Genomic DNA, 57671 nt, shown 5'->3' on the forward strand with positions numbered 1-57671 from the left:
TACCATCTTTTTTGAGACTTATCCTGGACTTTCCCTGTACCACATCCGGCTACAAGAACCATTAAAAGTATAACTGTCAATTGTTTCATAGGGGCTAAAAAGTTATATTCTTAATATTCAGATTTTTCAAAAAACTCAGGATGGAATCGTTTTCCATTAGATTTCCATCTCGTATAATGCCCCATATTTAAACGACCTGTGAACTCTTCAAAATTTTTGTCCTTGTTTTTGCTCCAAACAGCTTCACTAAAAGCAGCCATTCTTGGTAGTAACATGTATTCCAGATGTTCTACCGAAGATATAAACTCGGTCCAAATTGCAAATTGAGAGCCTAATACATATTTTGCTTCATTGGCTGTAAGTGCTTCGGGTACCGGTTGGTAATTATAAACGCGTTCTAAGGTATTAATCGAGTAGGGGCCGGCTTGTGGCTCTCCTTCAGGGTCTGCCTGGTAGCGATTAAAATAGAGCGGGTCACTGGGGCTCATCACTACATCGTGCCCAGATTTTGCTGCCGCAATTCCGCCTTTTTCACCCTGCCAACTCATAACTGTGGCATTTGGGGCCAGGCCACCTTCCAGGATTTCATCCCAACCAAGGAGTTTTCGGTTATTGGCTTGTAGAAACTTCTCCATACGTTTTATAAAATAGCTTTGAAGTTCTTTTTCATCTTTTAGGTTTTCCTCTTTAATTCTTTTTTGACAGGCTGCACATCTTTCCCAATAAGACTTATCTACTTCATCTCCACCCACGTGAATATATTCTGAAGGAAAAATATCCATAACTTCTACTAAAACATCCTGTAAAAACATAAATGGAGCCTCTTTCCCGGCACAATAATTAAAGGCCATCTTATCTGTATCTATTACCTTGTTCCACAAATTAGATCCGGGAGGATCCTGTTGGGGCTGTGCACATGAAAATTCGGGATAAGCAGCAAGCGCTGCTGCCGAATGCCCGGGCATTTCTATTTCAGGAATTACCTTTATGTTTCTTTTAGCAGCATAAGCAACTACTTCCCTGGCTTGTTCCTGGGTATAGAATCCGCCATATGTATAAGGTTCCCCTGTTAATGGTTCAGTATAAGTAGAATCTACCTTATAAAAAACACTTCCCGGTATCTCTTCGCGCCAGGCGCCAATACCGGTTAATTTTGGATATTTTTTAATCTCCAATCGCCAGCCCTCATTATCTGTAAGGTGCCAATGAAACGTATTTAGTTTATAAAAAGCCATTAGGTCTAATACCTCTTTAATGACTTCTACAGAATAAAAATGCCTGCTTACATCTAGCATCATACCACGCCACGTAAACGCAGGTTCATCGGTTATTTCCATCGCCGGAAGCGTGATTTTTTGATTGGTACGTATTCCCGGGAAATATTGCAACACACTTTGTACTCCATAAAATACGCCGGCCGTAGTAGGAGCAGAGATTTTTACAGTATTTTCTGAAATTTTTAAGGTATAGCCTTCTTCATTTAGATCGAGGCTTTTATCTATTTTCAGGGCAATATTTTTTTCTGAACTTTTATTCAAAGGAAGTTCAAAACCACTTAGGCGTTTTACCTGCTTTTGAAAATAAGCAGCCATTTCTCCCAGTTCGTCTTTTTCAGAAAATTGAAGCGAGGTATTATTATCTACTTCAAAAGCGCCGGAAGTTAGCTCCATTTTTGTTGGTGCAGGGATAAGTTGGGAGTGCATTAAATTAGGTACCCCTAATATAAATAGCAAAATAACCAGCCTGCCCAGGCCTTTTTTTAGACTGTTTTCGGGTATTGGTATTCTACCTAAGTTTGATGCTTGCCTTTTTGGTAAAAGAAACTCCGGATTTAAGTATCCGGAGTTTTTATTAAAATTATTTCTCATGATTTTTACTTATTTATCTTCGTAAACTTTAATAAACTGCTTATCCAGTTCTTCTGAATCTTTATATTTTTTACGAGTTTCCTTCAATTTTTTAATCATCATCTCTCTTACTTCAGCATAATCAGGATCGTAAAAGACGTTATGCAATTCCTGCGGATCGTTTTTGCGATCGTAAAGTTCCCATTCGTCTACATCGTGATAAAAATGCATGATCTTATATTCTTTGGTAGCAATTCCATAGTGTCGTTTAACGGCGTGCTCGGCAGGATACTCATAATAATGATAGTAAACGGCATCTCTATCCCAAGCATCCTTTTCTCCCTTTAGCAATGGTAATAAACTTTTACCCTGCATTTCATCTGGTGCATTTACACCAGCTGCATCTAAAAAGGTTTGTGCAAAATCAAGGTTTTGAACCATTTCCTCTTCGGTGATACCTGCTTCTATTTTATTGGGCCATTTAATAAGTAGGGGAGTTCTAAAAGATTCTTCATACATAAAACGTTTGTCAAACCAACCGTGCTCTCCCAGGTAAAAACCCTGGTCTGAGGTGTAGACAACTATAGTATTATCAGATAAATCATTTTCATCTAAATAATCTAAAACACGTCCTACATTTTCATCTACTGAAGCAATAGTTCCCAGGTAGTCCTGCATATAACGCTGGTATTTCCATTTCATTAAGTCTTTATCATCCATTTCGGGATATTTTTCTTCAAACTCTTTGTTAATAGGATCGTAAACTTTATCCCAGGCAGCTTTTTGTTCTTTAGTCATCCTGCTGGTAGGATCTCCCAGGTAGCGTTCTTTTATTCCCAGTTTTTTAACTGTAGAATCTTTTAATTTGTTATCGTTGGTAAGTACCATATGAGTTAGAATATTCATTTCGGCGGTTTTCGCAGCGCTACTTTTACGGCTTTTTGGCTGGTCTAAATTGTATTTTTTAGATGCTGCATCGGGAGAACTGGCTTCCAGGTCTTCTTGGTGAATACGGGTGTAATCATCAAAAAGCGTTTCGGGTAATGGGAATTCTTTTTTAGTAAATTCTTTATAATGTCTTTCTGCCGGTAACCATGCACGGTGTGGCGCTTTGTGTAGATACATTAACAAGAAGGGTTTTTCCTTATCGCGTTCTTTTTCTAACCAATTTATGGTGAGGTCTGTAATAATATCGGTCACATAACCATCTATTACCGTATCACCATCTTTGGTTATAAACCTGGGATTGTAATAACTTCCCTGGCCGGGTAAAATTTTAAACTCATCGAAGCCTTTTGGATTGTTCCCAAAATGTAATTTTCCGAACATGGCGGTTTGATAACCCGCATCCTGTAAGATTTGTGGGAAAGTAACATTAGTAGTGTCAAATTTACTCAGGTTATCTATTTTGCCATTTAAATGACTGTGCTTTCCGGTTAAAATTACGGCACGCGAAGGGGCACAAATAGAATTGGTTACCGAGGCATTGTTAAAAAGAGCACCTTCTTGTGCCAGCCTGTCTATATTGGGAGTGTTAATTAGTTTATCGCTATATGCACTTATGGCCTGATATGCGTGATCATCAGACATCATAAAAACAATATTGGGGCGTTTGGTTTCGGTTGTTTTTTCCGTTTCCTGATTTTTACAGGAGAATAAAGCTGCTGCTATGCCTAGCGAGCAAAGGAGTGTTTTGTAGTTTAACATATAACTTAATTTAGATTTTCGCTTACTTATGTGAGGAAATAATATTGAAAATTAATTACAGGTATTTTAAGATTTATATTTCCCGATTCTTTTTTATTTGTGTGAACTTAATTCTTTAGAACCCCTTATTTTTTTTCAGGTTTTGTTTCATTTCTTCTGTTTTTTCAGGCATTTCAGCAGCCAGGTTTTTTGTTTCTCCGGGATCTTGTTTTAGGTTATAAAGCTGTGGTTCTTTATTAAACCCGGTTTCTATATCTACACCCCATGGCACCATTACCGGTCCTGAATGGGGCTCTATATATTTATAGTCGCCTTCAACATAAGAGAGTACATTTCTAATGGCTTGCTGTACAAGAGATTTTCTGCCATTAATATCATTTCCAAGTAAAGCCTGCCATTGATTTTGGCTGTCTATTGCACTGGTTTTTGCTACTTTTTGTCCTGTTGCGGCTGCAAACGATCTTAAAAAATCTACCTGGCTCATCAAAGCCTTTGAGGTTTGGTTCGCTGCTATTTTACCTTTCCACTGCACGATTAATGGTACTCTTGTGCCTGCTTCAAAAGTGCTGTATTTTCCACCCCTAAAGTCTCCAAAGGGATTATGAGTACCCAATCTTTCGGCGGCACCATCTACGTATCCATCATCCAGTACGGGACCGTTATCACTGGTGAAAATTATTATGGTATTTTCCTCCAATTTCAATTCCTGAAGTTTCTTTTGGATGGCACCTACGGTATAATCCAGTTGAACAATTACATCACCACGAGCTCCTTTTCCGGTAACACCGGCAAAACGTTCGTGGGGTACGCGGGGTACATGAATATCATGCGTTGAGAGGTACAGGAAAAATGGAGAGTCTCTATTTTCTTCAATAAATTCAGCTGATTTTTTTACCAATTTATCAGCTATATCTTCGTCTCGCCACAATGCATTTTCACCTCCACTCATATACCCAATTCGGCTTATTCCATTTGTAATACTCTGGTTGTGACCATGAGAATACATCATTTTTAATTGTTCTGGGTTTTTGCTTCCCGTAGGTTTATCATTAATGTTTTCACGATAGCTTACGCTTATGGGATCTTCCGGAACCAGGTTGACTACCCGGTGATTTTCAACAAAAACAGTAGGTACTCTATCGCCGGTTGCAGGAAGAAGAAAGGCATAATCAAAACCTATTTCTAAGGGACCCGGTTTAATTTCTTTATTCCAGTCGATGGGCGATTTATCCCCCAATCCAAGGTGCCATTTTCCTATGGCTGCTGTGTTGTATCCGGCTTGTTGTAAAACTCCGGGTAAGGTGGTACGTCCCGGTAAAATTAAACTGGTAGCATCTCCCGGTGCCACACCGGTGCCTTTTTTTCTCCAGGCATATTCCCCTGTGAGCATAGCGTAGCGAGAGGGGGTACAGGTGGCCGCAGTAGCATAGGCGTTGGTAAATTTTAATCCGTTTTTGGCTAAATCATCAATGTAAGGTGTTGGGATTTCACCTCCATAACTGCTAATATCCCCATAACCGAGATCGTCGGTATAAATAAGGATAATGTTGGGTGTTTTGTTGTTTTGGCTTGTAGCCTTTAATGGTATAAGTCCCAAAAAAGTTAATAAGAAGAGATAAATACCGGTTTTTGAGTTAATTTTCATATTTGAGTTTTTTATAATAAAAGACAGGCTCATTATAAACCTGTCTTTTCCAACTAAATCAAACCTAATAGTTAATGAGCATATAATTCAAATTTTACTTATAATTTTTATAAAATCTTATTAATATTCCGCGGGAATTGCGGCCGATTTAGACCATCCCGGATTTTGATATAACACTCCATCTGCCCCCATCGAGTTTGTTAAAGTAAACTGATCTAAAGGTATTGGATTAAGATAATGTGCTTCGGGAAAGGAGTAGCCTTCATAAGCACGGTTAGAGCTTTTTATTCTAAAAGGTTGAAAATATGTTGAGCCGCCATTTTCCGGAGAATAAGATACATTTTCGCCTTCTTCTATTTGTGTGCCATAATCTTCCTCATATTTTTCCCAAAGATTGAAGCCTTCAACAATGTAGTTTTCCATAGTATCAAAAGCGCTCCATCGGTACATATCAAGTAAACGCATACCTTCAGCTATAAATTCGTTTCTGCGCTCACGTCTTATGTTGTAAAGTGTGGCATCTACACTTTTTCCGGCTGAAAATTTAGCAAGATCACGTTCCTTGTCTAAATTAGTATTGGAAATAGTTTTTTGAATATCGGTATCTACTCCGGCTCTTTCCCTTAGGCTTTTCCAATAAGCAATGGCTTTTCCGTTTAGGCTTCCTTCTTTTTCGTAAGAAGCTTCAATATAATTTAGGTATGCTTCTGCTACCCTAAAAATAGGTGTTTCGGTAGTTCCTGAGGTAGAAGATTCGGCCTGGGTAGGATCTATACTCATCCATTTTTGTAATTGATATCCGGAGGTTACACTTTGCCAACCCGAACCGGAGGTTAAATCTGGATACTCAAAAAACTCTTTTGATCCATCAGAATTTTCCTTTCTAACATCGCCTTCAGTCAATACTGAAACCTGGAGTCTTTTATCCCTATCGGTAACTACATCTTTTAAAGTGGCATCACCTTCATAACCAGAACCTGCTGCATAGATAGGTAATCCATTTTGCATAAGGTAAGATTCTACCAAAGATCTGGTATAACCTACGCCGCCACCGGTACGCTGTAAATAATGCGTGGCTCCGTGGCCCAGTACATTTTCAATTCCATAACTCTTATAAAAAAGAACTTCCTCTATATTTGCCAGGTTTTGAGAAATAAACATTTTCTGATAGTCTTCATACAAATTATATTTTCCGGCAACATTATTGGCATATTCCATGGCTTTACCCAAAAAATAATCAGCTTCAACCGAAATACTTCCGGCCGGATATGAAAAGTTGGGATGTTGAGATGATCCCGGCCAATTTGGGCCTCCGGGAACCCTTGCTGTACCCTGGTGGTATTTTAACCAGGTGCCTTCAAACAAAGCAACTCTGGAGGCTAATAATTGGGCCGCTGATTTCGAAATTCGGTTTTTTGAAACCCCATCCTGAAGTAAATCTATGGCTTTGGTAAGGTCTTCAAGAATAAAACGGGCAACTTCATTTCTGGGTTGTCGTTCACTGGCTAAAATAAGGCTCTCCAAATCATCTGGTAACACTTCCTTTATAATAGGAAAATCCCCAAATGCCTGTAGTTTATTAAAGTAAAACCAGGCTCTAAAAAAGTAGTTTTCCCCACGATATTGCTGTACTTGGGCGTTTTCATCATCTAAGGCATTTGCAGCGATACGTTTTTCTATAGTTTCAATAAAATAATTGGTTTCCCTAATATTTGAAAAATTCCAATCTTTTAAACCATTTCCGGCCGAAGAAGGTACTAGTTTATAATCCTTTAATAAATTCTCTTCTTCAAAAGGGCCAATTAAATCATCGCTATTCCTATCGGTAGCATAGAGTGAATTTCGACCGTATTCTGAGTTTACATCAAAGGAAGTGTAGAATTTATTAACAAAAAGTTCCAGGTCTGAAGGCTTATTAAAATAAGCTTCTTCAGATAGAAAATCTTCAGGTTCGCGTTCTAAATAATCTTCGCAGCTTTGTGTTAATATACTTGTGGCAAGTACAGTAAATACAAAAAATATTCTTTTCATCTGTTTATAATTTTAATCCCTATTTGGGAATTCATCACAGGGTAAAACTTCCCTGCGCGTTGCTATTTTTTTGCGTCCAGCATAGGCTGGATTCTTTTTCCTCATTATTTAAAAAGTCACATTTATTCCGGTTGAAAAAGTAGCAGACATAGGATATGTTTTTCCACTTCCATTAATCAGGTCCTGAATGCCCTCAGGGTCAAACATGCGTAAATTGGTATGGGTGTAAATATTCTCTCCGGAGATATATAACCTTAGATTTTGAAACCCCCAGCTTTTTAAAATTTGCTCTGGTAGGTTAAATCCTATTTGCACATTTTTTAACCTAATGTAAGAGGCATCCTGTAAGAAATGGGTTTGGGGCTTATAGTTTTTATCGCCAATAAAGGGGCGGGGATAATAAGCATCTAGATTTTCACCCAAATCGGCCCCAAAAGCTCTAAAGTAATCTAAATGGGAAGCATAAGGAGATACCTGCCATTGGTTGATTCCAGGATAGAAAGCACCACCTGATAATAGCACATCACGCTTGCCAACACCCTGCACAAAAGCCCTAAAATCGAATGCCTTGTACTGAAAACCTAAATTAACACCAAAGGTATATCTGGGCGTACTATTACCAATTCTGGTTAAATCGCCTCTATCGTCTAGTTTACGGGCACCAGCATTTACAAGGTTATCCCCATTTAAATCTTTATATTTCATATCGCCACCGGCCCAATTAGATCCGAAATTAGGTTTGTTTCCAGCCAACCATTCGTTCATTTCCAAATCGGATTGTGCGATTCCTGCCGATTCGTAACCCCATATCTCACCAATGGTTTTTCCTTTGTAGAACTGATCTCTACCATTCACCATAATAATCTTATCTGGGTTGCTATATTCGGTAACTTCAGATTGAACATCACTTAGTACGAAATTGGCGTTATAAGAAAAGTCTTCATTAATTCTGTCTTTCCATCCTACAGAAAGTTCCCAACCTTTCGAAACCAATTCGGCATTGTTTGTTCTTGGTACTACGGTTCCAAAAGTTCCCGGTTTAAGTGGGGCAGGGCCTACCATATCTTTGGTTTTTCTTTCAAAGATATCGGCAGAGGCCGTTAGGCGGTTATTAAATGCAGCTATATCAAAACCATAGTTGAAACTTATAATTTTTTCCCAGGTAATAGAACTACTGAAAGGCCTTGGAGCGTAAATAGAGGAGGGGACATTGTCGTTTACAATCCAGTTACCATTTTGGATGCTCATATTTTGGAAATAAGGATAGAAGCTATTGGTATTTTGGTTTCCTAACATACCCCATGATCCCCTAAGCTTTAGTTCTGAAACTTTTCGTCTAAAGTCTCGCCAAAATGCTTCTTTTGCAATATTCCATCCTGCAGAAAAAGAGGGGAAGTAACCCCAACGCTCGTCTGATGGGAAACGCGAAGCCCCGTCTGCCCTAAAGTTGGCTTCAACCAAATAGCGTTGTTTATAATCGTAGTTTATTCTTGAAAATACCCCAACGTTACTCCAGGTGCCTTTAGATTCGAAAAGATATTTTTCGCCGTTTTGAGATATAAAAGGAGTATCGTCAGACTCAATATTATCTGTACCTAACTGGGTGAAATGCGATTGATAAAGCTCACTTTGCGTTCCTAAAAGAAAGGTGAAGTTATGATCGCCAAGAGAAGTTTCGTAATCTGAATAGAAGTTAAAACCATAATAATTTACCTGGCCGTTATTCACCTGATAATAATTTTGACCAGGAGCGGTTATAGCGGTTATTCCCCAATCTCTTGTTTGGATATTTGGAGCATATCCAGAAAATACCGGGATGTATTCGCTTTCTCCTGTAGGTTGAATTACCGATATTTTGGCGATATGCTTGGTATCGTCGTGGTTTTCTATTCTGGAATTTACCTGTCCATAAATCTTCCAATCCTTAATTGGTTCGTAGGTTAACTGTAGCGTGTTGTAGAAATAATCGGTTTGTTCTTTAAACCTTCCGCCATCGGTAAGCTGTTGTACCATAGAGTTTTCCATGTATTCCCCATAAGGAGTAAAAAGCGGGCTTGTAGGAACAGACCTGGATAAGTTATGATAAAAACGTGACCCCTGAGCCGTTGGTCTATCCTGATTTTTACGCATGAATCTTGTGTTTAAGCTTAAATCGAATTTATCGCTTAGTTCTCCATTTATTTTGGCATTAAATGAAAAACGGTCAAACTTTTCATCAGAATAATGGAATATCCCTTCCTGTGTTAAAAAGTTCGCTGAGGTATAATAGGTTATTTTTTCACTACCTCCATTTACGCTTAAGTTATGTTCCTGCCCCAGGCTAAAGTCTTTTAAATGTATATCGTACCAATCTTCATCTCCATAAGCAGCTCTGTTTAGTGTCCAATTGGTTCCACTTGAGTTTGGTTCGGTACCAAAAGCTAAATCCCCATTTCTATAACTTTTAATAAGATCTATCCTGTTTTCATTATAAATGGGGTTTCTACCTGTATTCACATAAAGGTCGTTCAGCATATAGGCATATTCCAGAGAATTCATTCGTTCCGGAATATTTACAGGAACTTTATACCTAAAGTTGGTAGCATAGTTAATACGGGTTTTGCCTTCGCTTCCCTCTTTTGTAGTTACCAGTATTACTCCAAAAGGAGCACGAGACCCATAAATAGAAGCTGCTGCAGCATCTTTTAAGACCGAAATATTCTTAATATCATTAGGGTTAGTGGTATTTAGGTCACCTTCAATGCCATCAATAAGTATTAGTGGGCTACCGGAGGAGCCTTCGCCAATGGTACCTATACCTCTAATATTAATATCCAGGTTTCCATCTAATTCCCCTCCGGCATCTGTACTAATGTTTAAACCGGCAACCGCACCTTGTAAGGCCTTATCGGCATTTAATACCGGCCTGGATTCAAATACTTCTTCTCCAACCTGGCTTACAGCTCCTGTTAAATTTTCCTTTTTCTTTTTGCCAAAACCAACTACTACCACTTCCTCCAATTCGCTTTGCGATGTTTTCAAGGAAATATTTTGCACCACATCAGTTTGACTGTTTATGGGTGTAGATTGTGTTTCGAAAGAGATATAACTAAATACCAGCATAACATCCTGTGCAGCCGGAATATTGATGTTGTAATTTCCATCAAAATCGGTGCTGGTCCCATTATTAGTTCCTTTTTGTATAATGGTAACACCGGGTAATGGTATTCCTTCACTATCGGTAACTGTTCCTGAAACTTTAATTTTTTGATCTTGAGCATAGGAAAGCCCTATCAGGAAAAAACAGGCCATGGTAAGCCATAATTTTTTATTAAAATTCATCTTCAATATTTTATGGTTTTAAAGTGGCTGTCTGAAAAGTTCTTCAAATCGTCATCCTGAATTTATTTCAGGGTATAAAACATTGATAATCAAAATGTCTTAGGAGCTGAAACAAGTTCAGCTTGACGAAACTAGATATTATAGACAGCCTCTTTATTTATTTTTATTAATAGAATTTTCCGTCGTGCCCGTTTTGAGACGAGACATCAAAATTATCGTTGGTGTAAACCCGTATCCAATCCAGCTCCATAAAGGCTTCTTCGCCGGCAGCCATATTTGGCATTTCACCAGACCAACCACCTATACCGGGAGTTATAATCATCATCATCCCGGCCGGGTTGTCCCAGGGCCAGTCGTTATTGCCACCGTCTCCTTTTTTGTGTTCAAAATATTGGTACCCGTTAATACCCCCAATTATTTTATCATCTAAAACCTCCATCCAGAAAATGTTCCATTTGGTTTCATCTGGTAAGTTTACACTGGCAGTTTCGGCATTACCGGTCTTTGCAGAGAAGTTTTTAGTGTGCAGGGAGAAGTGAGCTTGATTTTTGAATGGACTTTCCATAAGGTCTATTTCTCCGTTATCTGGCCAAGGAATTCCCTGACCATCGTAGTTACTTTGTCCCATAAACCATAAAGCTTCATTAAATCCCTGGTGACCAGAAGATTTATATCTTACTTCAACTCGCATGTTGGTTGTAAACTTTACCCATTTCACACCACCCTGGTCGTAACGTTTACTATATAATGGTGCAGTTTCATATTCTGCAGCATCCCCATGAATATTTGTCGTAGGACTAGCTAATTTTCTGGTTTTAATTTTTAAAGTTCCATCTTTTACTACTTTCATATCACCATTAAAGACAGCATTTTGAATACCTCCTTTGGTATTAAAGTTCCAAAACCCGGTAGCATTATCTGTAAATTCATGGGCATTCCAAAATGTCCATTTTTCCTGAGATGGGTGCGCTACACCACGATCTAAGCCTATTTGAGCCGCGGTTTGAGAAGGAGCGCTATACACTAAAGATTCATCATTCATGGGGTGTAAACCTTGCTTAATAGCTATTTCAGTTTTTACTTCGGGATCGTCTGCTTTCTGAATTTCAATGACACCAGATACAGATTCAAAACTCATATTTTCGGTTGCGTTAACCTTAATCTTTATTGGAGTAGCCGTAGCCATTCCGCTTTCGTTCTCTATGATCACCAATCTCGAGTCTTTTGAAACTGCTTTCCAGGCAACATTAGATGAGGTAAGCTCTATTTCAAAAACCTGGTTTTTACCATCTATTTCTATAATGTTATTCTTTACAGCAATTTCTGAAGCGGTTTGCCCTAATTGTTCAATGCTATAGCTAGCCGTAACTTCTTCGTTAGGTTCTTTCCCTGAAAAACTAATTTCTATATTTCGTTTTTCGGTTGTTGTATTGGCCGGATATTCTACTGTTATTTTTTGAATATCTTCACTACCGGTTCCTCCGGAAGGATTTAATATTACCCCTTCTATATTAGAAGTAGCCTGCCAGTCTATATTTGAAGTAAGTGATACTTCCAGGCTTCCTTTGTTCGCTTCAACTGTTTTGTTAGAATTTTCTAAACTTAGTTTCGGCTCTATTTTTTCTTTTGCTTTTTGAGAAATTTTTAGCCATACTTTTTCTATGGCATTTTCATTGGCCAGCATAAAAGAAATAGAATCGGTTCTTATATTGTCGGTAGGGTTTTCTTTAAGACTTAATTTAATTTCGTGCTCCCCGGCATCACCACTTTCCGGATCTAAGCTGAGCCAGTTTGCGTCTTCAGCTTTGTTCGAAATCCATTTCTCCATAGCTTCCAGAGTAAATTCCAAATCGGTAGCTTCGGCAGCAACCTCAGTAAATTCCTGTGTAGAAATAGACAATTCCCTTCCACGTTGTTTAATTTCAAGGCTATCTTTAAATTCAAATGCGTTAAGGTACACCCATGTAGACCTATCGCCAACCGTATTGTTATCTTTAACCTGAATGGTAGCCTCGCCACTTCCGGTACCTTTGCTAGGTTGAATAGATACCCAATCCATATTAGACTCCTTTTCTATATTCCAGTAGGAATTAGTTTCAATATCAATCTTAAGGGAATCGGTTTTATTTTCCAGAATTCCCTCATCAAAATAACGAGTACTAAAATTGAAGAACGGTTCTCGAGATATAGAAGAATCTTTATCGTCGCTACTACAGGCTAGAAAGAAACTACCCGAAATTCCGAGACAAATAATTAACTTAAATGGTAATTGTAATTTCATACTTTTTGAAATTTTGTTATTAAATCAATTTTTTAAAACCAAATGGTTCTATTTTTTGAGAGCATTTATAAGAAGAAGAGAAAACCTAAAAAATCCTTATACACTAAATCGTTTTCGTTTCTTAATAATGATCAATTACTTGACGAATATAGCAGTATGTTAAATATGTTATAGATTTTAAGGGGGTACTTTTGGGTTACATTAATATTACTTTTGGGTTAATAAGTTTTGTTTAAGGTTTTGTAAATCAAAAACTTAATGATTGTTCAGAGTGTGATATCTATTTAAATCCTTTGTTAATAGGTTACATTCATTTATTAGGTAAATTGCTTTTTTAGATTTATTACTCTAAAGTCAGGGAGGTATAGAAGAAAAAATAGCTTTTGTGGTTTTGGAAGTAGAATGAACAAAAGTTTGCTCAGATGAAATGTCGGGGCTAATGTTATAATCGGAGGTAAGAAATGTATAAGATGTGAAGGATACCTATCTAGAATGCCTGGAGAGATTCGAATTTTATATTTGTGGAATATTGAAGGGTAATATGTTTTATGAATTAAGAACTAAATTAACTCGTAGTAAGCCAAAGAGGCGTTTAATAAATAGATTTTTGATTTATGAGGTATACCAGAAGTCACGATAACTATTGGGATAAACCTCGATTATCGCGTAAAAACCTGAATTTTCTATTATAGAAGAGACGTGGTATTGGCAGATAATTGTGAAATAGTAAAAATTGCTCTTATGTGGAGATAGGATTTCTTGACAGTGTATAAATTTTAAGTCTTGCTTTTTGAGAAGTAGCGGTATAAAAAGAGGCTGCCTAAACTTAATTTAGACAGCCTCTTTTACAGATTGTACATAAGAAGATCACAGCTTATGATTAATCCCTAATGTTATGATTTAAAACGCTGCACCTGAGCCGGCATTTAAAGACCAACCTGGATTTTGATAAATTACGGAACTGCCTGAAGTTTCGGTTATCAAAAAGTGTTCAACGGCAATGGGTTGCAAGTAGTGAGCATAGGCCCATGAATATCCTTCACTTACAGGGTTACCCGAGCCTAAATTTATTCGGTAGGGCATAAGGTAATCACTTTCTTCACTACTTGAAACATTAGGAACCCCCGGGTCCCCCGGTTCAATTAGTGTAGAATTACCTTCGTCGTCTACATACCATTCCTGCATTGGCCCCCACAATTTAAACCCTTCAATAATGTGTGGATTTTCTTTTAGTTGGTCCAGGGCTCTCCATCGTTTAAGATCGAATAAGCGCATTCCTTCTGCAATTAATTCACCACGTCTCTCTCTTCTAATATTATAAAGAACTGGGTCATCTAGTAATTGTCCTGTAGAGTAGGCGGCAAAATCATTTTCGGCTTCTTTAGAAATATCTGTAGCAGCTACGGTTATCGAGAAATCTGGTTCTATACCGGCTCTTTCACGAATAGCTTTCCAGTATCCGGCTGCCTTGGTATTTAGGCTACCTTCTTTTAAATAGGAAGCTTCAATATAATTTAAGTAAGCTTCAGTAGCTCTAAAAACAATACTTCCTGTAGAACCGCTGTTTCCTTCGACATTATTTTGAAGATAGGAAAAACCTTTTTTAATTGGGTAACCGGTAACATCTTTGGTTTCCTGTAAACCTGTTATTTCAGGTTTTTGTATAAGAAGAGGGTCCCCATTGGTGGCGGTGGCATCGGTAAGCCTAAGTTCTCCTGGCGCTTTCATAAAAAGCTGAAGCCTTAAGTCGCGATTTTCTTTTACATCTTCAATATAATCATCGCCGGCATATCCCGAACCATCAGCATAAATTGGTAAGCCATTTCTCATTATGAAGTTATCTACAAAACTTCTTGTATATCCCGAGTTACCTCCATTTTGGTTTAAATAATGATTAACGTTATGATTAATACCTATACTTGGGTCGTAATCTCTCCATAATAACACTTCCTGGTATTGCCCTGGATTTTCAGATCCAAACATGGTAAAATATGGATTGTTGGAGCTATTAAATGCAATGTCTTCTGCCGGAATATTTGGGGTTAAAGAAATAGCATCTGCTACGTTCGCTGATGCTTCCATCGCCTGTGAAAGAAAAAAGTCTATTTCAGCGTCAATATCTATACTAAAACCATCAATTTGTCCTGCGCCCGGCCAACCATCGCCGCCCGGAACAAAAGGGGTGCCTTTATGATAGGTAAGCCAACTTCCTTCGTGCAATGCCACACGGGATTTGAAGAGGTAGGCTGCGTGTCTGGAAATTCTGTTTTTACCGTGTGGCGGCTCATTTTGCAATAGCTCTATGGCCTTGTCTAAATCAGAAAGGATAAACCTTGCAACTTCATTTCTTGGTTTACGTTTTGATTCAGCAATAAGCTGCTCTAAATTATCTTCAAGCGTATTTTTTACAATAGGAAAATCGCCAACTTCCTTAACTTTTTGAAAATACTCATAAGCTCTTAAAAAGTAGGCTTCACCTACGTAATGTGCAATATTGCCAGGGTTACCTTTAATTTCATCTGCTTCAAATTTTGGTACTGCGTTTTCCAAAAAATAATTTAGTTGCCGAATGTTTCCAAAGTTCCAGGCCCCGCCAGATTGTGGTACGCGCCACTCACCGGGAGCCCAAATTCTACTATAACCAGAGGTAGCCTGGTTGTCGGTATGATTATCCCTACCAAAAGTTCCAATATTCCAACCACCATGAGTAGGGAAATTATACCTCGCAATGGTATAAGCAGCCAGGTCGGCTTCTCTGTTTAAATAATCGTTTGGTGTAACATCAGAGAGTGGTTCTCTGTCCAAAAAATTATCAACTTCGCAACTTGTCATAAAAACAACTGCGAATAATAAACAAACTGATTTTATATATTTTTTTGATTTCATATTTATTACTGATTAAAAGTTAACATTGAGTCCTACTGAAAGCACTTGTGAGTAAGGATAGGTTTTTCCATCGCTCCAACCTCCTAATCCAACAGATTCAGGATCAAAAATATCTATCATGTTAGAGAGGGTAAGCAAGTTTTCTCCAGAGACATATACTCTAACTCTCGAGTCGTTAAACGAATTAAAAGAATAACCAAGTTGTACATTTTTTAATCTTATATAAGAGGCATCCTGGATATAACGAGATTGAGTTTGTTGGTTTTTACCACTTCCAAAAATTGGTCTTGGATAGTATGAGTCCAGGTTAACATCGGCTAAGCCAGCCTGAACCATCTGCGAGTCTTCATTTCTAAAATAATCAAGATGCTCATTGAAACCTGCAGACTGCCACATTCCTCCGTTGGCACCCCAAAAGTAAGGGCCGTTTGGCATATAATCCCTTTTGCCAAAGCCTTCCATAAATACTCTAAAATCAAAACCTTTGTAGTCACCATTTAAATCAAGCCCAAACCTGTAGCGAGGCGTAGAATTGCCCAAAATAGTTAAGTCGCCTGTGTCGCCCAATGTACCACTACCAGAATTTACTTCTCCGTCTCCATTTAAATCGGCATACATAATATCCCCGGCTTCCCAGTTACTACCAAGTTGACTTTGGCTGGTATTGGCTAAGTGATTTTGCATTTCTTCATCGGTTTTTGCAATTCCAAGCGTGGTGTAACCCCAAATTTCGCCCATTTTTCTACCGTTGTACCAATCCCAGATATTATTTGTAGGGTTTGGATAGCTTACTACTTTTTGTTGAGAATCAGAAAGAACTCCTCTAACGCTATAATTAAAATCACCAATCTTATCTCTCCAGTTAAGTTCTAATTCAAAACCATAAGACTCCATATCGGCATTGTTAATTCGCGGTACGGCAGTTCCCAGAATAGCAGGTAGTTCAGGTGCCGGGCCTACCATATCTATGGTTTTTCTGTTGAAATATTCAGCACTTAGATTCAACCTGTTTTTTAATAGTGCCATATCCAGCCCTACATTCCAACTTGTTACTCGTTCCCAGGTTAATAAAGAGCTAACCAGGCCTGGAGCACTTGCGGTGTTTGGTCTTTCGCCGTTTAATAACCAGCTACCATTGGCCGTACCTACTGGCATAGATTGATAGAACGGGTACCAATTATTGGTGTTTTGATTTCCTAATTCGCCATATGAGCCTCTTAACTTAAAAAGTTGAATGGTTTTCTTCCATTTCCAAAAGTCTTCTTTTGCAACATTCCAACCGGCAGAGATAGATGGAAAAAGGTTCCAACGTTTGTCATTTATAAATCTTGAAGATCCGTCATACCTGGCATTTAATTCTAATAAATATTTTTCTCTAAAGTTATAGTTTAACCTTCCAAAAAATCCGGCTACAGACCAATGTTGGTACTGTCCTTCTGTAGCTCTACTTTCGTCTGTAGCGGTGTTTATCGTAGGTAAGTCGGGAGTGATCAATCCACTTCTTGATGCGCCTATGGTTCTATATTTAGTGACTTCAGAGTTAAAACCGGCCATCACTTTAAAATTATGATCTTCATTTAAATCAAAAGCGTAATCTGAATAAATATTTGTACTGAAATAATCTTCTTTTCTATTGTATTCGTATACAGAACTGTACCCGGGAGAATTCCATCCTACCGGAACTGGATATGGATTCCCGGCAACATCATAGCCGTATGCAGGTAAAACTTCTGCATGGTTATTAATATTGGTGATTTTATAATTCCCAATAGCGTAAATATTCCAGCCTTCAAGCGGAGTAATTGTGAACTGTCCCTGCATAAATAATTTATCTGTGAGATTATCGGTTCTTCCTCCATCTTCTAACTGAATTATTTCTCCAGAGGAATCAGTAAAATATCCATTAGGATCCCTTACAGGAACAGTAGGCCATCTACGGGCAATATTATGATAGAAAAGACCACCTTGCTGGGTAGGTTTATTATAGTTTTTTCTTGAAAAACGAGTACTATAATTAAACTTGACGTGTTTTGATATTTCGGTACTCAATTTTCCCGTAAAATCATATTCATCTAGCCTGTCTTCACCATACGCTAATAAACCACCTTGATCTACCAATCTTGCTGAAGTGTAATATGTTGTGTTTTCAGAACCTCCGCTAAGGCTTAAGTTGTGTTCCTGGGAAAAGGCAAAATCTTTGTAAAGTTCATCAAACCAATCTGTATTAGCATTGGATCCGGTATAATATTGGTATCTGTCTCCGGCCGCATTTGGTACTGTTCCATAATCTATTTCTCCTGCCTGATATTGAACAATTCTGTCAATAACTTCTTGAGAAAAAGGAGGAGCCTGTCCTGAATTGCCGGCAGCCTCATTCCAATATAAAGCAAATGTATGAGAGTCCATCATTTCTGGAACTTGTATGGGCGAAGTGAACCTGAAATTGTTTGAGTAGGTTATTCTGGGTGCACCAGATTGCCCTTCTTTAGTGGTTACTAAAATAACACCAAAGGCCGCCCTGGAGCCATAAACTGCTGATGCAGCAGCGTCTTTTAAAACAGTGATCGACTCTATATTTTGTGGGTTAATTGCGTCTAACGATGCTTCCATCCCGTCTACTAAAACCAAAGGAGCAGAATTAGATCCCGAACCAATAGTACCGGCCCCTCGTATATTAAAATTAAGTCCGGAGTTTAATTCTCCCCCAAGACCTGAAGTTTGAAAATTTAGACCCGGTACAACTCCCTGAAGCATCTGACTTACTTTTGGAACAGGTCTTGACTGTAATACATCCGAGTCAACTGTGGTCACGGCTCCGGTAAGGTTAGCTTTTTTCTGGGTACCGTATCCTACCACCACCACTTCTTGTAGTGCAGCGGCTTCTGTTTGCAGTTGTATGTTTAGGTTGGTTCTGCCTTCTACAGGAACTTCTTTAGTAGCATATCCAATATAAGAAATATTTAAAATTGCATTAGCAGGGACTTCAATACTAAATTCACCGTCAAAGTTGGTCATAACCCCATTGCTGGTTCCTTTTTGTATAATGTTTGCGCTTGGAATAGGTATTCCGGTTTCAGTTTCGGTCACTATACCTTTAACTGTTATGGATTCTTGCGCGAATAAAAACGATTGGCATGATAGGAGTATCATGCAAAAAGTAAAAATTTTTTTCATCATTTAATTTTTATTGGTTTGTAGTTAGTTAACTCTTTTTTTATAGAGTTGGTAAAGTTTTAATAGCTCGAGGTTTGTTTACATATTTGTCTGGTTTTGTTTGTGAAAAAATGACTGGTTTTAAGATTAGAAAAGAGATTTTGAAGGTGTTTTTTGCTTCTAAATGCTAAATATTTTAACGAGATCGTTTTCGTACATAACAATTTCTTAACGAAATTATAAATATGTTAAATAATTTTATACTTTGCAGGAGTACATTTGGGTTACATTAATATTACTTTTAGGTTATCGTATATTTTTAAGTATCTGTAAATAAGTGTGATATGATTTTTATTGATTTTTTGCTTTTTAAAAAAATATTCTTGAAAGGGTACATTTTGAAAATGTTAAGACTTTTATTGCTTCTCATCTTATTCTTTTCTAATCTAATGATAATGTATGCCCAGGAACCTGTTTTACAGTTTAAACATTTAGATATAAGCGATGGGTTTTCTGATAATAGAATAAACCGCGTGGTACAGGATGGGAATGGGGTTATTTGGGCAGCTACAAGGTTGGGTATAAACAGGTATGATGGTGAAAAAATAAGAACCTATATTTTAGGCGAGAATATTTCAATTTTTGATTTGCAGGTTGTGGATAATTCCAAAATACTGTTAGCTACCAGTAGGGGGCTCTATACCTATAAAAGGGAAGACGATCGTTTTGAATATTATGATGCAGAAGGAATTACAATTAAAAAGAACCAGGCAATCTTTAGTATCTCAACTAGCGATTCCCTTGATTTTTGGATTGGGGGGAGTGGAGATCAGCTTTATTATGTAAAGGACACCGAAAATATAATCCATTTTGATGCATATAAGCTTAATAAGAATTTTCCCAATACTATTTTAACTTCTTTATTACAGGTAGATAATAACAATTTATGGATAGGTACTAGCAGCGGCGAAGTTTGGCATTTTAACGTTAAAGAAAATGAATTAAAGCCATTACCCAAATTGAATAACTCTTTTGCTGTAAATGATCTTGCTTTAGACAGCCTTTCACAGCTATGGATCGCAACTGGCGGAAATGGACTTTTTAAATATAATTTAAAGTCTGAAACGCTCGAGCATTACAGAGCCAATTCAAAGGAAGGGGAGAGCGTAAACAACAATATCGTACTTGCTTTATACAAGGGGGAAAACCATAGAATTTATATTGGCACCGATGGCGGAGGAATCAATTTATACCAGCCTCAACAGGATAACTTTATTTATTTAAAACAGAAACCGGGAGAATGGGGGCTAAGTGATAATTCAGTTATTTGCTTCGGAAAAGGCTTACATAATACAGTTTTGGCCGGTACAGTACACGGTGGAATTAGCTATTTTAAGGATAGGATTAAGGTATATAATGTTCCTCCAGAAGAACTGGCATTCGGTAAGGATAAACAGGGATCTAGAATATTGGAAGATTCAGAAGATATGCTTTGGATATCAGCAGGAAGAAATGGATTACGAAAATATAACCCCAGAACGGGAGACCTGGAAATTTTTATAGATGATAGGGAAAACGAGAATGATTTAAGTGGAGACATTGTTTTATCTATGAAAGAAGATAAGGAAAGGAGAATATGGGTAGGTACGCTTAGGGGAGGTTTAAATGTCTACGATAAAAAGAAAAAAGCATTTTTAACTTTTCCCGAACAAAAAGAATTAAAGTCTATTTATGCAGTTGAGGAAGATACAAAGAATAGAATGTGGGTTGGTACTGGAAACGGTATTTTTATTTTTAATAGAGACCTGGAGGTTTTAAAAAAAATAAATACTTCCAATTCAAAGGGTTTAAGCGACAATACGGTTATTAGTATTTATAAAGATGCTAAAGGCGAAATGTGGGTAGGAACACAAAACGGACTTAATCTTCTATCGGCAAAGGGGGAGCATCTACAAGTATTTAAGTTTTCAAAATCTGATAGTACAAGTTTAAGCTCTAATCATATTCTATCCATAAATGAAGGCCCTGACTTATCGGTTTATGTAGGGACTTATGGTTTCGGATTAAATAGGTATTCCAGAAGAAATAAAACCTTTGAAAGAATTGGAGAGCAAGAAGGTTTACAGGGAAAAATAGTTAGAGGTATTCTTACAGATGAACATAAAAATGTATGGCTTAGTACTAATCTTGGTTTAAGTAGAATAAAAGATAGCGTTATAAGAAATTTTGGAATACAGGAAGGAATTCCACCATTTCATGGAGGGCAGGCAAGTTATAGTAGCACTGGCCGTATTTATTTTGCTGGAAATGAGGGTTTATCATATTTTAATCCTGAAAGTATGGAAGATGAAATATCTAAACCACAGGTTTTCTTCACCAGTTTTACAATAGTTGAAGAAGATGGGATAAGAGAGATTGATCCTGCCGTTTTTAGACATAATAAAGAAGCCGGCGTTTTAAGGCTTAAGCCAGGTTATAGTCTTTTTACTGTTAATTTTTCCAGTTCTAATTACTTTGATCAGGAAGGCACTGAATATTTCTATAAGTTAGAGGGCTCCAATAACCAATGGCATTCATTAAATAAACGCAAATCACTTACTTTTTCTAATCTTGCTCCGGGAGATTACACATTACACGTAGCTGCACGAACAGATACAGGTGAGCTATCACAGGAAGAAGCCAATATTCAAATTAAAGTTTTGCCTTCTTTTTTTCAAAGGCGTTTAGTACAGGTCTTATTGGTGCTTTTTATTGGATTAATAATACTTTTTATTGCACAATGGCGTCATAGAAATATTATTAAACAAAGAGATAAGCTTAAAAAAATAGTTGCACTTAGGACCAAAGAAGTTGAAAAAGAAAAAGACAGAGCCTATAAAAATGAACTTGATTTATTGGAAACCGAAAGGCAAAACGAACTGCTTAAACAAAAAAGGCTTAGTGATGAATTACATTTTAAAACCGAAGAACTTACCAACAGTACACTTAGAACTGTACATAAAAACAATTTATTGGTAGAAATAAAAGAAAAGTTTGTCGCCGAAGAAAAAAAAGACCCCCAGAATAAAGAATTTCTTAAAAATATTATCGAGAAAATAGAAGATAGTCTTGCCATAGATACCGAGTGGAAACAATTTTACCACATTTTTAACCAGGTGCACCCGGGATTTATACCAAGTTTAAAAGAAGAGAATCCCTCGCTTACCGATAGGGAGTTACGACTGTGTGCCCTCATAAAATTAAACTTTCCTTCGCAGCAAATAGCTACTTTGTTTGGGATCTCCTTAAACTCTATAAAAGTTGCCCGGCATCGGTTAAGAAAAAAACTGAATATGGAAGAAGGTAGCTCTTTTGAAGAATTTTTTGAGTCGAAGGGGCTTTAGTGCTTAGCCTTGTCTTTAAATTGAAAAGTTTTTCAGAAAGGTTTCAATCGATTTTTTGCGTGGTTTTTTGCTCAATATTAATGATGTAAACAATCAGGTTGAAAAGAGATAAAATTATAGGGTTGAATCTTTTATAAAGAAACTATTTTCTAGTATTAAATGGGGGATTTCCCCAGTGGTATTTGAGGTTTATTAGCTGTAAATTAAGGATGAATTTTAGTTAGGATTTATTTTATAAAGTATGATACAAAATTACTTTAAGAGTAAAAGATAGAAATTTTACAATCTCAAAATCTCAAAATATTCTAAAAATACTCACTTTATAACAATAGCCTATAAAAAGTTTTTAAGTCTAACTTAATTTCTGTGCTATGAACCCTTTCAATATATTTATCGAAAATTATAAGACTGCTACGGCCGGTTTTCCAATTTTAGCTAAAATTTTCATTTTGCTAATTCTTGCCTGGATTGTAATTGCTGCTATTTTTGCAGTTTTGGGAACATTAAACCTTATATTTTAAAGCTAAAGATATAGTATATAGCTTGCGTACCAGAAGACAGGCTTACTATGTATATTTTTCTGGCCTTAGTGCCTTCGTGAAAACCTGTATTCCCAATTATAGGTTTTTTAGCTTTGGGAATGCTTATCCCTAAATTTTTTTAAACCTACGGCTTGCCCATTTAACCTAAGCCTATATTCCATATTTTAAATTATAAACAACTATTTTTTAGGCTTATATCAAATTTTGAATGTTTCATTACCAAAAAAACACACCTTGTATCATTACTAGCTATTTCACATAGATTGCATCTTAACTTTAGGATATAATTAAAAACAAGCTTGTACCTAAACTGTTTATAAATCCTAAAATTAATTGTTATGAAAACACTAATCGTTATTTTGATGCTTGTGAGCTTTAGCTTTAATAGCCACGCACAGCTAATTACAGAACTAGAAGAAACAAGAATAGACTATTCACCTCTTATTTATATAGAAACTAATAATCCTGATGAATATCTTTATAAAATAAAGGATGATCACACTATTGATTTTTTGAAAAACCCTATGGCATTTATGGAATCTTACTTTGATATCTCTCAATTTATAGAGCAGGTAAGGTATAAAGATTACGATTCTTATTTAGTGCGTTTTTCCACAGATAAAGGATTTCTTGAAGCAAACTACTCTAAAGATGGAGCGTTAAAGCGAACAAGGCAGCATTTTAAAAATATTGCGTTGCCTCTTGCGGTTAGAAATGAGTTGTGGAGGCAAACCAAGGGCTGGAGCATGGTTAAGAATTCTTATGTGGCCAAAGGTAATGGCCGTTTATTAGATAAAGAGCTTTACCGAATTAAAGTGGTGCAAAATGACAAAACTAAAATTATTAAAATTGATCCCAAAGAGTTGAATAAAGAGCCTGTTGCAGGTATGTAAGGGCTTTCAACCTATTCGATAATCCAGGCTTTATGTCCTTAAAACTTGTCTTCAATACAAAAAATCCATGTAATGCCTAAAAGGCTTGTTAGAAGGAAATAGCTGGAATAATGCCTGTAAAGTTATGATTTGGTTAAATAGAAAACTAAAAATCCTTTACAGGCATTTGCTATGTGTTTACTCTATATTCTTAATATTATACTCTTATACCTGCAGGTTTACTTTATAGCACATATTAGTTAGTTTACATCAAAATATAAAATACCTACAGCTAGAAATGTTCGTTTTACTGCATCAAAATATTTGTTTTCAGATGTTTATATGTTGGAAAATCGGGGTCATCAGGAAAAATATTTATAAATTACATAGGTAAAGCCTTTAATGTAAAAATTATGAAAGCACTTATAGTAGATGACGAAGAACTGGCAAGAAAAAGAGTGCTTAACCTGCTTGCCGAAGTAGAGGAAATTCAGGTTTTGGGAGAATGCACAAACGGGAAGTCTGCTATAACACAAATTAATAAACTCAAACCAGAATTAGTTTTTCTTGATATTAATATGAAAGATATGAATGGTTTTGAAGTATTAAATAAGCTTCGTGTAATCCCCAAACCTGTAGTTGTTTTTGTAACTGCTTATGATAATTATGCCACAAAGGCTTTTGATGTAGATGCGTTCGACTTTCTCTTAAAACCATTTAGGGACGAGCGTTTTTTTAAAACCATAAAAAAGGTATTGCATATTTCGAAAAATGAAGCCCAGGAAAATTTTGAGAAACGTTTACAAACTTTGTTTGAAGTTTATAAAAAAGACCAGGCGAATACGAGTATTCCATTAAAATTGCCGGTAAGGCAGGGCAATAAAACAATTTTGTTAAAGCCCGAAGATATCAGTTATATATGCGCTTCCGGCTATTATGCCGAAATTTTCTCTAAAGACAACAAATATGTTCTTCGGGAGTCTTTAAATAACCTGAACGATTTTTTTAAAGACCATGCTTTTTTTAGAATTCATAGATCAGTAATTGTTAATCTAAATCATATCAAGGAGATTGTACATTCAGATTTTTCTGAAGTAGACGTAAGGATGAAAGACGATAAACTATTACGCATAAGTAAATCTCATAAAAAAGAATTATTCGAAAAACTTGGAATTTAAATACTTTGCTATGAGCCTTTCAACATTTAAAAATAAATATATAGATGGCAAGCTTATTTTGCTCTTAGCTGCATTTTATACTTTATTTAATTTTGTCTATTTGGGTAAATTGGCCTACATGCGTGCTTTTGTTTACAAAGAAATTGTGGAGTCCTGGCATAACATTATAGTTCACAACCTTCTTATGGATTGGTTTATAGTTATGGTTTATATGACTTTAATAGCCATAAGTACTAAACGTTTATTAGATAAAAATTACTCCTGGATAAAGATTTTTTTGCTTCATACCTTGTTTTCAATTTTAATAGGATTTGTAATTAGGTTTTTTTTCGACCTCTATGGAATTATATTGGGGCGCATGAGTTTTGCCGATTATAGCTTAAAGGCAAGTATAGACCGAATGATATTTGTAATAGATCTTAATTTCCTGATCTATTTTGCAATGATTTTTATTATTTACACCTATTACTATTTAAAGCAAGTTAAGGAAACCCAAAAACAAAAGGCATTGTTAGAGTCTCAGCTTACCAATACACGAATGAAAATGTTGTCTTCTCAACTCCAGCCACACTTTTTGTTCAACACTTTAAATTCAATTTCGGTATTGGTAGAGATGGATGCCAAAAAGGCTCAGGATACTATTGCAGATTTAAGCGATTTACTTCGGGAAATTTTATATAGCGGCGATAATTATAAAGTAACTTTAAAAAAGGAATTGAGAATGTTAGAATATTATTTGAACATTCTTATGCTAAGGTTTTCAGATCATTTAACCATTGAAAAAAAGATAGATGAAAAGCTCTTAGATCATTTAGTACCGTCTTTGCTCCTGCAACCTATAATAGAGAATTCTGTAAGGCACGGTTATTCATACCATAATACACATTTAAAAATTGTAATTAAGGTATTTAAAGAAAAAAACTACCTGGTACTTAGTGTTTATAATAATGGTAAGGCACTAACCAAAAAACAAGAAGCACTATTGGATAAAGGGATAGGGATTTCTAATACCCGGGATCGTTTAAAAACACTTTATGGAAAAAAGGCAACTTTTAAAATTCAAAATAAAAATTCAGGCGTGGAAACCTTAATTAGAATTCCGTTTTCCAAAACCTGATTTTAATTTTATGAGCGCCAGGTATGGTAGTCTCAAAAAGTAAAGATAGGTTTAACTATTTTTTAAAGCTTGGTTTTCAGAGCTTAACCTGAATTTCATTAATTTAAGCAAAGATTTTAAAAAATAATAATTATGAAAAAAATACTCTTTTTAACCGGAGATTTTGCCGAGGATTACGAAACCATGGTGCCTTTTCAAATGTTGGTAATGCTTGGATATAATGTTCATACTGTTTGCCCGGAAAAGAAAATAGGGGATAAGGTAAAAACCGCTATTCACGATTTTGAAGGAGACCAAACTTACACTGAAAAGCCAGGCCATTTATTTGAGCTTAACTATAATTTTGATGATATAAATATAGAGGATTACGCGGGACTTGTAATGGCAGGTGGTCGCGCTCCAGAATATCTTAGGTTGAATAAAAAGGTAATAGAATACACCAAGTATTTTTTTGAAAAAGATAAGCCAGTTGCAGCCATTTGTCACGCTATTCAAATTCTTACAGTGGCAAATGTTTTAAAAGGAAGAACGCTTACAGCATATCCAACTATAGGGCCTGAAATTGAATTGGTAGGAGGTACGTATAAAGAAGTTGATCCTACTGAAGCAGTAGTAGATGGTAATTTAGTGACATCGCCTGCCTGGCCGGGGCATTCGGCTTTTATTAGGGAGTTTGTAAAACTTCTGGGAGCTAAAATTGAGATTTAAATAGTTATTTTATATTCTCAAAGAACATCTAATTTAGTACGCTTATTTTCCAGCTGTAAATTCTCTGTATTGAAATACAATAAATGGCCTCTACTGTAGTATACTACCTATAGGGCCTTTTAAGTATTTATCTTAGATTCAATAAAGTTTTGAATGGTTTCAACAGGTGTTTTATAATTAAACCAATTGGTTTCCTTGTCTTTTTTAAACCAGGTTAATTGTCTTTTTGCAAATCTACGGGTGTTCTTTTTAATCTCTGAAATTGCAGTTTCCAGAGATTGGTTTCCTTCTAAATAAGCAAAAAGTTCTTTATAGCCAACCGTATTTAGAGCGTTTAATTCACGTTTTGGGAATAGGTTTTTAGCTTCTTCTATTAAACCTTCTTTTATCATAATATCTACCCGTTTGTTTATGCGGTCGTAGATGATATTACGGTCGGCATCAAGTCCTATGCTTATTGCGGTAAAATTACGGGTTTTCTTAGGTTGGTTTAGGTATGAGGAATAAGGTTTTTGGCTACTTATACAAACTTCCAGTGCCCTAATTAGGCGATGAGGATTTTCTATATCTACAATTTTAAAATAATCTGGATCCAGTTCCTGTAGTTTATTTTGTAAAGGAGTGAGGCCTTCTTTTTCAAATTTTAGGTTCAAATCTTTTCTAATTTCTGAAGAAACCTCGGGAAAATAATCTAAGCCTTCTAAAACACTTTTAGTGTAAAGGCCACTACCTCCCACCATAATTACGATATTTCGCTCCTTAAATAATTCATCTAACTTTTCAAGGGCTTCAGTCTCAAAATCTCCTACATTATAAGTGTCTTGAATAGAGATATGCTGAATAAAATGATGCTTAGCTGCTTCTAATTCCTCTTTCGAAGGAACGGCTGTACCAATGGTCATTTCTTTATAAAACTGCCTGGAATCTGCTGAAATTATTTCAGTAGCAAACCTATTTGCCAGTTCTATGGCCAAAGAGGTCTTACCAATGGCTGTGGGACCTACAATATTTAAAAGATAATTAGTGTTCATTAAGTGGCTTTCCGCAGTTATGGCAAAACTCGGCATTGTCTAAGTGTTTAGTTTCATTACAATGTGGGCAAGCCTGGGTGTTTTTAGGGATTTTACCTCTTTGCGAACGGGTAATTTCTGAAGTTACGATTCCTGTAGGAACTGCAATAATGCCATAACCTACTATCATTATAAATGATGCTATAAAACGACCCAGGGGGGTTATAGGATGAATATCTCCAAAACCCACTGTAGTAAGGGTTACAATAGCCCAATAAATGCTAAGGGGTATATTATCAAAACCGCCTTCTTCACCTTCAACTAAATGCATTACCGTACCCATTATAATACAGATTATAAGTACAGCAAATAAAAAAACAATAATTTTGGGCCTGCTATTACGCAGCGCCAGTAAAAGTCGGTTAGATTCACCTATATACCTGGTAACTTTTAGTACCCTAAATATTCTAAGTAACCTTAAAGCTCTAACAGCAAAAAGTAAATTGTGGCCTCCAAAAAGAAAGGCGAGATAGGTTGGTAGCGTTGAGAGTAAATCTACAATGCCGTAGAAACTAAAAATATAGTGTTTTGGTTTTTTTATAGAGATTATCCTAAGAATATATTCTACACTAAAAATAAAGGTGATAATCCACTCAGCTATATAGAAATGCCAGTAGTATTTTGTGTTAAGGGAGTCTACACTTTCTAGCATTACAAGCACTATACTTATGGCAATTACAACAAGTAAGGCTACATCAAAAAACTTTCCGGCCGGGGTGTCGGCTTCATAGATAATTTCGTGAAGCTTTGCTTTCCAGCCTGATTTTGGTTCTATTTTTGGCAAAAACTTAGTGATTTAGTAATTATTCAAATTTAAATAAATTAGTCAAGCCAGTCACTAATTTGGAGGTTATTTAGCCAATGGGTTTAGTGGAACTATTTTTAACCTGGAATTTCGGCGCAAATAGCTTTGGATAATGTGCTGGGAGTCCCGGTCGTTTTTCATGGGAGTAATTATAGACCTCACAATATCTATATTGTTAATTTGATGATTCAGGTTAAAATAGCCAATTCCCTTAAATTCACCATCTTCAACCAATAGAACGCTTTTTTCATCTACTTCGCGCCCACGATCTATAACAAGCATATTTTGATTCTTGTATGAGTGCTGGTCTATGAGGAGCTTAACTCTTTGATTATAAGTTTCAAAAGATTCTTCTTCAATGCAGGAACCTTTGCATTTTTCTATACTATAGTTAAAACAATTTCCAGTACCTTTTTCCAGATGGCAAAGACGGCGACAAAGCTCATATTCATCTACCCACTTTTCCAGGACATTTTTAGCCCTCTTTAATGAAGAAAAGCTGGTAATACTATTCTTTTTTCCCGCCCTTGCTATATATAGGTTTATATATCCATTTTCATTGGTAGAATGATAAAGTGCGTGACTAAAGATATTCTTTTTTAGCGCTTTGTTATATTTAGGCTTGTTTTGTTTTATCTCCCGGTTTTCCTTTAAAAGTGCGGCGAGTTCGTTCCCTGTAGCTTCATAGCTTACCGAAGTAACTTCGTTTTGCATTTGCCTTGCTTTGCGATGTTCGCTGGTAAAATGCTGGGTAACCCTTTTTTTGATGTTTTTACTTTTCCCAATATATATAATATCACCTTCGGCGTTATGAAAGTAATAAATACCTGTGATGCCGGGTAAGTCTTCCAAAATGTAAACCAGTCGCGTATCTACCTGCCTTTTAGGTTCTAACTTTACAGCGTCTTTTAAAATGTTTTTCTCTACGTCTTTGTCTAATAACATTTTGAAAAGCTTTACCGTAGCCTGGGCATCTCCGCTAGCTCTATGCCGGTCGCTTAATGGAATTCCCAAGGCCCTAACCAGTTTCCCCAGGCTGTAGGACTCCTGACCCGGAATAAGCTTTTTGGAAAGTTCAACCGTACAAAGCGACTTTCTTTCAAAATTAAAACCTAATCTTTTAAATTCGGTACGAAGTATACGATAGTCAAATTTTGAATTATGTGCTACTAAAACACAATCTTCGGTTATTTCTACAATGCGTTTAGCAACCTCATAAAATTTTGGGGCATTGCGAAGCATATCGTTGTTTATACCAGTGAGGTTAACCACAAAAGGCTGAATGGCTTTTTCAGGATTAACAAGGCTTATAAACTGGTCTACTATTTTTAAACCATCAAACTTATAAATAGCAATTTCGGTAATTCCTTCTTCGTTATATTTACCTCCGGTAGTTTCTATGTCTACAACTGCGTACAAAAAATATGCTTCTGTTTTAATTAATTTCTAGCTCCAAAAATATGGCTTCCTATGCGCACCATATTGCTTCCTGAATTTATGGCAATTTGGTAATCGCCGCTCATCCCCATGGAAAGTATTTTCATATCTGTATAGCGTTCCTTAAAATCTTTAAAAACCGATTTGAGGTGATCGAACTCTTTTTTTACCTGTGCCTCATCATCTGTAAAAGTAGCCATTCCCATGAGTCCTTTTACTTTTACATAATCTAGTTTTTTAAATTCATCTGAATCTAAAATCTCTTTAGCTTTTTCAGCCGAAATTCCATATTTGGTATCCTCTTCTGCAATTTTAATTTGCAACAGGCAATCTATGCACCGACCATTTTTGTCGGCTTCTTTATGAATTTCTTTCAATAATTTTAAACTATCTACTGCGTGGATTAAAGCCACATAGGGCGCCATGTATTTTACTTTGTTTCGCTGCACATGCCCCACCATATGCCATTTAATATCTTTAGGAAGTTTTTCCCATTTTTCTGTCATTTCCTGAATCTTATTCTCACCAAAATCTCTTTGGCCCGCTTCATAAGCTTCTAAAATATCGTCTACGGGCTTGGTTTTTGAGATAGCAATAAGCTTTACATCTTCGGGTAAATCTTCCTGAAACTTTTTTATGTTATCTGAAATGTTCATGCAACTATTTTTTGTTGATTTCAAACTCGTAAATGGTTAATCCGTTTAATAATTTGGGTTCAATATAAGTGCTTTTTGGTGGCATAGTTAAACCTTCATCTGCGGTTTCTTTAATTTCTTCTATACTTAACGGAAGCATTCCAAAACCTACGGCAAACTCTCCTTTATCTATACGGGTTTTAATTTCTATAAGATCATTTTTACCGTGAATATAAGAAATACGCTTATCATTTCTTAAATCCTGGATTCCTAAAATTGGCTGAAGCACTTTTTTATACAGAATGTAAGGGTCTAATTTACTTAAGGAATTATCAAATTCATAGTTTGTTTTGCGCAAATAAAGGGAATAAAATTCCCCATCTAAATACATATTAAAATGATGTTTTTGCATGGGTTTATAAACTTCCATACCGTGATTTTCAATTCGGAAATATTGATCTAACTCAATAAGGAACTCTTCTTTGGTATGCCCGTTTAAATCTGTTATTAACCTACTAAACTCATGAATCTTTAAATTGCTTTCTGAAATTAGATAGCTCATAAAATAGTTGTAAGCTTCTTTTCCCGTATGGTTCTCATTGGCCTTTTTGGACTCCTGGGCCAGCAAGTAGGAAGAGGCGCTTCTATGATGCCCATCGGCAATATACAGATGGGGCATTTTATCAAACTCTTCTTTAATTTGCGCTACTAAATTTTCCTCATCAATTTTCCATAAATAATGAATTTCCCGGTTGGCAGTGGCAAATTCATATTCGGCACGAGTTTTCATAACCTTGTTAATTACTTCATCTATCCTGGTGTTGTCCTTATAGGTTAAGAGTACCGGTTCGGTATTAAAGCCTACCACTTTAAGGTAATCTTTGAACATTGTCTCTCGGTGGGCAATGGTTTCTTCGTGTTTTTTAATAAGGTTATTTTGATAATCTTCAGCACTGGCGGCAGCAATAATTCCGCAGCAACTACTTTCCCTGCTTACTATTTTATAAAGATAATAGGCCGGTTTTTCATCTTTTATAAATGAATTTTCTTCTTTAAACTCTAAATAACGATTTTTTACCATTTCAAATCGCTGTCCACCGGTAATCTCGTGCTGGAATTTATAACCCGGATTTAAAATGTGTAAAAAAGAATAGGGATTATACTGTAAGATAGCCCTTATTTCAGCTTCGGTATAATCTTCAAAAGATTTTGTAGCTACAAGTCCGGCTTTTGCCCGTTGCGGTCTAACTGCTCTAAATGGAAGTATTTTGGTCAAAAGTAAATATTGAAATTCTGCTTATTTAATGGGGCTTAAATAAAATCTAAATTCGTCAAGCTAACCTACCCATCCGGTCTGGTGGGCCTGTTTTAGCTTGACGATTAAAAATTAATAGAAAACCCCATTAATTGGTTGCTTTATTTTATAATTATTTCCTCAAGAAATATTAGCACTTAGCTAAATTGTGAAGAAACTTTTTCGGCTTTTTTGCTTTCAGAATAATCATAAAAGCCTTCTCCCGATTTTACGCCAAGCTTTCCTGCCATTACCATATTGGTTAATAAAGGGCAGGGTGCATATTTTGGATTTTTAAAGCCATCATACATTACTTCCAGGATAGAATGGCAAACATCCAGGCCAATAAAATCGGCTAGTTGAAGTGGTCCCATGGGGTGTGCCATACCTAGTTTCATTACGGTATCAATTTCTTTAACTCCGGCAACATTATTGTAAAAAGTTTCAATAGCTTCGTTTATCATTGGCATTAAAATACGGTTGGCCACAAAACCCGGATAATCGTTTGCTTCAACAGGAACTTTATTTAAGCTTTCAGAAAGCTCCATGATGCTTTTAGTAACCTGGTCGCTGGTATTGTAACCGCGAATAATTTCAACCAATTTCATAATAGGGACCGGATTCATAAAGTGCATTCCAATAACACGTTCCGGGTTGGAAACTACCGATGCGATTTTTGTGATAGAAATTGAAGAAGTATTACTCGCTAAAATTGTTTTCGCCGAACAGTTTTCGTCTAATTGTTTAAAGATTTTAAGTTTAAGGCCCTCATTTTCTGTAGCAGCCTCTACAACAAGATCTATTTCTTTTACACCTTCAGCAATATCAGTGAATGTAGTGATGTTGTTAAGCGTTGCTTCTTTGGTGGCTTCGCTTATTTTTTCTTTAGAAACCATTCGGTCTAAATTCCCCGAAATAGTTTTCATTCCTTTATTTAGGTTTTCTTCAGAAATGTCTATAAGCTTTACCATATAGCCAAATTGGGCAAAGGTATGGGCTATTCCATTACCCATAGTGCCTGCTCCTATTACTGCAATATTCTTCATTTTGTGTGGTTTTATATGAATTGTAGTTTATTTTAAGCAACTAAAAATTTACTCGATAATTCGGGTTTATTCCAATAGTTATCGGAACTCCGACGCTTGCCTCGAAATCAAAAAACTTTGCATTTCATGCCTGCTTGGCTTGCCACGAACTAATTTACTTGCTAAAACTTTCAATTACTCCATTGGCAACCCGAAGGGCTTCGGCAGCCTGTTCTAGAGTTACTACCGGGGTAGTATTATTATGTATAGCATCGGCAAAGGTTTCTAACTCGTCTAATATGGCGTTGTTTGGGGAAACCTCAGGATTATCAAAATAGATTTGTTTTTTTACGCCTTCGGCATTTTGTAAGATCATAGCATAATCATCAGGTGTTTCCGGGGCATCCTTCATTTTTACAATTTCGCATTTCTTTTCCAGAAAGTCAACCGAAATATAAGCGTCTCGCTGAAAAAACCTTGATTTACGCATATTTTTCATTGAAATTCGGCTGGCGGTTAAATTGGCTACGCAACCGTTTTCAAATTCTATCCTGGCATTGGCAATATCGGGGGTATCGCTAATTACTGAAACCCCGCTGGCATTAATGTTTTTTACTTTAGATTTTACCACGCTTAGAACCGCATCAATATCATGGATCATTAAATCCAGAACCACGGGAACATCTGTTCCGCGAGGGTTAAATTCTGCAAGGCGGTGGGCTTCAATAAACATAGGGTTGTCAATTTTTGAAGCTACGGCCCTAAACGCCGGGTTAAAACGCTCTACATGCCCAACCTGGCCTTTTACACCATGTTTTTTTGCTAATGCAATAAGTTCTTCGGCTTCGGCAAAGGTATTGGTGATGGGTTTCTCTATAAAAAGGTGCTTCCCTATTGTAATGGTTTTTTTAGCTACTTCAAAATGGGAAAGGGTAGGAGTAACAACATCTACTACATCTACTGCTGCGATGAGGTCTTCTATGGTATCAAATTTTTTATAACCAAATTCCGCTGTGATCTTTTTAGCGTTTTCTGAGCTGGCATCATAGAAACCTACCAGTTCATACTTTTTAGATTGATTGAGTAATTTTAGATGTATTTTGCCAAGGTGTCCCGCACCAAGTACGCCAACTTTCAACATATTTTTTAGCATTTTTCACAAAAATAGTATTTTGATAGCAAATAGGTTAGCAATAAGGCGGTGAATCTCTCCCGATTTCAATTGGTAACTTTGACTTCTATTGAGTACTTTTGCACGTTAAACGAGAAATTAAGTGATTCAGGACAATTTTAGACATAAAGGAAAGAGGCAGCAATTGGTGAAAATCGTTAAGAAGAAGGGGATTACCGATAAAGCGGTTTTAGGTGCCATTGGGAAAATACCCAGACACTTGTTTATGGATAGTAGTTTTGAAGATCACGCATACCAGGACAAGGCTTTTCCTATTGCTGCAGACCAAACTATCTCACAACCTTATACGGTTGCATTTCAAACTGAAAAATTACAAATTGAAAAGGGTGAGAAGGTTTTGGAGATTGGAACAGGAAGTGGTTATCAAACCGCTGTTTTGTGTGAGTTGGGGGCCAGGGTTTATAGTATAGAACGTCAACGTGAGCTATACAGGAAAACAAAAATGTTCTTAAATAAAATAGGTTATCGTCCTAAACACCTAAGTTTTGGAGACGGCTACAAAGGAATGCCGGAATATGCACCTTTTGATAAAATTATAGTAACTGCGGGTGCTCCTTTTGTACCCAATGACCTTCTTGGGCAATTGAAGGTTGGGGGCAGAATGGTGATTCCGGTGGGAGAAGATGTACAAACGATGACGCTTTTTATAAGAAAATCTCCAACAGAATTTGATAAAACAGAGTTTGGACAGTTTAGATTTGTGCCCTTACTAGGAGATAAGAATTAATAGAGGTTTTTAAAAAGCTTTTCAATTTACCCTCATCCTAAATTCATTTTAGGATTTGAAATGACTTAATTTTTCCAGCTTAATAGATTCTGAAACGAGTTCAGTATGGCGTAGTAAACTACCTCGGGCCAAGCCCACGAGGCATTTGTTGAAAAACAATTTTTAATTTCGAGGCAAGCCTCGGGGTATTAACCTTTTGGCGTTACCAATAAAAAACTCCGGTTTAAAATATTTTAAACCGGAGTTTTGTGTTTAAGCTTTTTTGCTTATTTCTTTTTCTGTTGTTGCTTTTTTTGTTGTTCTGCCTGCTCCATCATTTCCTGCATTTTCCTGGCAAATTTACCTTGTTTTTTAGGTTTTTTCTTGTTCTCCTGGATTTTTGCGTGAATCTTATCTTCATCAATAATTACATACTTAATCACCAACATAATACCTATGGTAATAAGGTTAGAGGTAAAGTAGTACAATGAAAGTCCACTGGCATAGTTGTTAAAGAAGAACAACATCATTAGAGGAGACAGGTACATAATAAACTTCATATTGGGCATTCCCGGCTGTTGGGCCTGTTGCATACTCTGTCCAGTAGTCATCATCATATAAATAAAGATGGCAATAGATGCTAATATTGGGAATAAACTTACATGATCCCCGTAAAATGGTATATTAAACGGTAACTCAGCTATAGTATCATAGCTTGATAAATCGTCTGCCCATAAAAATCCTTTTTGTCTTAACTGGAATGCACTCGGGAAGAACTGGAACAAGGCATAGAAAACCGGAATTTGCATTAAAGCCGGTAAACAACCGCTCATTGGGCTGGCTCCTGCTTTACTATACAACTTCATAGTTTCCTGTTGTTTTTTCATTGCATTGTCCTTATACTTTTCGTTAATCTCATTAATTTCAGGACGTAAAACCTTCATTTTAGCCTGGGATAGATAAGATTTATAAGTAACAGGAGAGAGTACAATTCTCACTACAATGGTCATAACAATAATGGCGATACCGTAGCTTGGTAAAACTCCGCTTAAAAAAGCAAAAAACGGTATAAATACATATTTATTAATCCATCCAAAGATACCCCAGCCTAAGGGTACAACTTCATCCAGGTTACGGTCGTAATCGTTTAAGATCTTATAATCTGTTGGCCCGTAATACCAATTCATATTATAATTAAGTTCCCCGCCTTTTAATTCTAAAGGTAATTGTGCCGCAAAATCTTTGGTATAAACCGTGTCTATCTCTTCGTCTTCTACAAGGTTTTTAGAAACAAATTTTCCACGACTAAAAGGCGTGTCTGTTAATAAGATTGAAGAAAAGAAGTGTTGTTTAAAAGCTACATAGGTAATGTTCTCATCTTCCTGCTCTTCAAATTTACCGCTACCTAAATAATCATCGTTTCCATCATCATATTCGTAAATTAGGTCGGTGTAGCGATTTTCGTATGAAATACTTTTTGCGTGGCGGTAACCTTTTAGCTGCCAGTTCATGTTAATATCACGAGAACTGTTTAAAACGCCGTTTAAGCCCTGTGACCTTATGCTGAAGTCCAACATGTATTCGCCAGGCTTTAAAACATATCTATATTCCAGAAATTCGTTTTCTGAAACCTTAAGCTTCATAGAGATAATTTTATTATCTCCACTTTCGGTTACTTCAGGTTCAAAATAAAGGTTTTCGGTGTCTAATGTTCTTCCATCGGTAGTGGTGAAATTAATGTTGAAGGAGGCATTTCCATCCTTAATTAAATATACCGGGATAGAATCGAAGGTTTTGTAATTGGTTAACCTTGCTTCTGAAATATAACCACCTTTATTATCAATTTTAAGTTCTAAAACATCATTAGAAACTGTAGTGGTATTTTCTGTAGCCGATGGAAGGCTTGCCGAATAGCCAAAAGCACCTAAGCGTTCACGCGCCTGTGCAAGTGCGGTAGAATCTGTATTGGAACTTTGTAATTCTTGCTGTTGTTGTTCTGGTACCTGATTGGAGTTTTTGGTTTCGGGCGTTTCAACCTGTTCCGTTTCCTGCTGCGGATCTATTACTTCCTCTGAAGCACTATTGGTATATAACATCCAAATTAATATTCCACCAATAAGTATAAATCCAATTAAGGATTGAACATCAAATTTCTTTTCTTCCATGCTTTTCTAAACTATAACTTGCTTTTGGTCAATAAGTCGGCCATTATTTGTTTTATGCCAGACTGGCATTCTTTCTATTTTTTGAAAAATCGTAAGCTGCCTTAATAAATGCTATAAATAAAGGGTGCGGTGTTGCAACTGTACTTTTGTATTCGGGATGATATTGTACACCTACAAACCAGGGGTGATCCTTTAATTCTATAACTTCTACAAGGCCTGTTTCGGGATTAATTCCGGTACTAAGCATCCCTGATTTTTCCAGCTCTTCCTTGTATTTGTTGTTATATTCATAACGATGGCGATGCCTTTCTTTAATTTCGGTTTTACCGTAAGCTTGTTGTATTTTTGAGCCTTCGGTAAGTAGGCAATCCCAGGCACCAAGTCGCATAGTTCCTCCTTTATGAGTCACTTCTTTTTGCTCTTCCATGAGATCTATTACCGGATGTTTTGTACTGGGGTCCATTTCGGCAGAATTGGCAGTTTTTAACTTTAACACGTTTCTGGCAAATTCAATTACTGCCATTTGCATTCCCAGGCAAATACCTAAAAATGGTAATTTGTGTTCCCGCGCATACTTTACAGCATCAATTTTACCTTCTATACCACGCTCTCCAAAACCGGGAGCAACCAAAATTCCATCTAAGTTGGCAAATTTGTGATCTATGGTATTTTCATTGATAAATTCTGAATGTATGCTTTCAATATTTACTTTGACTTCATTTTCTGCACCTGCGTGAATAAATGCTTCCAAAATAGATTTATAGGAATCCTGAAGCTCTACATATTTGCCAATTAAACCAATGGTAATTTCGGCTTTAGGATTTTTATGTCTTTGCAAAAACTGGTTCCACCTATCTAAATTAGGTGCAACATCATCTGGTAAATGTAATTTCTTTAATGTTACGGTATCCAGGCCTTCTTTCAACATTAAATTAGGAACATCATAAATAGTAGCCGCATCAATACTTTGAATAACTGCTTCCTGTCTTACATTACAGAAAATAGCCAGTTTTCGCCGAATATCATCAGAAAGTTCGTGTTCGGTTCTGCAAACCAAAATGTCTGCTTTAAGTCCGCTTTCCATTAAAGTTTTTACACTGTGCTGCGTTGGTTTGGTTTTAAGCTCTCCGGCAGCAGCAAGGTAAGGCACCAGGGTGAGATGGATAATTAGAGCATTTTCATCTCCTAATTCCCATTTTAATTGGCGCACGGCTTCAATATAAGGTAAAGACTCAATATCGCCTACTGTACCTCCAATTTCAGTAATTACAATATCGTAATCTCCATTTTGCCCCAAAATTTGGATGCGGTCTTTTATCTCATTGGTAATATGTGGAACCACCTGTACGGTTTTTCCTAAAAATTCTCCGCGTCGTTCTTTTTCTATAACACTTTGGTAAATACGCCCGGTAGTAACATTGTTTGCCTGGGAAGTATTTACATTTAAAAAACGTTCGTAATGACCAAGGTCAAGATCTGTTTCTGCACCGTCTTCGGTAACATAGCATTCGCCATGTTCGTACGGGTTAAGTGTACCGGGATCTACGTTAATATAAGGGTCGAGTTTCTGAATCGTGGTTCTAAATCCGCGTGCTTGTAATAATTTTGCCAGTGAAGCTGCTATAATCCCTTTTCCAAGAGAAGAAGAAACGCCGCCGGTGACAAAAATATACTTGGTTTCGGCCATCTTTGAAGTGTTTGTTGCGTTGTTTTATTCAGGGCGCTAAATTACAAAGAAGAATAGAAAAGCCGATAATTTTAAACCTAATATTTTTAAAGTAAAAAGTAGCTAAATAACTATGGAAAATTTAAGGTTTTGGAAATTTTCTTCTAATATTCCTAAGTAATTGCTCCATTCCGTTAAGTTTAAGTTCAAAGACTTCACTCATTTGCTTTCCAAGCTTTCCTTCAGGAAAGCCTTTTTGACGATACCAAACCAAATAATATTCGGGAATATCGCTTAAATAATATCCTTTGTATTTTCCAAAATGCATTTTGGCGTGAGCAAGTTTTAAAAGCGATTTGTGATTAGGTTGAATATTCATTTATAAAGACTCCAGTAATGGTTGTAGTTCGGTAAATTTATTTTTGTTCAGGGGTTTTTCAATATATTTTATTACCGAATCATATTCCTTAGCCTTGTTTTTATCTATTGCGCTGGTACTTGAGGTAAGAATAATTATTTTATGTCTTTGTGCTTTAGATTTTAGATGGTCCAGAAACTCCCACCCATTCATTTCTGGCATATTTAAATCTAAAAAAATTAGTACATTTTGTTTTCCTCTTAGATAGGCCAATGCTTTTTCGGGGTTTGTGAAATCTAAAACATTTTTATTAAATCCTTCAATCTCTAAGAGTTTTCTTGTTATAAAATTTGCTATAGGTTGGTCATCTACCAGTATAATGGTACTCATAACGCTTTAGTTTTTAGTTGGTTGGTTTGGGGTGCTTTCATTTTAATAATCCCTTCTTAAGGAAGTGATTTTATTATTACCTTATTTATAATATCAATTTAATATTCGTTGTAAGGTAATCATAAATTCAATTTTTATAGAGAACCTAAGGAGACTTTGGGTGTACTCATATATTGATATAAAGTAATAAGATTTTTAGGCTTTAAAATGCTGTACAAATGAAACTAAAATTTTAATAGGTTGATTTGAATATATAGAATTATTTTCTTCAGCTTGTAAGGCCAAATAAAAATTTGAAACAGTAGTAATTAAAAACTATGAATTTAAAAAACTAGAATCAATATTGAAAAATTTTTTCGCCTAAAGTCCTACTGTCCCCGCCATATGGAGAATACTGAGATATAAACAAGTTCGGAAAGCTCAAAATTGCAAAAGGTTAAAATCTTGATAATTGTTAAGACATTAATAGTCTTGATTTTGGTTTTTTTTATCTTCCATATCTGAAAATTAACACTGATAAAAATCCATAACTATGCCTATAGTAGGTTCCATAATAAAAAGTCTTATAGATCTTCGCGATACAATTGTTTCTGAGCCGGAAGCGGAAGAGGCACAGCAGGAGGTGCTTGTTAAATTACTTAAAAAAGCGAAAGATACTCAGTTTGGGAAGCACTACGATTTTGAAAATTTATTAAAAACCGAGGATATTAAAAAAGCTTTTGCAGAGCGAGTTCCTTATTTTGATTATAATAAGTTGAATGCAGAGTGGTGGTATAAACTTCATGAAGGTGAAAATGATGTTACCTGGCCTGGAAGACCACCGTATTTCGCGGTTAGTTCTGGAACTACCGGAAAATCCAGCAAACGTATCCCTGTGACCGATGAAATGTTGGAATCTATTAGAAAAGCGGGTATTAAGCAGGTGAGTGCTTTAAGTAATTTTGACCTTCCACCAGATTTTTTTGAAAAGGAGATTATGATGCTGGGTAGTTCTACAGATCTGGAAAAGGAAGGCGATCATGAAGAAGGAGAAATTAGTGGAATTAGTGCCAGTAATATTCCTTTTTGGTTTAGGGGGTATTATAAACCCGGTGAAGAAATTTCTAAAATTGAAGAATGGGACGAGCGGGTACAAAAAATAGCCGAAAATGCTAAAAATTGGGATATAGGAGCTTTAAGCGGAATTCCTTCCTGGTTAGAATTAATGATGAAAAAGGTTATTGAATATAATAACCTGGATACTATTCATGATATTTGGCCAAACTTACAGGTATATGCTTCGGGTGGTGTTGCCTTTGAGCCTTATGAAAAAAGCTTTAATGCTTTACTGGCCCGCCCCATTACTGTAATTGATACTTATTTGGCCTCAGAAGGTTTTTTAGCGGTACAGGCAAGGCCAGAGACCAACGCCATGAAGCTTATTTTGGACAACGGAATTTATTTTGAGTTTGTGCCATTTAAAGCCGAATATATCAATCAGGATGGTTCTATAGTAGACCATGCACCGGTGATTTCTATAGAAGAGGTTGAAGAAGAGAAAGATTATGTATTATTAATTAGTACTGTTTCCGGAGCCTGGAGGTATTTAATTGGGGATACTATAAAATTCACCGATGTAAAACGAAAAGAAATCCGTATAACCGGGAGAACAAAATTCTTTTTAAATGTAGTAGGTTCTCAGCTTTCGGTGAATAAAATGAACGATGCCGTAAAGGAGCTGGAAAATAAATTCGATATAAGAATCCCGGAATTTACCCTGGCAGCGGTTAGAATTAACGGTGAGTTTTATCACCATTGGTACCTAGGAACCGAAGCCAATATTGAAGAAAACAATTTGGAAAAAGCTTTAGATGAATCTTTAAAAAATGCCAATAAGAATTATAAGGTAGCCCGTTCTAAGGCTTTAAAAGGGGTAAAGGTTACAAAGGTTGATCCCGATATATTTCCCGAGTGGAGTGCTGCCAATAAGAAAAAAGGCGGACAGGTAAAAATGGAAAAGGTAATGGATGAAGAGAAGTTTGCCAGGTTTGAGAAATTTGTAAAGGAGAAGAGCCTTTAATCTTCATCTATTTCATCAATAAGTGCCATGATTTCTTCCTGTGAGAGATAAAGTCTTTTTATTCGGGCTTTGTAAGTATCTGCAAGGTGGGTATGGTTTAAGATAAAATCTTTTGTTGCGATAATATACTTCCCAAGGCCGTGGTTTACCGCATAGGTGTCTGCGGCCCTTTCGGCTTCCTGTATATATTTTTTTGAAGTCAGGTATTTAATACCAAACCAAAGCATATTTATTGCGCTACGATCCCGATAGTCCATAATATGTCCTAATTCGTGGCCAATCCAACCAATTAAGACTTCTGAAGGTACATTTTTTACATCAAAAACCACGTCTTCAATCTCTATTTGTTCACTAATCAATACAAAGTAGGATCGTTTTTTTTTGTTCTTTAATAATCCTGAAATTTTTGGTTGTGCCTGCATAAAAGACTTTTGAATCTCTTTTTTAAATTTGAATTCAATAGGAGTGTTTTTTAATTCGGGGTAATGTGAAAGTGCAATGTAGGTTTCCCTCCAAATTTCATCGGGTACTATCTTATTTTCAAATTTTAAAGTATCTTTTTGTTTCATTTTATTCTGCGCATAGAGATTATTCCAATTTAATAGGCTTATTAAAATTGAAATTATTATTATAACATAAGTTTTAGACCAAAGTATCAAATTTAATTTCTTTAAAATCTAACTAAAATATACCAAGCTTATAGGCTTATGCCAAAAAAGAGATTATAAAATAAACATAAAAAAAGGCTGCCCGGTAAAGGCAGCCTTTTTTGCTTAATTCTAATATTATTAGAAATTATCCTTGCATTAACTTTTGTAGTCTTTGTTGTAATTCAGTATCGGTTTGAAGCGCTATAGCTATCTTTTCATACCGAGCTACTTCAAGCCCCTGTTCTTCAATAGCTCCTTCCATCTCTTTTTGGAACTTACCTTGCATGCTTTCAATTTCCGCTATTACAGCTTTATGCTTCTTTTTTTCTTCGGCGGTGGCATCACCTTCGGTATTTGGGTCTAAAGAAGCCTGGTGAATTTCATTAAAACGTTTTATATCAAACCCGCTGTCTTCAACCTTTTTTGCCATTTGTTGTTGTGCTTTTTGGTTTACCATCCTAATTCTTTGGTAAGCATCGGCAAATTTAGAAAGCTCTTCGTCGCTAACATCTACTTCTACAGCTTGCTGCTGTTGTTGCGGTAATTGCTGGGTTTGAGCAAAAACACTTGCTGTACTAAAAAGGGCAAAAGCAAATAATAAACCTGCAATTTTCTTTGACTTAATCATAATTGTTGTTTATAGTTTTAGAATAGTTCGCAATCTATAAATACGTAATTGTGATTCAAAAAATATAGATGATTAATTCTGGTTTTTTACAGAAGCTTAACGCAAATTAGATAGGATGTTAAATTTCAATGCTTTTAATTTTTTAATTCACTATTAGGCATTTCTTATAAGATCAATTAATAATTTTTTGCCTTAGGCGTTTACCAATTATTATTCAAATCTTCTTGCCGGGATGACTTCCAGTCTAATAGGTTCGCCAATATCTTCTTCTATTTTCTTTTTAATTTCCCTTATTTCATCCCCTTTTAGATTATCTGAGCTTACAAGCGTAAGTGAAATATTAAGTGGCGTGCTAAATCTTACTTTTACATTTCTAATAACAAGTTCGTTAAGGGTTGCACCTTCTAAACTTCTGGTAATATTTGCTTCCTTTTGAATTCGGTTAAAAGAAAGTGATAGGGGGATCATTACCATTCCAATTAAGATTAAAGTATAGATTAAACCTAATTTAGCTCTTTTAAATGGAGCAAACCCAAGTACCAGAAAGGTGATTCCCGCAAACATAATAATACCGGCCAGGTTGGTTAGGTATAGTAAAAATGCTCCCGAGAAAACCTGCCAGTCCCACCAGCCAACTCCTATACCGGCAACCGCCAGTGGAGGTACTAAGGCAACGGCAATAGCAACACCTGCCAAACTTTTTGCAATACCTTCTTTGGCATGGGCATAGGCAGCAGCTACTCCCGATGCGACAGCAATTCCCATGTCTAGTAGAGTAGGGGAAAGCCTGGCGTCTATTTCAGAAGTAATTAGTTTAATTGGTATAATTAAACTTACCCCGGCTGAAAATAATAAAGAAACGCCTGTTCCTATCAGAATAGTAATGACTCCTTGTTTTAGCATCCTTTTGTCATACCTAACCATACCCATAGCAAAAGAAACAATGGGGGAAATAATTGGAGCCAGGATCATTGCACCAATTATTACGGGAGAAGAGTCTCCAAAAAGCCCAAATGTTGCAATTAGGGTAGATAAAATCATCATTACTACATAAACAGAAGTAGTTTTTGAGTTCTCTCGTAATACCTTAAATAATTCCTGAAACTCCTCGGTAGTAGCCCTTGGGTAGATAGGAAGGCTGCGTTTGGTCAACTCTTCGCGTTTTTCTCCGGTTGGCAGGGTATTTATCTTAATACTTTTTTTAAGATTAACTTCATCTTTCTCTGAGGTATACTTACTGGACTGGGTTAAGCACAATGATTCTGGCTCAACCCGAAAAGTTATGAGTTCTGCCTGGTCTTTTTCGCCATCTACTGTAAATTCAATAGTAGACTTATCTTTTATGCTAAGTTTGTTAATTTTTATTCTTCCTATAAACGAGGGTGTTTTATCCAGCTGCCTTCCGAAGGGAACTAAACTGCGTAATAAAAACCAGATTAACTGTACGAGATTCGTAGGAGAAATAATAAGTGCATTAAACATGCCATCGTTTAAAGAGCTCTCGGAAACCAACCTTCTGGCCACTACAGAGCTAAGAGCGTGCTCTACGACAACTATTCCTAATGCCGATGTGTGTATTACCTTCTCATCTTCAGAAGATATTTCATAAGAGTTATGGGATAAAGAAGATAAACGTCTTATATTCCTATAAAAAGATAGAACCTCCCGAAATACATTGTTATTTTGATGTTCTTCGGTAAAAATAAATACATTGCCAATATTAACCGATTGAAATACGGGTGTTTCATTACAGAAGAGCATATCCAGTTTGTGCACCTCTTCATTATTTAAAATTTCCTCGATAACTTTTTCGGGGTCATTTGAAATACCTAAACCTTTAGTGGTATAGGTGTTTTCCGGATGCGGTAAAATAGCAATTTTTAGGTTTTGTTCTGCTGCTTTTGGTAAAAACTCCCTTAAGTGCTCATCGCTTAAATAGGTAACTATAGTAGCTTTATCATCTAGCTTTAAATCTGTTTCAGGATAACTTAAAATTTCTTTTTCGGTATTTTCCAACAATGGAAAAATATCCTCTTCCATTTTCTCTCTATCCTTCGGATTATATAATATATATAGCATAGTTGGTTATTGGGATTGCAAAGCCAAGTTACGGTTTTTTGAAATCGGTACTAAATGTTTAACCTGAGTTTTGGATTAAGTTTACAACGAATTTGGCCTTATTTGGTTTTACTCCAAAATGGAGCTTAAATACTCCCAGAATATCCGCAAGATGATTTATTCGATAATTGAAATTTATCCCGATAGTTGTCGTAGCCTCAAGGCTTGGCTCGAAAAAAATTTCTAATTAATGCCTTATACGAGGTAATTTACTCTATATTACTTTAAATATCCTGTAGCACTTTAAAGATTTTTTTTGGAAAGATGTTCTTTATGACTATTTTCAAAAAAAAATAAGAATGAAAAATCTAAGTTCGGCTGTAATCATATTATTTGCAGCTACATCTCCTGAAAATCCTGATAAGCTTAAAAAGGATCATGATACTATTAGAGTGAAAGATTTAAAGGTCTCAGTGCCATTCTATAGAGATATTTTAGGGCTGGAGCAAATAGATAATGCCGGACTTGGAGATCACATAAAGTGGTTTAAGTTAGGTAATGAAGTGCAGGTACATTTGGTGGAGAGTGATATTGTTGTAGAGAAAAATAAAGGTGTGCACTCGGCATTTAATACTCAAAACCTCACGAAATTTATGGAATTCCTAAAAGCTAACAATATTGCTTTTGAAAATGGAGATGGTGAAAAAAACACCTTTACCGATAGACCAGACGGAGTTCGACAAATTTATTTTCAAGACCCCGATGGCTATTGGATTGAGGTAAATGACAATAAATTACCCTAAAATCTACACAGGAAATTGTTTTAAACTTTCAAACAAGCCTGGGGTATGTAATCCAGGTTTGCTTTTAAAGCTTAGTGTTTTACAGCATATTCTTCTTTAAGTAAACCTAACTCCTCTATGGTTTTTAAAACGCCATTTTCATTATTGGAGTAAGTAGTTATGTATTTACTGGCATTAATAATTTCTGGATGTGCGTTTTTCATTGCGTAGCTGTATTTTGCGTTTTGCATCATTTCCAGGTCGTTAAGATAATCACCAAAAACCAGGGTTTCCTCGGGTGATATATTCAAATCTTTTTGGATTCCACTTATGGCGTTTCCTTTATTTGCGGTTAGTGAGGTAATATCTATAAAAACCTGGGCTGCAATGGCCACTTTATATTCGTTTTCATGTTCTTTAAAATGAGGGTAGGTGTGTTCTTCAACACCATTAAAGTTACATAAAGTTACTTTTAGAATAGTGTCATCTACTTCAGTGAGGTCTTCAACTTTTTCAATTTTTTTGTAAAATTTATTTATTTCGTTATAAAAGCTATCGTCTTTAGTTTCTATATAGGCAGATTTTTTTCCGCAAAGCACCAGGTAAGTTTCAGGAAGTTCTCTTCCTTTTCTAATAAAATCTAGAGCAGCAGACTTTTCGAGGGAATTCACATAAAGATCTTTTCCTTTATGAACCACGTGGGTTCCATTTTCAGCAAAAAAGAGCATTCGGTCTTTTATTCTGTCGAATTTGCTTTCCAGGTTATAAAATTGACGTCCACTAGCTACCGAAAACATAACTCCTTTTTTATGAAGCAATTCTTCTATTTCCCAAAAATCGGGGTGAATTTCATGTTGATCGTTCAACAAGGTTCCGTCCATATCGGTAATAATCAATTTTATCATAGCCTTAATTTAAGCTGCAAATATAAGGGATTACTAATGTAGAGCAGTTAAGAAAACATCAAATGTATTTTTAGCGGTATAAAAATTTATGGTCTATATGTTTGATACCTAAAAATCTGGGTGCCCCAATATTATTTTTATTTAAAATAATTATAAATAAGGTTTTTACAATTGAAATTGCTTTATACATTTGTGCGGAATTTAAAATCAATCTAAATAAAAAATACTAATGAAGTTTTCAAAGAACCTCATCATACTATTTCTTTTTGCTATTCAATTTAGTCTTGCTCAAAGCACCGGGGCAGTAAAAGGTAGTGTAGTAAATAGCGAGGCAAATGCGTTGTCTAATGTAAATGTAGAAGTAAAAGGTCTTCAAATTGGGGATGAAACCAATAATCGCGGAGAATTTAGCTTAAAGAATATTCCAGAGGGAAATTATACCATTCAGGTTTCTTATATAGGTTATGAAACCCAAAACCTAAAGGTTAATGTACAGCCGGGTAGTATCACAAAAATTCCACCTATTATTTTAATAGGTAAGCAAGAGCAACTGGGTACAGTTGTTTTAAGAGGAAATGGGAATGGAAATAAATTCACCCGAAATACCAGTGTGAGCGTAGCCAAGATGCCACTTAAAAAGATCGAAAATCCGCAGGTTTATAATAATATTACCGCTGAGCTTTTAAAAGAACAGGTAATTACCAATTTTGACGATGCGATTAAAAATACATCAGGTCTTACCAAACTTTGGGAATCTACCGGGCGTGGCAATGATGGCGCAGGATATTTTTCACTTAGAGGTTTTCCTGTACAACCAACTTTAGTAAATGGGTTGCCGGCACTAACTAACGGGAGTCCAGATCCTGCAAATATGGAAAATATAGAGGTGATAAAAGGCCCTTCGGGAACTTTATACGGCAGTAGCCTGGTTTCTTATGGCGGACTAATAAATATTACAACTAAAAAGCCTTATAATTATTTTGGTGGAAATATCTCTTACACCCTTGGTAGCTTCGGCCTTAATCGTATAACTGCCGATGTAAACACTCCGCTTGATGAAACCGGTGACGTTGCTTTAAGAATAAATACCGCGTACCATAGTGAAAATAGCTTCCAGGATGCAGGTTTTAATAAGTCTTTATTTGTAGCACCTTCATTAAGCTATAAGGTAAATGATAAACTTTCGTTCTTTGTAAATACTGAAATTTACGATTCTGAAAGTACAAATCCATTAATGTTATTTGTAGATAGAGGGGCGCCACTAACAGCTACCAACCTGGAAGAATTAGGCTATAATAATGAGAATTCTTACACTAGTAATGATCTTACGGTAGAAAACCCAACCTTTAGTTTGCAGGCACAAATGAATTACGAACTTTCAGGCCAATGGACTTCACAAACAGCGGTTTCAACGGGTTCGGCTAAAGCTTTGGGGAATTATTCATATTTATACGAAACCACCCGCTTTAAACAGAATAGGGAAGAAGTGCCCGGGGAAGTAACTAATCTAAATGAAGGACTTATTTTTTCTCGCTATATAAGCAATCAAAATTCTACAACTTTAAGCACTGATATTCAACAGAATTTCATTGGAGATTTCGAAATTGCAGGAATGCGTAACCGTACCGTGGTTGGCCTGGATTACTTTAATAGAAAAGTGATAGACAATAATACCGGTTATGTAAAAAATGGGGATGTTTATATTGGGAATGCAAGTTTGCAAAATGTAAACGAAAGTGTTTTTGGGATTTACGAGCCTTCAAATTATATTTCAGATAATGATAGCGGAATTCTTAGTAAAGAAGCGACTGCCGGTTTATTGGAAAATGTTAACCGAAATAACAATATTGCTGAAGAAGATATTTATAGCGCGTATATTTCTAACGTTCTTAACTTCACTCCGCAGCTTGCTTTAATGATCAGTTTAAGATTAGACCAGTTTGAAACTGAAACCAATAGCCAGACTGCGCTATCTCCAAAATTTGGAGTGGTTTATCAGCCAATTCTAGATAAAGTAGCGCTGTTCGCAAATTATATGGATGGATTTAGTAACGTTGGGCCAAGACAGGTAGATAACCTTGAAACGGGGGAAAGCAGAACTTTGGTTTTTGACCCGGAAAGAGCAAAGCAATTTGAGGTTGGAACTAAATTTAATTTATTGAATAATCACCTTTCAGCTACCTTAAGTTATTACGATATCCAGGTTTCTAATATAGTAATGCAAGACGCCGAAAATCCTTTTAACCTTGTACAGGATGGCGAACAATATAGCCGCGGGTTTGAAGCCAGTGTAACTGCCAGCCCTATCGAAGGTTTAAATTTAATAGCAGGATTTAGCCATAACGATAGTGAGCTAACCGAATCTGATCAGGTGGATTTTCTTGGAAGAAGACCAGAATCTGCAGGGCCTGAAACTTTAGCTAATTTCTGGGCGAGTTATCGTTTTACTCAGGGAAATCTTGAAGGTTTCGGACTTGGTTTTGGTGGAAATTATGCTAGTGAGAATATGATCTTTAATCGCCAAACCGCAGGAGTTTTCACGCTACCATCCTATACTATTCTAAACGCCTCTTTGTTTTATAATGTAGATAAATTTGGAATTAATTTGAAGTTAAATAATCTTACAAATGAAGAATACTATACCGGTTGGTCTACAATAAATCCGCAAAGACCAAGAAACTTTGCAGCAAGCTTAACTTATAATTTTTAATTAAATAGAATTTCTTTGGTCACCACTAAAATTGTTTTGAGTTTTGGTGGTGACTTTTTTAGATGAAGAATAAAAAGAAAAATAATAGCTTTAAGAAGTTTATCGCTAAACTTCATTTATGGCTGGGACTTGGTTCCGGTCTTATTGTTTTTATAGTAGCTGTTACCGGTTGCATCTTTGTTTTTCACGATGAAATTAAAGATATAACCAGGGATTACCGAAAAGTAACTCCTGAAACTTCAGCATATGTTGCGCCTTCCAATCTTCAAAACAAAACTAAAAGTCTTTTTCCTGAAGCCCAACCGGGAATGGTAGTTTACCAGGGTAGCGATCGGTCGGCTTTTGTGTATACATTAATAGATGAAGTGCCTCATCATATTTATTTTAATCCTTATTCGGCTGAATTTCTTCAGAAGGAAAATCTTGAAAATGATTTCTTCCTTATTGTGGAAGATCTGCATATGCATCTTTGGCTTCCGCCAGAAATAGGAAAACAGGTGGTAGGTATTTCTACCCTTATTTTCATTTTTATGCTGGTTTCAGGAATAATATTATGGTGGCCTAAAAAGCGAAAAAACCTACAGAAACGGCTAAAAATAAAATGGAATGCGAAGTGGCGACGTCTAAATTACGACTGGCATAGCGTAACCGGATTGTATATTTCACTAATTGCCTTGTTTGTTGCTATTACCGGACTTAGTTTTTCCTATGAATGGATGAATCACGGCTTTTATGATCTTGCAAATTTATGGCAGGAAAAACCGGAAGACCAATTAAATATTCAGATCGAAAGTGCTAATTATTCTGAAGCTGCAATGGATATTGCTTTAGCTGAAACTTTAAAATTAAAACCCGGAGATGAAATGTTCTTTGTTTGGGAGCAGGGTGGAAGCGCACCAATAATCACGGGTTCCTATCCTGATGCGTTGGATTATGACCATCAATCAAACTTCTATTTTCATCCTGAAACCGGGTCACTACTAAAAGATCACGACTACTCCAGCAAAAGTGCCGGAATGAAATTACAGGAAATGACCTATGGTTTACACACCGGACAATATTTTGGGATTACCGGTAAGATCATAGCCTTTTTTACCAGCCTATTTGTGGCTACGCTTCCCGTAAGCGGATTTATGATTTGGTTGGGCCGCCGAAATAAAAAGCAAAAGAACCGGTCTTGAAAAAGTCTTGGAAAAATAAAACCTAAAAAAGTATTGCATCTACAATCCCACCTACAAGGGCTATAAAAACTGCCAGCCATAAAGAGGGGAGAAAGCCTTCGGTTTTAAAATCAGAACTAAACTGATCTGCAATTTCAATAATAATGGCGTAGGCAATAACCCGGGTTATAAAGCCCAATCCCAGGAAGTAAAAAATACCAAAAGTAGCTACATTTAGTAGTAGAGTGAGCACCCAACTTAAAAGAAAACTGAGTAAGCCTATAATAATTGCTACAATAATTGCCGTTTTAAAGCCTTTAAGCTTTACTTTAGGCATTATATTGGCAGCGGCAAGAAGCACTAAGGCATCAATTATAATATGAACTACCCATTGCATCATGTGTTAGGTGTTTTAATTAATATAATAAAGGTATAAAAAAAATCGCCAAAAAATTACTCAAATCGGTTTTCTAATGATGTAGGTTTTTGTTTGATAAGAAGCTCCCAAATAGCTTTAAAATTAGCCAGTTGTTCCCTGCGTTTAATAGTTTCTGAAGAGGTATACGCAACAGGAGTAGCTTCAAAACCTTTGTAATTTGCCCCCAGTTTTTTAGCGATATAAATACTTCTGGGTAAATGGAATTTTTGGGTAATTACAATAGCATCTTCAGTATTAAAAACTATACTGGCCCTATACATACTATCATAAGTGTCAAATCCAGAATGATCTAAGGTAATAGCTCTGGAAGGAACCCCTTTTTTGAGAAGATAATTTTTTATTGCATTAACTTCATCGTAATCATTAGTTCTATGATCGCCACTTATTAAGAAATTTTCAATTTTATTAAGCTTATAAAGTTTATAGGCGGTTTCTACGCGATCTTTTAAAATAGGTGATAATTTACCATCGGCATGTACACTTGCGCCCAGGATTATTCCTGTTTTAGCTTCCGGTAATTCGGTGATTTCAGAATAAATGAGGTTTGAAGTTTCCTTTTTAATATAAGCTTCCAATCCAAATATAATGAGGATACTTAGCACTACAAAAAGTGTAAACCCAAGGATTATTTTTTTTAAAAGCTTCATAGGCTTCACCTGTTATGACACGAAGATAAAAAATAATAGTTTACCTATATGTTTAATTTATTGTAGATACTTTAAGCAATGAAGGTGAATGTTTACCTTTGGCGTTATTAAAAGAATTTTTAAGAGATGACAAATATTAAAGCTTTACAATGGCGTTATGCCACTAAAAAGTTTAATCCAGAGAAAATACTTTCTTCTGAAAAAATAGCTATTCTAAAAGAAGCTTTTAACCTTACGGCAACTTCTTATGGTCTGCAACCTTTAAAATTGGTAATAGTTAGGGATAAAGAGCTTCAGGAGAAACTGAAAAGTGCTTCCTGGGGGCAACAGCAGCTAAATACCGCTTCGCATGTGTTAGTAATTTGTATAGAAAAGAAAGTTGATAAACATTTTATAGAACAATATTTTGAACGAGTAAAACAAATACGCGAGACCCCAGATGAAATTTTAGATCCTTTTAAAAAGTCTTTGGTGGCCAGCTTTGAGTCTAAAGCAGAGGAAGAGATTCACGCCTGGGCATTAAATCAGGCTTACTTAAGTTTGGGGACGCTACTTACTGTTTGTGCTACCGAAGAGATAGACGCCTGTCCTATGGAAGGTTTTGAGCCCGAAAAATATGATAAGCTTCTAAATTTAGACGCCCATAATTTAAAATCGGTTTTGGCTTTACCGGTAGGGTATCGCGCAGAAGACGACATGTTCTCAGATTTTAAAAAAGTACGTAGGCCTTTAGAAGATGTAATTATTGAAATGAATTAATAATTGGCATATCGAGTAATTTCCAACCCATAACCAATCATACCCACACGTTTTGTGTGCTGGCTGTTAGAAAGTAACTTGATTTTGTGAATTTCTAAATCGTGCAAAATCTGGGCTCCAATACCAAAGTCTTTATTGTCCATATTTATAGGCGGAGCTTTTACTTCGCCTTTTTTCTGCCTTTCTTTTAGTTCGGCAAGTCTGGGCAATAAATTTAGGGATTGTACAGCAGGATTAATGAAAACAATAGCACCTCGACCTTCTTCATTAATGGCCTTAAACATGCTATCTAACTTTTTATCGGCATTATTGGTAAGGGTGCCAAGAATATCGTTGTTCACTAAAGTAGAATTCATGCGAACAAGAATTTCATCATCGGTCTTCCAGCTTCCTTTTGTTAATGCAAGGTGTACCTGGCCGTTTGTAGTTTGTCTATAGGCTCTTAACCTAAATTTCCCAAAGCGGGTTTCCAGGTCAAAATCTTCCTTTTTTTCAATAAGTGAGTCGTGTTGCATTCTGTAAGCAACCAGGGCTTCAATTGAAACAATTTTAAGATCAAATTTCTGAGCGACTTCCATTAACTGTGGCAGTCTTGCCATAGTTCCATCCTCATTCATAATCTCCACAATAACCCCGGCAGGTTCAAAACCGGCAAGCCTGGCAAAGTCTATAGCAGCTTCGGTATGGCCTGTTCTTCTTAATACACCGCCTTCTTTGGCTTTAAGTGGAAAAATGTGCCCGGGCCTGTTTAGGTCTGTAGGTTTTGTTTCGGGGTCTATGAGTGATTGGATGGTTTTAGCTCTATCTGAAGCTGAAATTCCTGTAGTAACACCTTTACCCTTTAAATCTACAGAGATGGTAAAACCGGTTTCCATAGGATCGGTATTATTACTTACCATCATTTCCAGTTTCAGGTCTTTACAGCGTTTTTCGGTAATAGGGGCACAGATAAGTCCGCGACCGTGAGTAGCCATAAAATTAATCATTTCCGGGGTCACTTTATCGGCAGCTGCTACAAAGTCTCCTTCATTCTCTCTATCTTCATCATCTACCACAATTATTACCTTTCCTGCACGGATATCGTCTATAGCTTCTTTTATACTGTGAAGTTGAAGGTTGTTTTGGGTAGTCGTTTCCTGAACCATGTTATGTGTTATTTTGACCTGCAAAGATATCTAATCTATTTTTCTTTTTGGCTTAATTATGCCAGCTTTTTTAAGCAGTTTTCTTATAGGCTCTGTAATATTATCGAAAGCAAACAAGCCCTGGTCTGTAGTAGCCCGGTAGGTAAGATAAACACCCAGTGGCAGCATAATAAGCGTGGATAGCCAGGTAGCAATAAACGGGCTAATGCTACCGTCTTCTGCACTATTTTTAGCAAAAATTCCTATAAAATGATAGGTTAGAAAAAGTAGAATGGCAACCACCATAGGTAGGCCCATACCTCCTTTTCTAATAATGGCCCCCAGGGGTGCCCCTACAAAAAAGAGTACTATACAAGCCACGGCCAATACATATTTTTCATGCAGGGCTATTTCAAATTTGTTGAGTTGTTTCGTTGAATTTTTTAATTCAGATTTTTTAATGTTGAGGTGTGAGAGCGCCCCATTTACAGATCCAAGTGCTAAACTAACTATTTGTATTGCCTGGTAGGTATCATACTCTTCTAAAATGGTATTTTCAATCTCTTTAATAGAATCTGAAGGCTTTAGGTTTACTTCAATATTATCAAAACTTGTACGCTGATACATATTGGCGGTAAGGGCTTTTTTCTTTGCATTGTGCGAAATGGCAAAAGAATCTATACTCTGGCGAAGTTCTGAAATATTAAGCATGCCCTGGGTATTATTATAACTTTCATCTTCCAGGTCTACATTGTTAAAATCAGAAAGATCCAGGTTTATGGTGTATTCTTCAAAATAGCTTTTCAGAAAAGGTTTATCCCTTCTTTTGGAATAATCTGAGGCTTGAACTTCATCGTAATAATTACCATCTTTTAAAACCAGGGAAAGCACGTCAGAATCTGTACTTCCTGCCAATTCTCCTTCCTTAGCCTTTATAACGGTAAAATTTCCGCTTCTATTGGCAGGTTTTTTATGGATAATGACATCGCTTAAATACCGGCCATTATCGCCACTTTTGTCTTCAACCTTAATATTTATGGTTCCCAAATCGTTAAAAACACCTTCGGTAATGGCCATTGCCGGTTTTAGCTTGGCGATATTTTTCCGAAGGTTAATAGATTTATATTCTGCTGCGGGGATAACATTATTAGCAAAAAAGAAAGCGGTTACACTTACCAGTAAAATAAAAACCGTTAAACCACGCATGGCCCGTTGCAGGGAAATCCCGGAAGACTTCATAGCTGCAAATTCATAATTTTCGGCAAAATTACCGAAGGTCATTATAGAGGTAAGCAGGATGGTAAGTGGTAAAACCAGTGGTACCAGTTTTGGGGAAAAATAGAGCAAAAATTTTAGGATAATTTCTGTATCTAAATCTTTTCCTGCCAGTTCACCTATATACAACCAAATGGTTTGGAGTACAAAGATGAACATTAGAATTATAAAAACTGAAAAGAAAGTTTTTAAGTAACTGGTGAGTATGTACCGGTCTAGTATTTTCAATTTAATCTAGTCTATTGATGTAAAAATCTTCGTATCGGGCTTCTTCAAAGGTAAACAGGTTTTTAGCCAGTTCCTGGTTGGTTTTAAAGCTTTTTACAGTAATAGTTATTTGTGTGTTGTTAGCTTGTGTTTGTATAAGATTATAGATGTTTTTGGTTTGGCTATCTATTCCTAATAAGATATTCTTTACCTCGGCATCACTGTTTTTAGGTGTTAATTTTACATATTGAATATTGCGGCCATTTACATTTTTAGCAACGTCCATTTCATAATTATAACCTTCTTCATAAAAGCTAAACATTTTTGAGGGAGTTATATTATTTTCCTCTTCCTCTATATAAGTAGAGATGTTAATTTCTTCATCTTCGGGAATTATGGTGTAGATTTTCTTCCCGTCGAACATTTGGGTAGTTCCCATAAGGTTTAATAGATATTTCTCTCCTTTAATGCTAACATCACCTCGTGTTTCCTGATTTACATTAGCAGCATTGTTTTGAAGGCTATACTTGAAATCTATTACCATATTGTCGTAGGTTTTAACCTTTGAAGAGACTTCATTAAGTAGGGCTTCAGCCTTTTTAGAGTTCTGGGCCTGAAGGTTAAGGGTGAAAATAGCAAGTGTAATAAAAATTAAATTTTTCATTTTAGTATTTAAAGATGTGTTATTCTTCATTTAAAAATTGTTCTAAAGCAGCAAGATCGGTTATTAAAACCTGTCGGGCTTTACTACCTTCAAAAGGTCCTACAATCCCCGCTGCCTCTAATTGGTCTATTATTCGGCCGGCACGGTTGTAGCCCAGTTTTAATTTTCGTTGCAGCAAAGAAGCCGATCCTTGTTGAGCGGTAACGATCACTTCGGCAGCTTCTCTAAAGAGCTTATCTCTTTCGCTAACATCTATATCAACACCTGTGCCACTCTCATCTGCTTCATAAGCGGGAAGTTGATGTGCTTGTGCATAAGCTTTTTGAGAGCCTATAAACTCTGTTATTTTATCTACCTCGGGAGTGTCTACAAAGGCACACTGCAATCTTCTTAATTCATTTCCCTGTGTAAAGAGCATATCTCCACGACCAATAAGCTGGTCTGCTCCCTGGCCGTCTAAAATGGTTCGTGAATCTATTTTTGAAGTTACCCTAAAGGCAATTCTGGCCGGGAAGTTGGCTTTTATAATACCGGTAATAACATTTACCGAAGGCCTTTGTGTAGCAATAATCAAGTGAATACCTATGGCACGCGCCAATTGTGCCAAACGGGCAATAGGGGTTTCTACTTCTTTTCCAGCCGTCATAATTAAATCGGCAAATTCGTCTACTACCAACACAATATATGGTAGGAATTTATGGCCGTTCTCCGGATTTAATTTTCTGGCTTTAAATTTAATATTGTATTCCTTTATATTACGAACCATAGCATCTTTAAGGAGTTCGTAACGATCGTCCATTTCTATACAAAGTGAATTCAGTGTATTTATTACCTTGGTATTGTCGGTAATAATAGCATCTCCGGAATCTGGGAGTTTTGCCAAATAGTGTCTCTCTATTTTATTAAAAAGCGTAAGTTCTACTTTTTTTGGATCTACTAATACAAATTTTACTTCCGCGGGATGTTTACTGTAGAGTAGGGAGGTTAGTATAGCGTTTAAACCAACCGATTTACCTTGTCCGGTGGCACCTGCCATAAGCATATGCGGCATTTTTGCCAGGTCTACCACAAAAGTTTCGTTAGAAATGGTTTTTCCCAAAGCCATTGGTAATTCCATCTCGGCATTCTGGAATTTGGGAGAAGCAATTACCGAACGCATAGAAACAATGGTTGAGTTTTTATTGGGAACTTCAATACCAATAGTTCCTTTACCGGGAATTGGCGCAATTATCCTAATTCCCAATGCAGAAAGGGAAAGCGCAATATCGTCTTCCAGGTTTTTAATTTTGGAAATTCTAATCCCGGCTTCTGGTACAATTTCGTATAAAGTTACCGTGGGGCCAACCGTAGCCTTAATTTGAGCGATCTCAATTTTATAGTTTTTTAAGGTTTCTACAATACGATTTTTATGTTCTTCCAGTTCTTCCTGGTCTACGGTAATGCCACCTCCATAATCCTGAAGTAGCTCCAGGGTGGGAAACTTATAATTGCTTAGCTCCAGGGTAGGGTCGAACTCTCCAAAATCCTTCACTATTTTATTGCTAATCTTATCTTCTTCTATTTCTTCTTCTCTGGCTGTTTCCACTTCCATCGCTACTTCACCGGGATCTTCATTCTTTTCAGTTTTTAAAGAGGGAGAAGGAGTAGGGGCTTGTTCCTTAGGGGTGCTGGTTTCCAGTTTTATTTCGGTAGTAGTGTCTTCGTAAGTTTTTTCCTGTTTTGGGACTACTTTCTCTTTCCAGTCGGTTTCTTCATCGGTAGCCGATATCTCTGTTTTGTTTGTTTGAAATTCTTTGTTGAGACTTTCTTTTTTAGACTTTACAAAGCCCCCAATTAGTTCGGGTGTTAATTTTAGCCTTAAACTTAAATAAGTGATAAATAAGAAGAACAACAATAAAATGGTGCCGAAGAAGCCCAGGTAATCCTGAAGAAAGTCGTTCATTTCAAAACCAATCCTTCCGCCTAAAAGCGGATTTTTAGCAGCAAAAAAACCGAAGAAAATTGCCAACCAGAGCATAACTAAAATTCCCCAAAACCAGGATTCCCTTAATTTGGTAGATTTAATTCCAAGAAAAAGATGGAACCCGCTGTAGCTTACCAAAATTGAAAAAATAAAGGCAGCAATACCAAATCCCTGATACATAAAAAAGTCGCTAACTGAAGCTCCAAATTTACTAAGCCAGTTTTTGG

General features: G+C 36.3%; 41 protein-coding genes (2 of these 41 running past the window's edge). 11 read left to right on the forward strand and 30 right to left on the reverse strand.

Features of this window, described 5'->3' with window-relative positions; genetic code table 11:
- From GUB10_RS07045 to GUB10_RS07085, 9 genes are all read right to left on the reverse strand, one after another.
- Nucleotides 1-89: the beginning of a glycoside hydrolase family 16 protein gene (locus GUB10_RS07045; protein WP_193710731.1), read on the reverse strand. The gene continues 706 nt to the left of window position 1, outside the view; only the first 89 of its 795 coding nucleotides appear in the window; its start codon is at nt 87-89; its stop codon lies beyond the left edge, outside the window.
- Between the two features lie 21 nt (nt 90-110).
- A complete protein-coding gene (locus GUB10_RS07050; protein WP_227740341.1) occupies nt 111-1868 on the reverse strand; it encodes a beta-N-acetylhexosaminidase in 1758 nt (585 codons plus the stop codon).
- Between the two features lie 9 nt (nt 1869-1877).
- Complete coding sequence (locus GUB10_RS07055; RefSeq protein ID WP_193710732.1) at nt 1878-3554, reverse strand: sulfatase; 1677 nt, start codon at nt 3552-3554, stop codon at nt 1878-1880.
- Between the two features lie 115 nt (nt 3555-3669).
- Nucleotides 3670-5199: an arylsulfatase gene (locus tag GUB10_RS07060; protein ID WP_193710733.1), complete on the reverse strand. Its 1530-nt coding sequence runs from the start codon at nt 5197-5199 to the stop codon at nt 3670-3672.
- A gap of 120 nt (nt 5200-5319) precedes the next feature.
- Nucleotides 5320-7230: a RagB/SusD family nutrient uptake outer membrane protein gene (locus GUB10_RS07065; RefSeq protein ID WP_193710734.1), complete on the reverse strand. Its 1911-nt coding sequence runs from the start codon at nt 7228-7230 to the stop codon at nt 5320-5322.
- A gap of 108 nt (nt 7231-7338) precedes the next feature.
- Nucleotides 7339-10551, reverse strand: coding sequence for a TonB-dependent receptor (locus GUB10_RS07070; RefSeq protein WP_193710735.1), 3213 nt, complete (start codon nt 10549-10551; stop codon nt 7339-7341).
- A gap of 166 nt (nt 10552-10717) precedes the next feature.
- Entirely contained in the window at nt 10718-12832 is a 2115-nt protein-coding gene (locus tag GUB10_RS07075; protein WP_193710736.1) for a BACON domain-containing protein, read from the reverse strand.
- Nucleotides 12833-13732: 900 nt separating this feature from the next.
- Nucleotides 13733-15718 carry a RagB/SusD family nutrient uptake outer membrane protein gene (locus tag GUB10_RS07080; protein WP_193710737.1) on the reverse strand — a complete coding sequence of 662 codons (1986 nt, stop codon included), beginning with the start codon at nt 15716-15718 and terminating at the stop codon, nt 13733-13735.
- Between the two features lie 12 nt (nt 15719-15730).
- Complete coding sequence (locus GUB10_RS07085; RefSeq protein WP_227740342.1) at nt 15731-18868, reverse strand: TonB-dependent receptor; 3138 nt, start codon at nt 18866-18868, stop codon at nt 15731-15733.
- 458 nt (nt 18869-19326) lie between these two features.
- Here GUB10_RS07085 and GUB10_RS07090 point away from each other — a divergent pair, with 458 nt between their 5' ends.
- From GUB10_RS07090 to GUB10_RS07110, 5 genes are all read left to right on the forward strand, one after another.
- Nucleotides 19327-22254: a two-component regulator propeller domain-containing protein gene (locus tag GUB10_RS07090; protein WP_193710739.1), complete on the forward strand. Its 2928-nt coding sequence runs from the start codon at nt 19327-19329 to the stop codon at nt 22252-22254.
- 880 nt (nt 22255-23134) lie between these two features.
- Entirely contained in the window at nt 23135-23689 is a 555-nt protein-coding gene (locus GUB10_RS07095) for a hypothetical protein (RefSeq protein ID WP_193710740.1), read from the forward strand.
- Between the two features lie 392 nt (nt 23690-24081).
- Nucleotides 24082-24846 carry a LytTR family DNA-binding domain-containing protein gene (locus GUB10_RS07100; protein WP_193710741.1) on the forward strand — a complete coding sequence of 255 codons (765 nt, stop codon included), beginning with the start codon at nt 24082-24084 and terminating at the stop codon, nt 24844-24846.
- A gap of 10 nt (nt 24847-24856) precedes the next feature.
- Nucleotides 24857-25963, forward strand: coding sequence for a sensor histidine kinase (locus tag GUB10_RS07105; RefSeq protein WP_193710742.1), 1107 nt, complete (start codon nt 24857-24859; stop codon nt 25961-25963).
- Nucleotides 25964-26095: 132 nt separating this feature from the next.
- Nucleotides 26096-26671: a DJ-1/PfpI family protein gene (locus tag GUB10_RS07110; RefSeq protein ID WP_193710743.1), complete on the forward strand. Its 576-nt coding sequence runs from the start codon at nt 26096-26098 to the stop codon at nt 26669-26671.
- Between the two features lie 119 nt (nt 26672-26790).
- Here the strand turns inward: GUB10_RS07110 and miaA are convergent, their stop codons facing one another.
- From miaA to GUB10_RS07145, 7 genes are all read right to left on the reverse strand, one after another.
- The gene (gene miaA / locus GUB10_RS07115) at nt 26791-27702 is read right to left on the reverse strand and encodes a tRNA (adenosine(37)-N6)-dimethylallyltransferase MiaA (RefSeq protein ID WP_193710744.1); all 912 of its coding nucleotides are present in this window, start codon (nt 27700-27702) and stop codon (nt 26791-26793) included.
- On the reverse strand, nt 27692-28525 hold the full coding sequence (locus tag GUB10_RS07120; RefSeq protein WP_193710745.1) for an ion transporter: 834 nt from the start codon (nt 28523-28525) through the stop codon (nt 27692-27694). The genes miaA and GUB10_RS07120 overlap by 11 nt, the downstream gene beginning before the upstream one ends.
- A gap of 66 nt (nt 28526-28591) precedes the next feature.
- The gene (locus GUB10_RS07125) at nt 28592-29965 is read right to left on the reverse strand and encodes an exonuclease domain-containing protein (RefSeq protein ID WP_193710746.1); all 1374 of its coding nucleotides are present in this window, start codon (nt 29963-29965) and stop codon (nt 28592-28594) included.
- A 20-nt stretch (nt 29966-29985) separates the two neighbouring features.
- Complete coding sequence (locus GUB10_RS07130; RefSeq protein WP_193710747.1) at nt 29986-30639, reverse strand: YggS family pyridoxal phosphate-dependent enzyme; 654 nt, start codon at nt 30637-30639, stop codon at nt 29986-29988.
- Nucleotides 30640-30643: 4 nt separating this feature from the next.
- Nucleotides 30644-31894 (reverse strand): DUF1015 domain-containing protein, encoded by a 1251-nt coding sequence (locus tag GUB10_RS07135; RefSeq protein WP_193710748.1) that lies wholly within the window; start codon nt 31892-31894, stop codon nt 30644-30646.
- Nucleotides 31895-32070: 176 nt separating this feature from the next.
- The gene (locus tag GUB10_RS07140) at nt 32071-32958 is read right to left on the reverse strand and encodes a 3-hydroxyacyl-CoA dehydrogenase family protein (protein ID WP_193710749.1); all 888 of its coding nucleotides are present in this window, start codon (nt 32956-32958) and stop codon (nt 32071-32073) included.
- A gap of 154 nt (nt 32959-33112) precedes the next feature.
- Nucleotides 33113-34078 (reverse strand): Gfo/Idh/MocA family protein, encoded by a 966-nt coding sequence (locus GUB10_RS07145; protein WP_193710750.1) that lies wholly within the window; start codon nt 34076-34078, stop codon nt 33113-33115.
- A 136-nt stretch (nt 34079-34214) separates the two neighbouring features.
- Between GUB10_RS07145 and GUB10_RS07150 the strand changes: the two genes are divergently transcribed.
- The gene (locus GUB10_RS07150) at nt 34215-34856 is read left to right on the forward strand and encodes a protein-L-isoaspartate(D-aspartate) O-methyltransferase (RefSeq protein WP_193710900.1); all 642 of its coding nucleotides are present in this window, start codon (nt 34215-34217) and stop codon (nt 34854-34856) included.
- A gap of 266 nt (nt 34857-35122) precedes the next feature.
- Here the strand turns inward: GUB10_RS07150 and yidC are convergent, their stop codons facing one another.
- The 4 genes from yidC to GUB10_RS07170 all read right to left on the reverse strand — a co-directional run bounded on the left by yidC (nt 35123) and on the right by GUB10_RS07170 (nt 39414).
- Nucleotides 35123-37000 carry a membrane protein insertase YidC gene (gene yidC / locus GUB10_RS07155; protein ID WP_193710751.1) on the reverse strand — a complete coding sequence of 626 codons (1878 nt, stop codon included), beginning with the start codon at nt 36998-37000 and terminating at the stop codon, nt 35123-35125.
- Between the two features lie 52 nt (nt 37001-37052).
- Entirely contained in the window at nt 37053-38687 is a 1635-nt protein-coding gene (locus GUB10_RS07160) for a CTP synthase (protein ID WP_193710752.1), read from the reverse strand.
- Between the two features lie 121 nt (nt 38688-38808).
- Nucleotides 38809-39045: a DUF3820 family protein gene (locus tag GUB10_RS07165; RefSeq protein WP_193710753.1), complete on the reverse strand. Its 237-nt coding sequence runs from the start codon at nt 39043-39045 to the stop codon at nt 38809-38811.
- A complete protein-coding gene (locus tag GUB10_RS07170; protein ID WP_193710754.1) occupies nt 39046-39414 on the reverse strand; it encodes a response regulator in 369 nt (122 codons plus the stop codon).
- A gap of 532 nt (nt 39415-39946) precedes the next feature.
- Here GUB10_RS07170 and GUB10_RS07175 point away from each other — a divergent pair.
- On the forward strand, nt 39947-41473 hold the full coding sequence (locus GUB10_RS07175) for a GH3 auxin-responsive promoter family protein (RefSeq protein WP_193710755.1): 1527 nt from the start codon (nt 39947-39949) through the stop codon (nt 41471-41473).
- Here GUB10_RS07175 and GUB10_RS07180 read toward each other — a convergent pair.
- From GUB10_RS07180 to GUB10_RS07190, 3 genes are all read right to left on the reverse strand, one after another.
- Complete coding sequence (locus GUB10_RS07180; RefSeq protein WP_193710756.1) at nt 41470-42042, reverse strand: hypothetical protein; 573 nt, start codon at nt 42040-42042, stop codon at nt 41470-41472. The genes GUB10_RS07175 and GUB10_RS07180 overlap by 4 nt on opposite strands.
- A 226-nt stretch (nt 42043-42268) precedes the next feature.
- Complete coding sequence (locus GUB10_RS07185; protein ID WP_193710757.1) at nt 42269-42751, reverse strand: DUF4168 domain-containing protein; 483 nt, start codon at nt 42749-42751, stop codon at nt 42269-42271.
- 210 nt (nt 42752-42961) lie between these two features.
- A complete protein-coding gene (locus GUB10_RS07190; protein WP_193710758.1) occupies nt 42962-44830 on the reverse strand; it encodes a TIGR00341 family protein in 1869 nt (622 codons plus the stop codon).
- Nucleotides 44831-45168: 338 nt separating this feature from the next.
- Between GUB10_RS07190 and GUB10_RS07195 the strand changes: the two genes are divergently transcribed.
- Nucleotides 45169-45612: a VOC family protein gene (locus GUB10_RS07195; protein WP_193710759.1), complete on the forward strand. Its 444-nt coding sequence runs from the start codon at nt 45169-45171 to the stop codon at nt 45610-45612.
- A 71-nt stretch (nt 45613-45683) separates the two neighbouring features.
- Here the strand turns inward: GUB10_RS07195 and GUB10_RS07200 are convergent, their stop codons facing one another.
- The gene (locus tag GUB10_RS07200) at nt 45684-46496 is read right to left on the reverse strand and encodes a Cof-type HAD-IIB family hydrolase (RefSeq protein ID WP_193710760.1); all 813 of its coding nucleotides are present in this window, start codon (nt 46494-46496) and stop codon (nt 45684-45686) included.
- Between the two features lie 229 nt (nt 46497-46725).
- Between GUB10_RS07200 and GUB10_RS07205 the strand changes: the two genes are divergently transcribed.
- Together GUB10_RS07205 and GUB10_RS07210 are read left to right on the forward strand one after the other, a co-directional pair.
- A complete protein-coding gene (locus tag GUB10_RS07205; protein WP_193710761.1) occupies nt 46726-49206 on the forward strand; it encodes a TonB-dependent receptor in 2481 nt (826 codons plus the stop codon).
- Nucleotides 49207-49268: 62 nt separating this feature from the next.
- Nucleotides 49269-50387, forward strand: a complete 1119-nt coding sequence (locus GUB10_RS07210) for a PepSY domain-containing protein (protein WP_193710762.1) — start codon at nt 49269-49271, stop codon at nt 50385-50387.
- Between the two features lie 22 nt (nt 50388-50409).
- Here GUB10_RS07210 and GUB10_RS07215 read toward each other — a convergent pair whose 3' ends face one another.
- Together GUB10_RS07215 and GUB10_RS07220 are read right to left on the reverse strand one after the other, a co-directional pair.
- Nucleotides 50410-50766: a phage holin family protein gene (locus tag GUB10_RS07215; RefSeq protein ID WP_193710763.1), complete on the reverse strand. Its 357-nt coding sequence runs from the start codon at nt 50764-50766 to the stop codon at nt 50410-50412.
- A gap of 53 nt (nt 50767-50819) precedes the next feature.
- On the reverse strand, nt 50820-51452 hold the full coding sequence (locus GUB10_RS07220) for a vancomycin high temperature exclusion protein (protein ID WP_193710764.1): 633 nt from the start codon (nt 51450-51452) through the stop codon (nt 50820-50822).
- A 126-nt stretch (nt 51453-51578) separates the two neighbouring features.
- Here GUB10_RS07220 and GUB10_RS07225 point away from each other — a divergent pair, with 126 nt between their 5' ends.
- Nucleotides 51579-52211: an NAD(P)H-dependent oxidoreductase gene (locus GUB10_RS07225; RefSeq protein WP_193710765.1), complete on the forward strand. Its 633-nt coding sequence runs from the start codon at nt 51579-51581 to the stop codon at nt 52209-52211.
- On the opposite strand, the gene ribB is transcribed toward GUB10_RS07225, so the two are convergent.
- The 4 genes in view from ribB to GUB10_RS07245 are tightly spaced (at most 30 nt apart) and all read right to left on the reverse strand, a layout consistent with a single transcriptional unit that may run on beyond the window.
- On the reverse strand, nt 52208-53356 hold the full coding sequence (ribB, locus tag GUB10_RS07230; protein ID WP_193710766.1) for a 3,4-dihydroxy-2-butanone-4-phosphate synthase: 1149 nt from the start codon (nt 53354-53356) through the stop codon (nt 52208-52210). The two genes, GUB10_RS07225 and ribB, sit on opposite strands and share 4 nt — an antisense overlap.
- A gap of 30 nt (nt 53357-53386) precedes the next feature.
- Nucleotides 53387-54838: an LptF/LptG family permease gene (locus GUB10_RS07235; RefSeq protein ID WP_193710767.1), complete on the reverse strand. Its 1452-nt coding sequence runs from the start codon at nt 54836-54838 to the stop codon at nt 53387-53389.
- A 1-nt stretch (nt 54839) separates the two neighbouring features.
- A complete protein-coding gene (locus GUB10_RS07240) occupies nt 54840-55481 on the reverse strand; it encodes an outer membrane lipoprotein carrier protein LolA (RefSeq protein ID WP_193710768.1) in 642 nt (213 codons plus the stop codon).
- Between the two features lie 19 nt (nt 55482-55500).
- A protein-coding gene (locus GUB10_RS07245) for a DNA translocase FtsK (protein WP_193710769.1) crosses the window boundary here: on the reverse strand, nt 55501-57671 show its 3' portion. It continues 208 nt past the right edge of the window; only the last 2171 of its 2379 coding nucleotides appear in the window; its start codon lies off the right edge, out of view; the stop codon is at nt 55501-55503.

This window comes from Salegentibacter sp. BLCTC, assembly GCF_015143665.1.
GTDB lineage: Bacteria > Bacteroidota > Bacteroidia > Flavobacteriales > Flavobacteriaceae > Salegentibacter > Salegentibacter maritimus.

Bases quoted from the DNA above. Each gene is read 5' to 3' on its own strand.
- GUB10_RS07200 (WP_193710760.1), bottom strand. From the start codon at position 46,496: ATGATAAAATTGATTATTACCGATATGGACGGAACCTTGTTGAACGAT.
- GUB10_RS07185 (WP_193710757.1), bottom strand. From the start codon at position 42,751: ATGATTAAGTCAAAGAAAATTGCAGGTTTATTATTTGCTTTTGCCCTT.
- GUB10_RS07130 (WP_193710747.1), bottom strand. From the start codon at position 30,639: ATGAACATTTCAGATAACATAAAAAAGTTTCAGGAAGATTTACCCGAA.
- GUB10_RS07165 (WP_193710753.1), bottom strand. From the start codon at position 39,045: ATGAATATTCAACCTAATCACAAATCGCTTTTAAAACTTGCTCACGCC.
- GUB10_RS07190 (WP_193710758.1), bottom strand. From the start codon at position 44,830: ATGCTATATATATTATATAATCCGAAGGATAGAGAGAAAATGGAAGAG.
- GUB10_RS07095 (WP_193710740.1), top strand. From the start codon at position 23,135: ATGAAAACACTAATCGTTATTTTGATGCTTGTGAGCTTTAGCTTTAAT.
- GUB10_RS07220 (WP_193710764.1), bottom strand. From the start codon at position 51,452: ATGAAGCTTTTAAAAAAAATAATCCTTGGGTTTACACTTTTTGTAGTG.
- GUB10_RS07160 (WP_193710752.1), bottom strand. From the start codon at position 38,687: ATGGCCGAAACCAAGTATATTTTTGTCACCGGCGGCGTTTCTTCTTCT.
- GUB10_RS07170 (WP_193710754.1), bottom strand. From the start codon at position 39,414: ATGAGTACCATTATACTGGTAGATGACCAACCTATAGCAAATTTTATA.
- GUB10_RS07060 (WP_193710733.1), bottom strand. From the start codon at position 5,199: ATGAAAATTAACTCAAAAACCGGTATTTATCTCTTCTTATTAACTTTT.
- miaA (WP_193710744.1), bottom strand. From the start codon at position 27,702: ATGAACACTAATTATCTTTTAAATATTGTAGGTCCCACAGCCATTGGT.
- GUB10_RS07205 (WP_193710761.1), top strand. From the start codon at position 46,726: ATGAAGTTTTCAAAGAACCTCATCATACTATTTCTTTTTGCTATTCAA.
- GUB10_RS07175 (WP_193710755.1), top strand. From the start codon at position 39,947: ATGCCTATAGTAGGTTCCATAATAAAAAGTCTTATAGATCTTCGCGAT.
- GUB10_RS07050 (WP_227740341.1), bottom strand. From the start codon at position 1,868: ATGAGAAATAATTTTAATAAAAACTCCGGATACTTAAATCCGGAGTTT.
- GUB10_RS07080 (WP_193710737.1), bottom strand. From the start codon at position 15,718: ATGAAATCAAAAAAATATATAAAATCAGTTTGTTTATTATTCGCAGTT.
- GUB10_RS07195 (WP_193710759.1), top strand. From the start codon at position 45,169: ATGAAAAATCTAAGTTCGGCTGTAATCATATTATTTGCAGCTACATCT.
- yidC (WP_193710751.1), bottom strand. From the start codon at position 37,000: ATGGAAGAAAAGAAATTTGATGTTCAATCCTTAATTGGATTTATACTT.
- GUB10_RS07085 (WP_227740342.1), bottom strand. From the start codon at position 18,868: ATGATACTCCTATCATGCCAATCGTTTTTATTCGCGCAAGAATCCATA.
- GUB10_RS07240 (WP_193710768.1), bottom strand. From the start codon at position 55,481: ATGAAAAATTTAATTTTTATTACACTTGCTATTTTCACCCTTAACCTT.
- GUB10_RS07090 (WP_193710739.1), top strand. From the start codon at position 19,327: ATGTATGCCCAGGAACCTGTTTTACAGTTTAAACATTTAGATATAAGC.
- ribB (WP_193710766.1), bottom strand. From the start codon at position 53,356: ATGGTTCAGGAAACGACTACCCAAAACAACCTTCAACTTCACAGTATA.
- GUB10_RS07075 (WP_193710736.1), bottom strand. From the start codon at position 12,832: ATGAAATTACAATTACCATTTAAGTTAATTATTTGTCTCGGAATTTCG.
- GUB10_RS07215 (WP_193710763.1), bottom strand. From the start codon at position 50,766: ATGATGCAATGGGTAGTTCATATTATAATTGATGCCTTAGTGCTTCTT.
- GUB10_RS07210 (WP_193710762.1), top strand. From the start codon at position 49,269: ATGAAGAATAAAAAGAAAAATAATAGCTTTAAGAAGTTTATCGCTAAA.
- GUB10_RS07145 (WP_193710750.1), bottom strand. From the start codon at position 34,078: ATGTTGAAAGTTGGCGTACTTGGTGCGGGACACCTTGGCAAAATACAT.
- GUB10_RS07055 (WP_193710732.1), bottom strand. From the start codon at position 3,554: ATGTTAAACTACAAAACACTCCTTTGCTCGCTAGGCATAGCAGCAGCT.
- GUB10_RS07105 (WP_193710742.1), top strand. From the start codon at position 24,857: ATGAGCCTTTCAACATTTAAAAATAAATATATAGATGGCAAGCTTATT.
- GUB10_RS07070 (WP_193710735.1), bottom strand. From the start codon at position 10,551: ATGAATTTTAATAAAAAATTATGGCTTACCATGGCCTGTTTTTTCCTG.
- GUB10_RS07065 (WP_193710734.1), bottom strand. From the start codon at position 7,230: ATGAAAAGAATATTTTTTGTATTTACTGTACTTGCCACAAGTATATTA.
- GUB10_RS07140 (WP_193710749.1), bottom strand. From the start codon at position 32,958: ATGAAGAATATTGCAGTAATAGGAGCAGGCACTATGGGTAATGGAATA.
- GUB10_RS07225 (WP_193710765.1), top strand. From the start codon at position 51,579: ATGACAAATATTAAAGCTTTACAATGGCGTTATGCCACTAAAAAGTTT.
- GUB10_RS07180 (WP_193710756.1), bottom strand. From the start codon at position 42,042: ATGAAACAAAAAGATACTTTAAAATTTGAAAATAAGATAGTACCCGAT.
- GUB10_RS07100 (WP_193710741.1), top strand. From the start codon at position 24,082: ATGAAAGCACTTATAGTAGATGACGAAGAACTGGCAAGAAAAAGAGTG.
- GUB10_RS07110 (WP_193710743.1), top strand. From the start codon at position 26,096: ATGAAAAAAATACTCTTTTTAACCGGAGATTTTGCCGAGGATTACGAA.